Annotated in this window: 34 protein-coding genes and 3 tRNA genes; 27 read left to right on the forward strand and 10 right to left on the reverse strand. The window is 63.4% G+C overall.

The window, feature by feature from the left end; translation table 11 throughout:
* The coding region (locus tag EWM57_RS15455) for a HAMP domain-containing protein (RefSeq protein WP_394345425.1) at positions 1-623 on the reverse strand (623 nt) is incomplete at its 3' end.
* A gap of 448 nt (positions 624-1071) precedes the next feature.
* Here EWM57_RS15455 and topA point away from each other — a divergent pair.
* From topA to EWM57_RS15495, 8 genes are all read left to right on the forward strand, one after another.
* On the forward strand, positions 1072-3558 hold the full coding sequence (gene topA, locus EWM57_RS15460) for a type I DNA topoisomerase (protein WP_129922064.1): 2487 nt from the start codon (positions 1072-1074) through the stop codon (positions 3556-3558).
* Between the two features lie 123 nt (positions 3559-3681).
* Positions 3682-4551 carry a DUF4846 domain-containing protein gene (locus EWM57_RS15465; protein WP_129922065.1) on the forward strand — a complete coding sequence of 290 codons (870 nt, stop codon included), beginning with the start codon at positions 3682-3684 and terminating at the stop codon, positions 4549-4551.
* A 114-nt stretch (positions 4552-4665) separates the two neighbouring features.
* A complete protein-coding gene (locus EWM57_RS15470) occupies positions 4666-5358 on the forward strand; it encodes an SIR2 family NAD-dependent protein deacylase (RefSeq protein ID WP_129922066.1) in 693 nt (230 codons plus the stop codon).
* Positions 5359-5474: 116 nt separating this feature from the next.
* Positions 5475-6020: a metal-dependent hydrolase gene (locus EWM57_RS15475; RefSeq protein ID WP_129922067.1), complete on the forward strand. Its 546-nt coding sequence runs from the start codon at positions 5475-5477 to the stop codon at positions 6018-6020.
* An 89-nt stretch (positions 6021-6109) separates the two neighbouring features.
* Positions 6110-9823, forward strand: a complete 3714-nt coding sequence (locus EWM57_RS15480; protein ID WP_165370539.1) for a BamA/TamA family outer membrane protein — start codon at positions 6110-6112, stop codon at positions 9821-9823.
* 276 nt (positions 9824-10099) lie between these two features.
* Positions 10100-10756 (forward strand): hypothetical protein, encoded by a 657-nt coding sequence (locus EWM57_RS15485; protein ID WP_129922069.1) that lies wholly within the window; start codon positions 10100-10102, stop codon positions 10754-10756.
* On the forward strand, positions 10729-11550 hold the full coding sequence (locus EWM57_RS15490; RefSeq protein ID WP_129922070.1) for a sensor histidine kinase: 822 nt from the start codon (positions 10729-10731) through the stop codon (positions 11548-11550). The genes EWM57_RS15485 and EWM57_RS15490 overlap by 28 nt, the downstream gene beginning before the upstream one ends.
* A gap of 62 nt (positions 11551-11612) precedes the next feature.
* Positions 11613-12602 carry a Ppx/GppA phosphatase family protein gene (locus tag EWM57_RS15495; protein ID WP_207218333.1) on the forward strand — a complete coding sequence of 330 codons (990 nt, stop codon included), beginning with the start codon at positions 11613-11615 and terminating at the stop codon, positions 12600-12602.
* A 145-nt stretch (positions 12603-12747) separates the two neighbouring features.
* Here EWM57_RS15495 and ppk1 read toward each other — a convergent pair whose 3' ends face one another.
* The 7 genes from ppk1 to EWM57_RS15530 all read right to left on the reverse strand — a co-directional run bounded on the left by ppk1 (position 12748) and on the right by EWM57_RS15530 (position 19867).
* Complete coding sequence (gene ppk1 / locus EWM57_RS15500; protein ID WP_242510094.1) at positions 12748-15090, reverse strand: polyphosphate kinase 1; 2343 nt, start codon at positions 15088-15090, stop codon at positions 12748-12750.
* A gap of 44 nt (positions 15091-15134) precedes the next feature.
* Complete coding sequence (locus EWM57_RS15505; RefSeq protein ID WP_129922071.1) at positions 15135-15509, reverse strand: RidA family protein; 375 nt, start codon at positions 15507-15509, stop codon at positions 15135-15137.
* Between the two features lie 100 nt (positions 15510-15609).
* Entirely contained in the window at positions 15610-17586 is a 1977-nt protein-coding gene (gene gyrB, locus EWM57_RS15510) for a DNA topoisomerase (ATP-hydrolyzing) subunit B (protein WP_129922072.1), read from the reverse strand.
* A 250-nt stretch (positions 17587-17836) separates the two neighbouring features.
* Positions 17837-19234, reverse strand: coding sequence for a T9SS type A sorting domain-containing protein (locus tag EWM57_RS15515; protein WP_129922073.1), 1398 nt, complete (start codon positions 19232-19234; stop codon positions 17837-17839).
* A 258-nt stretch (positions 19235-19492) separates the two neighbouring features.
* Positions 19493-19566: transfer RNA gene (locus EWM57_RS15520), tRNA-Arg, on the reverse strand.
* A 51-nt stretch (positions 19567-19617) separates the two neighbouring features.
* Positions 19618-19691: transfer RNA gene (locus EWM57_RS15525), tRNA-Pro, on the reverse strand.
* 88 nt (positions 19692-19779) lie between these two features.
* Positions 19780-19867 (reverse strand) — tRNA-Ser (locus EWM57_RS15530).
* A 193-nt stretch (positions 19868-20060) separates the two neighbouring features.
* Between EWM57_RS15530 and EWM57_RS15535 the strand changes: the two genes are divergently transcribed.
* The 5 genes from EWM57_RS15535 to EWM57_RS15555 all read left to right on the forward strand — a co-directional run bounded on the left by EWM57_RS15535 (position 20061) and on the right by EWM57_RS15555 (position 27634).
* The gene (locus tag EWM57_RS15535; protein ID WP_129922074.1) at positions 20061-21035 is read left to right on the forward strand and encodes a VWA domain-containing protein; all 975 of its coding nucleotides are present in this window, start codon (positions 20061-20063) and stop codon (positions 21033-21035) included.
* A complete protein-coding gene (locus tag EWM57_RS15540; RefSeq protein ID WP_129922075.1) occupies positions 21032-22006 on the forward strand; it encodes a tetratricopeptide repeat protein in 975 nt (324 codons plus the stop codon). The genes EWM57_RS15535 and EWM57_RS15540 overlap by 4 nt, the downstream gene beginning before the upstream one ends.
* 122 nt (positions 22007-22128) lie before the next feature.
* Positions 22129-23313 (forward strand): acetyl-CoA C-acyltransferase, encoded by a 1185-nt coding sequence (locus EWM57_RS15545; RefSeq protein ID WP_129922076.1) that lies wholly within the window; start codon positions 22129-22131, stop codon positions 23311-23313.
* A gap of 158 nt (positions 23314-23471) precedes the next feature.
* Positions 23472-24875: a toxin-antitoxin system YwqK family antitoxin gene (locus tag EWM57_RS15550; protein WP_129922077.1), complete on the forward strand. Its 1404-nt coding sequence runs from the start codon at positions 23472-23474 to the stop codon at positions 24873-24875.
* 269 nt (positions 24876-25144) lie between these two features.
* Complete coding sequence (locus tag EWM57_RS15555; RefSeq protein ID WP_129922078.1) at positions 25145-27634, forward strand: outer membrane beta-barrel protein; 2490 nt, start codon at positions 25145-25147, stop codon at positions 27632-27634.
* Between the two features lie 206 nt (positions 27635-27840).
* Here EWM57_RS15555 and EWM57_RS21200 read toward each other — a convergent pair whose 3' ends face one another.
* Complete coding sequence (locus EWM57_RS21200) at positions 27841-28041, reverse strand: hypothetical protein (protein ID WP_165370540.1); 201 nt, start codon at positions 28039-28041, stop codon at positions 27841-27843.
* 267 nt (positions 28042-28308) lie between these two features.
* Between EWM57_RS21200 and EWM57_RS15560 the strand changes: the two genes are divergently transcribed.
* The 14 genes from EWM57_RS15560 (at position 28309) to EWM57_RS15625 (ending at position 45226) form a co-directional block, all read left to right on the forward strand.
* Positions 28309-28722 carry a carboxypeptidase regulatory-like domain-containing protein gene (locus EWM57_RS15560; protein WP_129922079.1) on the forward strand — a complete coding sequence of 138 codons (414 nt, stop codon included), beginning with the start codon at positions 28309-28311 and terminating at the stop codon, positions 28720-28722.
* Between the two features lie 123 nt (positions 28723-28845).
* A complete protein-coding gene (locus EWM57_RS15565; protein ID WP_129922080.1) occupies positions 28846-29223 on the forward strand; it encodes a hypothetical protein in 378 nt (125 codons plus the stop codon).
* 128 nt (positions 29224-29351) lie between these two features.
* The gene (locus EWM57_RS15570; RefSeq protein WP_129922081.1) at positions 29352-31802 is read left to right on the forward strand and encodes a TonB-dependent receptor domain-containing protein; all 2451 of its coding nucleotides are present in this window, start codon (positions 29352-29354) and stop codon (positions 31800-31802) included.
* Between the two features lie 231 nt (positions 31803-32033).
* Positions 32034-32645, forward strand: coding sequence for a DUF2459 domain-containing protein (locus EWM57_RS15575; RefSeq protein WP_165370541.1), 612 nt, complete (start codon positions 32034-32036; stop codon positions 32643-32645).
* Between the two features lie 178 nt (positions 32646-32823).
* Positions 32824-33174: a hypothetical protein gene (locus tag EWM57_RS15580; protein WP_129922083.1), complete on the forward strand. Its 351-nt coding sequence runs from the start codon at positions 32824-32826 to the stop codon at positions 33172-33174.
* A gap of 72 nt (positions 33175-33246) precedes the next feature.
* Entirely contained in the window at positions 33247-34647 is a 1401-nt protein-coding gene (gene hisS / locus EWM57_RS15585) for a histidine--tRNA ligase (protein ID WP_129922084.1), read from the forward strand.
* A 139-nt stretch (positions 34648-34786) separates the two neighbouring features.
* On the forward strand, positions 34787-36286 hold the full coding sequence (gene hutH / locus EWM57_RS15590) for a histidine ammonia-lyase (protein WP_129922085.1): 1500 nt from the start codon (positions 34787-34789) through the stop codon (positions 36284-36286).
* Positions 36287-36346: 60 nt separating this feature from the next.
* On the forward strand, positions 36347-38251 hold the full coding sequence (locus EWM57_RS15595; RefSeq protein ID WP_129922086.1) for a T9SS type B sorting domain-containing protein: 1905 nt from the start codon (positions 36347-36349) through the stop codon (positions 38249-38251).
* 74 nt (positions 38252-38325) lie between these two features.
* A complete protein-coding gene (locus tag EWM57_RS15600) occupies positions 38326-38934 on the forward strand; it encodes a 2,3-bisphosphoglycerate-dependent phosphoglycerate mutase (RefSeq protein WP_129922087.1) in 609 nt (202 codons plus the stop codon).
* Positions 38935-39028: 94 nt separating this feature from the next.
* Positions 39029-39667 carry a bifunctional 4-hydroxy-2-oxoglutarate aldolase/2-dehydro-3-deoxy-phosphogluconate aldolase gene (locus EWM57_RS15605; protein ID WP_129922088.1) on the forward strand — a complete coding sequence of 213 codons (639 nt, stop codon included), beginning with the start codon at positions 39029-39031 and terminating at the stop codon, positions 39665-39667.
* Between the two features lie 11 nt (positions 39668-39678).
* The gene (gene dgoD, locus EWM57_RS15610; protein ID WP_129922089.1) at positions 39679-40827 is read left to right on the forward strand and encodes a galactonate dehydratase; all 1149 of its coding nucleotides are present in this window, start codon (positions 39679-39681) and stop codon (positions 40825-40827) included.
* A 95-nt stretch (positions 40828-40922) separates the two neighbouring features.
* Entirely contained in the window at positions 40923-41915 is a 993-nt protein-coding gene (locus EWM57_RS15615) for a 2-dehydro-3-deoxygalactonokinase (RefSeq protein ID WP_129922090.1), read from the forward strand.
* 16 nt (positions 41916-41931) lie between these two features.
* Positions 41932-42855, forward strand: coding sequence for an SMP-30/gluconolactonase/LRE family protein (locus EWM57_RS15620; protein ID WP_129922091.1), 924 nt, complete (start codon positions 41932-41934; stop codon positions 42853-42855).
* A gap of 196 nt (positions 42856-43051) precedes the next feature.
* Positions 43052-45226: a bifunctional alpha,alpha-trehalose-phosphate synthase (UDP-forming)/trehalose-phosphatase gene (locus EWM57_RS15625; protein ID WP_129922092.1), complete on the forward strand. Its 2175-nt coding sequence runs from the start codon at positions 43052-43054 to the stop codon at positions 45224-45226.
* An 82-nt stretch (positions 45227-45308) separates the two neighbouring features.
* On the opposite strand, the gene EWM57_RS15630 is transcribed toward EWM57_RS15625, so the two are convergent.
* Positions 45309-47096 (reverse strand): glycoside hydrolase family 15 protein, encoded by a 1788-nt coding sequence (locus EWM57_RS15630; RefSeq protein ID WP_129922093.1) that lies wholly within the window; start codon positions 47094-47096, stop codon positions 45309-45311.
* Between the last annotated feature and the right edge of the window lie 308 nt (positions 47097-47404).

Genomic DNA, 47404 nt, shown 5'->3' on the forward strand with positions numbered 1-47404 from the left:
ACACTGGCCTGGCCGCCGAGTTTGCCCTCGGTTCCTACTTCCTGGGCCACGCGGGTTACTTCGCCCGCAAACAGGTTCAGGTTGTCGATGGTCTTGTTAATGGTTTCGGCCATCACCTTGAAGTCGCCGGACACCGGAATCTGGAAGGTTTCGTCCAGGTTGCCCTTGCTGATGTTCTTCAGTACTTTGCCTACTTCCAATACCGGCACGGCGATGCTGTCCACCAGGCCGTTGATATTGTTGATCATGTCGCGCCAGAAGCCCGAAGCGTTTTCGGCCGAAGCCCGCGCCTTGAGGTTGCCTTCCACCCCGGCCACTTTCGAAATGCGCGACACCTCTCCCCCTACGCCGCCGATCATCTCTACCATCGAGTTGTAGGCCTCGGCGATTTCGGCGAAGATGTCGTCGTTCTGCTTGGTCAGGCGCACCGACACGTCACCTTTCTTAAAGGCGTCGAGGGCGTAGAGCACCCGGTTGAGCTGGTCGTTGATGTAGTCCGCCTCCTGGCTGTCTTCGGAGCCGCGGCCGCTACCCCGTTTTCGGGTAATATCGGAGCTGGTGCGAGCCCCGGCGGGGCGCAGCAACGCACTGCTGCCGCTGGCCTTGTCATAAGGCGCAGACAAAGCGGGGGCAGTATTGGTAGTAGCGGCAGTAACTTTCTCGGGAGAGGCGGTTTCCGGAGCAGCGTTATTCTTGGTAATCTTACCTGAAGCCATACAAGGGGGTGGGTTGCGAAGCCTGGGAGAGGAAGGCAATGCTGTCAACCAGGAACTGCCATCAAGCGGTTCCTAGACTTACAAAGGTAGCAAATGCCGCCTTTTCCCACGCATACGTTTGCAAATATGAAAACACTTTGCAAAGTGCCATTGCGTGAACCTGTTGCGTAGCTTGCGGCGTTAGAAATTGCGTTTGCGCCGATCAGGACGCCCGCGGCGGGACGGCACAATTCCAGCGGGCCGCGTGGTTACGCCGGATTATTCCAGCATCTTTGCGGCAAAATTCAACTTTTGCTTTCCTTCGGGCGTTTCACTAGCTCTACCCACCCTCCTCTCTCGCCCTCCAGCACCTTATATGGTCAAAAATCTAGTCATCGTCGAGTCGCCGGCCAAAGCCAAAACCATTGAAGGGTATTTAGGCAAAGACTTCATCGTGAAGTCCAGCTTCGGCCACGTCCGCGACCTGCCGAAGGATAACAACGCCATTGACATTGCCAATGGCTTCAAGCCCACCTACGTGGTGTCGCCCGACAAGCGCGACATTATTTCCCAGCTGAAGAAGCTGGCCAAAGAAGCCGAAACCGTGTGGCTGGCGAGTGACGATGACCGGGAGGGCGAGGCCATCAGCTGGCACCTAGCCGAAACGCTGAACCTGAACCAGGCCAAGACCCGGCGCATCGTGTTCCGCGAAATCACCAAGAATGCCATTCTTAATGCCATCGACAATCCGCGGGAAATTGACCTGAACCTAGTCAATGCCCAGCAGGCGCGTCGGGTCCTCGACCGGCTCGTGGGCTTTGAGCTGAGCCCGGTGCTGTGGAAGAAAGTGAAAACCGGGCTTTCCGCCGGCCGCGTGCAAAGCGTAGCCGTGCGCTTCGTGGTGGAGCGGGAGCGGGAAATCAACCAGTTCAAGGCGTCGTCGGCCTACCGCGTGGTGGCCCGCTTCGACGCCGGCCGCGGGGCCGTGCTGGAGGCCGAGCTGCCTACCCGCTTCAAGACCCAGGCCGAGGCCCAGGAGTTCTTGGCGCGCTGCATCGGGGCCACCTACCGGATTGAGAACCTGGAGAAAAAGCCCGGCAAGCGCAGCCCCGCCCCGCCATTTACGACCTCCACGCTCCAGCAGGAAGCTTCCCGCAAGCTCGGCTTCTCGGTGGCCCAGACCATGAGCGTGGCCCAGAAACTCTACGAAGCCGGTAAGATCAGCTACATGCGGACCGACTCGGTGAACCTGAGCCAGGACGCGCTGGCGGCCGCCCAGGCCGAAATCAGCTCCGCTTATGGCCCCGAGTACGCCCACACCCGCCACTTCAAGACCAAGTCGGCCTCGGCCCAGGAGGCGCACGAAGCCATCCGCCCCACCGACTTTGCTTTGCTTAAGGCTGGCGCCGACTCCCAGGAGCAGCGCCTCTACGATTTGATCCGCAAGCGGGCCTTGGCCTCGCAGATGGCCGACGCCGTGATTGAGCGCACCGTGGCCACCATCGGTATCAGCACCCAGCCCGGCACGCCGCTCACGGCCTCGGGGGAAGTCATTACGTTTGAGGGCTTTCTGAAAGTCTACAGCGAGTCGAAGGACGAGGAAACCCTGGATGAGGATGCCAGCACGGAGTCGTCGTTTTCGCGCGGCCTGCCCCCGCTGAGCGTCGAGCAGGTGCTGCCCCTGCAGAGCCTGAAAGCCACCGAGCGGTTTGCCTCCCCGGCGGCCCGCTACACGGAAGCCTCGCTGGTAAAAAAGCTCGAAGAAATGGGCATCGGCCGGCCCTCGACCTACGCCCCGACCATCAGCACGATTCAGAAGCGCGGCTACGTGGAAAAAGACACCCGGGAAGGCAAGGAGCGTAAGTTTCACGTGCTGACCCTGGAAGGCAACGAGGTCAAAACCGAGGTCAAAACCGAAACCTACGGGGCTGACAAAGCCAAGCTGTTTCCGACCGATACGGCCATGGTCGTCAACGACTTTTTGGTGGAGCACTTCCCTATTATCATCGACTACCAGTTCACGGCCAAGGTCGAGGGCGAGTTTGACCTGATTGCCAACGGGCAGGAGCAGTGGGGCGACATGCTGGCCGGCTTCTACGGCACCTTCCACGAAACCATCGAGCGGGGCCAGGACATTGAGCGCAGCACCCTGGGCAGCACCCGCGAAATCGGCGTGCACCCCGAAACCGGGCAGAAGCTTACCGCCCGCCTCGGCCGCTACGGCCCCTACGTGCAGATTGAGCCCAAGGAAGGCGCGCCGGAAGACGAAAAAGCGGTGTACGCCAGCCTGCGCAAAGGTCAGTTTATCGAGAGCATCACCCTGGAAGAAGCCCTGGACTTGTTTAAGCTGCCGCGGGTAGTGGGCGAGTTCGAGGATAAGTCGATGACGGCGGCCCTGGGCCGGTTTGGTCCCTACATCCGCCACGACAGCAAGTTCTATTCCCTCACCAAGGAGCAGGACCCGCACACCATCACCGCCGATGAGGCCGTGGCCCTGATTGAAAACAAGCGCAAAACCGACGCCGAGCGCCTCATCAAGAGCTTCCCCAGCCGGGAGGACATTCAGGTGCTGAATGGTCGGTTCGGGCCCTACATTGTGGTGGGCAAGAAAAACGTGAAGATTCCGAAAGGCGAGGAGCCCGCCGACCTGACCTTGGAGCGCTGCATCGAGCTGGCCGACGCCACCCCGGACAAGCCCGCCAAGGGTGGCCGCTTCGCCAAGAAAGCGGCCCCCGCCGCCGAAGACAGCGCCGACAAGCCCGCCAAGAAAAAGCCGACGGCCAAGAAACCGGCCGCCAAAAAGCCCGCTGCGAAAAAAGCCGTCGGCACCACCGCCAAAAAACCCGCCGCCAAGGCCAAGTAAGCCGGCGCCGACGAGGCAATAAAAAGGCCCTGATTCGCGGATCAGGGCCTTTTTTACGTTTAGGAACCTCGGGGGAAATTTTGGCTCCGGCTGCACGTTAGCTAAGCAGCTTCCCCTCATCCGATGCACTGTCTCTACGCCGCCGCAGTCGCCCTGCTTACGTTTGCTGTCCCTTTCCGCGCCTCGCCGCAGCTTCCGCGGGCCACGCCCGCACCGGGCTCAATATATTCCTGGCTGCCGGCGGGCACCTACGACGCCCGGCAGAGTGTGGCTGCCCGGTTTGCGCCCCCGCGCGGCTGCCAGCGGGTGGCCGTAGTTCCGGGCTCGTTTGGGCACTGGCTGCGGCAGCTGCCCCTGCTGCCGGCCGGCGCGGCGGTGCACCTGTACTCGGGCGCGTTGAAGGATAATCAGGCCGTGCATGCCGCCGTGCTGCGCCTCGACGTTGGCAGCCGGGATTTGCAGCAGTGCGCCGACGCGGTTATCCGGCTGCGGGGCGAGTACCTGTTTGCCCGCAATCCTGACCAGGTGCACTTCCACCTGACCAGCGGCCACGACATCTGGTTTAGCGACTGGTACAGCGGGCGGGGCTTTCGGGTGCAGGACGAGGAAGTGGTGCCCGCCGCCCGCCCGGTGGAGCGCCCCACGCACGCCGTCTTTCGCCGCTACCTCGACCAGATCTTCACCTACGCCGGCACCCAGTCGCTGGCCCGGGAGCTGACGCCGGCCGCCCTGACCGACGTGCAGCCCGGCGACGTGCTGATTCGCGGCGGCACCCCCGGTCACGCCGTCATCGTGCTTGACGTGGCCGAGCAGCCCGCCACGGGCCGCCGGTACGTGCTGCTGGCCCAGAGCTACATGCCCGCTCAGCAGATGCACGTGCTGCGCAACGTGGACCATCCCGTGCTCGGGGCCTGGTTTGCCGTGCAGCCCCAGGAGCCCGAATTTGACACGCCGGAGTGGACGTTTCGCCGGGAAGAGCTCCGGCGCTTTTGAGCCTTCAGCCGGCAGCAGCCGGAACCCCAGCGCGCTGCTTTTTCGCGCTTCTCCCGTAAACTGCACTCCGGCACCGCGCACAACCGGGCTGCTTTCAGACTCAATCTGGCTTGTATGAAAAAGAAAATTGTGGCGCTGACCGGCGCCGGTATCAGCGCGGAAAGCGGCTTGGCCACCTTCCGCGGTTCCGACGGCCTCTGGGAAGGGCACCGGGTGGAAGACGTGGCCTCGCCGGAAGGCTGGGCCCGTAACCCGGCCTTGGTACTCGACTTCTACAACCAGCGCCGCGCCGCGGCCCGGGCAGCCCAGCCCAACGCCGGCCACTTGGCCCTGGCGGCCCTGGAGCGCGACTTCGAGGTGGTCGTCATCACCCAGAACGTGGACGATTTGCACGAACGGGCGGGTTCCAGCCACGTTATTCACCTGCATGGCCAGCTGTTTGAGGCGCGCAGCACCCGCCACGAGGAGCTTATCTACCCCCTGTCCGGCGACACCATCCACCTGGGCGACGTGTGCGAAAGAGGCCACCAGCTCCGGCCCAACATCGTCTGGTTTGGCGAGGCCGTGCCGCTGATGGAGCAGGCTATGGAGGAAACGGCCTCGGCCGACGTGCTGCTGGTCATCGGTACTTCCCTGCAGGTATACCCGGCCGCCAACCTGGTGCACTTCACCCGGCCCGGCTGCCCCACGTACGTTATTGACCCCAGTCAGCCGCCGCTGGCCGGGCGCGCCAACCTGCACTTTGTCGCCGAGCCCGCCACGACCGGCGTGCCGAAAGTTGCCGCGCTGCTCCTGCAGCAGGCCTAACGCGCCCCCCGCAGTTACCCGTACCCGTGTCGGAGGCGCGAGAATGCGCTTAGCGAGGCGCACTCTGAATGTCGTATCTTAGGGGGCGGCCGGTTTTTATCCTCCGCCACTCCCGCATGGCTTCCATTTTCGGACATATGACGCTGGGTGCCACGCTGGGCAAGCTGCTGCTGCCCGAGCGGCGCTACGTGCGCTACTGGGTGCTGGCTGCCGCCTGCGCCTTTCTGCCCGACATCGACGTGCTGGGCTTTAAATTCCACGTGGCCTACGCCAGCCTGTGGGGGCACCGGGGCCTGACCCACTCCCTGTTGGCGGCGGTGATGGTGGCCTCGGCAGTGGTGGGCTGGCACCGGCTGGGCCACCGCGCGGGTCCGCCGCTGGGGCGGCTCTGGGTGCTGCTCTTTTTGGCCACGGCCTCCCACGGCGTACTCGACGCTATGACTACCGGCGGCCTGGGCGTGGCAATTTTCAGCCCCTTTGTGCTGGAGCGCTACTTCTTTGGCTTCTGCCCGATTGAGGTGTCGCCCATCGGTGTGCGGCAGTTTGTGGGTACTACCGTGTGGCGGGTGCTGCAAAGTGAGGCTATCTGGGTGGCCCTGCCCTGCGCGGTGCTCCTGACGCTGCAACGGCTTTTTTCCGCCCAAACGGCCGCGGTCCGCTAAACCGATGTACCCCGGCCGGGTTTCTTGCGTAAGAAGGGGTTCTATCCCACGCCTCGCTTGATTTTATGCGAAAACCCTACCGCCTACTTTTGGCGGCGCTGCTTGCCACGGCTGCGTCGCCGCTCCACGCCCAACTTGCTGCTCCCCCGGCCCACTCCGTGTATTTGCTCGGCAACACGGCCGGGAAAGACCTGCCCGAAACCCACCTGCGGGCCCTGCGCCAGCAGCTGGAGCAGCAGGCGGGCACTTTCACCGTGGTGCACCTCGGCGACATTGCCGCCAACTCGGGCCTGAAAAAGGAGCCCGACGCGGCTACCACGGCCCGCATCGACCAGCTCATTGGTCTGGTGCAGGGCTTGCCCAATGGCCACATCTACTTCTTGCCCGGCGACAAAGACTGGGATAACTCCGGCCCCGACGGCTTTAAGCGCGTGAAGCGGCTCGAGGAATACATTGAGCAGAAGCTGCCCAAGCAAAACGCCTTTATCCCGACCGGCGGCTGCCCCGGCCCCGAAATCGTGGATGTGGCGCCCAACGTGCGGCTGGTGGCCATCAACTCGCCCTGGTGGACCCACCCCTACGACCGGCCCGAAGCGCCCGACACGGAGTGCAAGACCATGACCAAGGAGGAGTTTCGGGAGCAGCTCTCCGACGTGCTGGACGAGACCAAGGGCAAAAATGTGCTGCTCGTGGGTCACCAGCCCGTGCTGACCAACGGCGTCTACGGGGGCCGGATGCCGCTGAGCCGCCAGCTGTTTCCGTTCGAGAACGGGGTGCCGCTGCCGGTTTTCGGCACCCTCTATTCGGCTTACCGCCAAAACGTGGGCCTGCCCCGGGACCTAGCCAACCCGGCCTACCAGGACCTGCGCAAAGAGCTGCTTGGCACGCTCAAGGAAAACCCCGGCGTGGTGTATGCCGCCGCCCACGACTACAGCCTGCAGCTCACCCGCTTCGAGGACAACTTCCACTTGGTGGCCGGTAGCTTTGCCGAGAAAGAGCACGTGGGCGCCAATGGGCAGTCGATGTTCAACAAGGCCGAAGAAGGCTACTCCCGCCTCGATTACTACGCCGACGGCACGGTCAAAGCCTTTTTCTTTGCCTTCGATAAAGCCGGCACCGCGGTGCAGGAAGCGTATTCTTCCACCCTGTTCCAGTCGGCCTGCACCGAGCCGCGGCTGCCGAACGTGCCGGTCAACTACTTTATTCCAGAGTGCCCTACGGCCCCCAAAGGCGTCGCGGCGGCCAAGCCGGACGTGCCGTTTCAGCCCACCGTGACGCTGGCCGCCGGGCCGCAGTACAAGGCCGGGCCCGGTAAGCGGTTTTTCCTCGGCCCCCTGTACCGCACTTCCTGGACCCAGCCCGTGGAAGCGCCGACGCTGAACCTGGCCACTGAAAAAGGCGGGCTGCGCATTTTTGGCAAGGGTGGCGGCCGGCAGACGACCTCCGTCAAAATCATTGCTGCCGACTCCTCGGAGTACGTGTTCCGCTCCGTCGATAAGGACGTGACCAAGATTCTGCCCCCGGAGCTGCGCAACTCGGTGGCCGCCGACGTGCTGCGCGACATCACGCCCACGGCTCACCCCTACTCGGCGCTGGTGACGGGCTCGTTGCTTGACCAGACCGACATTCTCCACGCCCGGCCCCGGCTGTTTGTGTTGCCCGACAACAACACGCTCGGCCCCTACCGCGAGAAGTACGCCGGCCTGTTTGGCACGCTCGAAGACCGGCCCGGGGACCCCAAGCCCAACCTGCCCGGCTTCGGCGGGGCCGACGAGGTGCGCCGTTCGTTCAGCTTTTTCCGCCAGCTCTACAAAGACCACGACAACCAGATCGACGCCGTGGCCCTGGGCAAGGCCCGGGCTTTCGACATGCTGGTGGCCGACTTCGGCAAGCACGAGGACAACTGGAAATGGGCCGGCTACAAGCAGGGCAAAAAGACGATTTACCGCCCTATTCCCCGTGACCGGGACCAGAGCTTCACCCTCTGGAACGGTTTGTTGACCTACATTGCCAACCGGGAATGGGCCGTGCCCAGCATCGAAGACTTCCAGAGCGAGTTTCACGACCTGGAAAGCCTGAACTGGCCCGCCCGCCACCTCGACCGGTTTTTGCTGCAGTCCCTGACCCGGGAGCAGTGGCAGCAGATCGGGGCCTACATGCAGCAGAAGATGACGCCCGCGGCCATTGACCAGGCCACGGCCACGTTGCCGAAGGAAATCCAGCCCATTTCCGGCAACGACCTCAACCGCAAGCTCCAGGCCCGGATTCAGGAATTGCCCAAGGCCCTCGACGACTACTACCTGATGCTGGCCAAGCGCGTCGACGTGGTAGGTTCGAACAAGGCCGAAGTGTTTCAGGTGGACCGCCAGCCCGACGGCAACGTGCGGGTGCGCATGTTCGACAAGGCCAAGGACGGCAACGAGCCCAACGGGGAACCGCTGTTTGACCGCACCTTCCAGTACAAGGAAACCGACGAAGTGGCCCTCTACGGCCTCGACGGCAAAGACGTGTTTACCGTCACGGGCTCGGCGCCCCGCAGCGTGCTGGTGCGCATCATCGGCGGCGACGGCAAGGACAAAATCACCGACGAATCGAGCGTGCGGGGCCTGCGCACCAAGACCAAGGTGTATGACCTGACCGACGGCGTGGAGCTGCAACCCAGCCAGGAAACCGACAATCACACCTCCGACAAGCTGGCAGTAAACCGCTACGACCGGGAAGCCTTCGAGTACGACGGCTACAACCCGCGGGCCACGCTCATCTACAACCAGAGCGACGGATTCGGCGTTGGCGCGGGCTTCGACATCGTGCGCCAGGGCTTCCGCAAGCCCGACTATAAAAACCTCTACGGTTTCGACGTGCGGGGCTCCTCCAACGGCAACTTCCAGGTGTCGCTCAACATGCGCCACCGCCACGCCATCGGGCAGTGGGACATTGGGGCCCGCACTGAGTACGGCAACTTCTTTCCGTTTTACAACTTCTTCGGCCTGGGCAACAACACGACCAAGGACGAGAACCTCTACGACAACCTCTACTACAAGGCCCGCTACAAGGGCTACACGCTCAACGCCTTCACCGAGCGGACGTTTTTCCAGCGCAGCCTGTTCCGCTTCGGCCCTACCTACGAGCAGTACACCAGCAACTTCAGCAGCCAGAGCCTGCTGGGCCAGCTTCAAACCAACCCCAATCCGGACGTGGTGCGACCCAACACCAACTTCCAGCGCCTGATTGGGTTGAATGCGTTATTTGACCTCGACCTGCGCGACCGGAAAAGCTTTGCCCGCCGCGGGGTGCGCCTGCTGGCCCAGCACGACTCCTACCACCAGCTCAACCGCTCAAAGGGCAACTTTGGCCTCACCCAGGGCTTTGCCGAGTACTACGGCACGGCCCGCCTCGGCATTCCCGTAACGCTGGTGGTTAAAGGTGGCGGGGCCAAAAACTACGGCAACGACGACGAAATTCCGTTCTACAAGTTTGCCACCCTGGGCTTGCGCGAAAACCTGCGCGGCTACTACCGCAACCGCTTCAGCGGCGACGCCAGCCTCTACCTGAACACGGAAGTGCGGCTGGCCCTGGGCCGGGTGCAGACGTCATTCCTGCCCTTCTCCTACGGCGTGTTCGGCTTCTACGACCGGGGCCGGGTCTACTTCAAAGACTCCTCCCCCGGCGGCTGGCACGACAGCTACGGCGCGGGCTTCTTTATTGCCCCCGTCTCCGACCAGCTGGCCTTATCGGTGTCCTACCAGAAGTCGCCGGAAAACGGGCTGATTCAGTTCGGCCTAGGCTTCCGCATCGACCAGTAGCGTTCCTTCTTTGCTGCTCCTAAAAGCCCTGGCCTCATCCGTCAGGGCTTTTTCGTAGCCCTGGGCACCTTGCCAGCCCTGGGGCGGGGCCTTTTAGCCTTCTTGCTCCGGCCAATTATGTAAACCAAAACTTGCTTGGTTATCTTGAGCAATTATTGCTGTAATGGGGAGGCTATTTGTTCCCTCTTTCCCTCAGCCCGACAGCCCCATTCTTCGGCTCCCAGATTTTTTGGTGGCGGCCGTGCCGCTGGATTATTCCTTTCCCTCTCCGGCCTGATGCCCAGTACCCTCGTGCAATGGATTATGCTATGTGCCCCCGTGCCGCTGGCCACCGCCGGCTTGGTGGGGGCAGTGCGGTGGCGCCATTTGGGGCCGTCCATGCGCTGGCTGACCGGGCTGGTTTGGTTTGGGCTGCTGATGGAGTTGGTTTCGCGCTGGATGATGCTGCAGAAAATGCCAAACCTGATTTTGTCCCCACTCGACACGCTGGCTGAATTCGTGGGGCTCACCTGGATTTATGGACGAGAGTTGCGGCCCTGGCCCATCACGCGCTATGTGCCCGCGGCCATTGGCCTGTTCGCAGTGCTTACCGGCATCAGCATCTTCACCCAACTGCATTCGGTACAGTTTAGCCCGGTCCAGCACTCCATCGAAAGCATCACGCTGCTGGTCCTGGCCCTGCTCTACCTCTACAAGCTCAGCCACGGCACGGCGGTCCGGCAGCTGGAGCGGGAGCCCATGTTCTGGGTTTCCGCGGGCGTGCTGCTCTACTTCGCCGGCGACGTGCTGATTTTCATTTTCAGCAACTACTTATTGCAACAGTATTCGCGGGCAGTGAACATACAGGTCTGGGCCGTCCACGCGGTGCTGTTTATGATTTTGTGTTCCTGCTATACCATCGCCCTGTGGCTCAGTCCCCGCCCTTCGAACTAGTTGGACTGCTGTTCGGCGGCATCCTGATCATGCTGGCCCTGGCCTTGGCCCTGGTGTTTTTCTTCGTGTTCTACCAGAAGAAAGTCATTCGCCAGCAGGATGAGCTCCGGCACGTGCAGGCCGCCTACCAGAAGGCCTTGCTTACGGCCACCATTCAGGCCGAGGAAAAAGAGCGCCGCCGCATCGGCTCCGACCTGCACGACGACATGGGCTCCGCCCTCTCGGCGGCCCGGCTGCTGATATCGCAGCTAGCCACCTCTCCCACGGCTTCCGCTGCCGACCAGGAGCTGGTAACCGCCGCCAAAAGCATTCTGGACGACTCTATCCAGGATATCCGCCACGTTTCCAAAAACCTCTACCCGGTGGTGCTGGCCCGGTTCGGCCTGGCCGAGGCCCTGCGCAATCTGCCCACCATGTGGGAGCGCAGCCTGCCCGATGGACTCCTGGTACAAGTTGCCCTGACTGCCTCCCTAACCTACGACCAGCAGCTGGCCCTCTACCGAATCGTGCAGGAGCTTATTACCAATGCTCTGCGGCACGGCAAGGCCTCCCGGGTGAGCGTCGAGTTGCTTGAGCAGCCCGGCCGGCTCCAGCTGGTCGTGGCCGACAACGGGGTCGGCTTTGATTATGACCGCACCCGGGAGGGCAACGTATCGGGCCTGGGACTCAAAAGCCTGGAAGCCCGCGTCACGCTGCTCGATGCCACGCTGCTCGTCGACTCGGCCCCCGGGCAGGGCACCCGCATCCAGGTTATTACACCCTTGCCCGAAGGTGTCGGCTCCCGGCCGGCCTAGTTTTGCGTGGCTTCAATCCCGTATATTTGGCTTTCCGCTCCCCATCACCTGACCATCTCCTTATGGATTATCCTCTGCTGAAACTGGCCGCCATCGACATTGGATCCAACGCGGTGCGCTGCCAGATTTCGGCGGTGCTCCACTACGGCGACCGGTACCGGCTCAAGCGCGTCGAGTACGTGCGCTACCCGCTGCGCCTGGGCGAAGACGTGTTTGCCACCGGCAACATCTCGGCCAAGAAGGAGCAGAAATTCATCAAGTTTCTGCACGCGCTGAAGCTGCTCATGGAAGTTCACGACGTGGCGCACTACCTGATCTGCGCTACCTCGGCCATGCGCACGGCCGCCAACGGGGCCGCCGTAGCCGCCCGCATTCAGCAGGAGCTCGGCATGACGGTGCAGGTCATTGACGGGCAGGCCGAGGCCGCCTACATCAACCGCGTCATTGAACACCTGCTCGAAGACAAAAAGCACTACCTGCACATCGACGTGGGCGGGGGCAGCACCGAGTTCAACATCTACCACGACCGGCGCAAAGTGGCCTCGCAGTCGTTTGAAATCGGCTCGATCCGGCGCATGCAGCAGGAAGAAAGTGGCCAGCAGAGCACCGGTGCCCAAAACGACCTGTGGCAGCGGATGGAGGACTGGGTCACTCAGAACGGCCGCAAGTACCACGTCACCCGCGCCATCGGCACGGGCGGCAACATCAACAAGCTCTACCGGCTGGCCCAATCCTCGCTCGACAAGCCCGTCACGCGCCGCCGCATTGCCACGGTGCTCGGCAACCTGACCAGCATGAGCATGGACGAGCGGGTGAACGTGGCCATGCTTAACCCCGACCGCGCCGACGTCATTATTCCCGCCGGCCATATCTACCTCTCGGCCATGGAGTGGGCCAACATCAGCCAGATGATTGTGCCCGATATCGGCCTGAAGGATGGCATGCTCCAAACCCTGTTTGAAGACCACTTCGAGGAAATCCGCCCCAGCTCCGACCACTCCCGCACCGTTCCCTACGCCGACGTTACCAGCCGCGCCGCAGAAATGGAATAGGGTCGTTTAGGCCAGTTATTCCGAGTTTGGAAGAACTTGTTTTCCAATGCAAAAGCCCTCACCGTTAGTTCGGTGAGGGCTTTTGTATGTACCCATGATAGTACGAGGCCCGATGCAGGTTCAGGCGGACAAGTCTAGAGCTACCCTACGCGTTGGCAAAGCCTTCTCCGGGGTTCGGCTCACCTTCTACCAGGGCCTGCACCAGGGCAACGTCCTTGGCCACCTCTTCACTGACGGTATCCTCGGTTTCCTCTTCGTAGGCGGGCTCGGGGCAAGCTTCCAGAGAAGCTTCCTCGGCCGTTTTGGCGGCTTCGGCAGCCTGCTGGTGCCGGGCCTGCTGGAACAACAGATGCAGCAGACCGGCGGGCGTGGCGGCGGCCATCCGCTCCTCGTCGCGGCGGTAAAAGTCGCGGTGCACGTTCACCACGGGCTCGTCGGGTCCGGGGTGGCAGCGTACGTAAGCTCCGTCCTCGCGCATCTGGTAGGAGTTCTGGTTGTCGAGCAGGTTGAGCATTAGAATGCTGATGGCCTCACGCTTGAGCTGGGGGTTCACAATCAGGAACAAAGCTTCAATGCGGCGGTCGAAGGAGCGCACCATCACGTCGGCCGAGCCGGCGTACACTTTCGGGTCGCCGGCCTGGTGGAAGTAAAACAGCCGGGCGTGCTCCAGAAAGTCGCCCACGATGCTGCGCACTTCGATGTTCTCGCTCAGACCGGGCCGCCCCGGGCGCAGGCAGCAGATGCCGCGCACGATGAAGCGCACCGGCACGCCGGCTTTGGAGGCCTTGTAGAACTCGTCAATCAGCTCCTTGTCTTCCAAGGAGTTCATCTTCATCACAATGCCGCTGGGCAGGCCCTTCTTGGCGTTGCGCACTTCCTCGCGGATGAGTTGAATCAGTTGCTGGCGCATGTCCTTGGGCGCCGTAATCAGGTACTCGTAGTCGTCGGGCTGGGAGTGGCCGGTGATGACGTTGAAGAATTCCGACACGTCGTGCCCGTACACGTCGTTGGTGGTGAGCAGGCTCACGTCGGTGTAGATCTTGCTGGTCTGCTCGTTGTAGTTGCCCGTGCCGATGTGCACGTAGCGCGTCACCTTTTCCCCCTCCTTGCGGATAATCATCAGCAGCTTGGTGTGGGTCTTGTACTTACTGACGCCGTAAATCACGAAGCAGCCGGCTTTTTCGAGCTTGGCCCCCTCCCGGATGTTGCGCTCCTCATCGAAGCGGGCCTTGATTTCGAACAGCACCGACACGTGCTTGCCGTTTTCGGCTGCCTTGAGCAGGGCCGCCGTTACGCGGGAGTCGTCGGCGAGCCGGTAGATGGTTTGCTTGATGCCCAGCACGTGCGGGTCCTCGGCGGCCTGCTCGAGTAGGCGCACCACGGGTTCAATGCTGTTGTAGGGATGGTGCAGCAGCACGTCGTGGTGCTTCAAAAACTCGAACATGTTCTCCTCCGCCCCGTCGGGGAGGCTCAGCGGGGTCACGGTGGCCGGAGCCTTGGTCGACTTGCCGCGGAAGTTCGGGTGCTTCAGAATCTGGAGCATGCCCTTCATGTCCATCAGGGAGGTGATGACGAACACGTTGCCGTTGTCGATCTGCCAGCGCTCCTTGAGCACAGCCATCATCACCGGCGAGGCGTCCTTCTCGACCTCCAGACGTACCACGCGGCCCTTCTTGCGGGTTTTGAGGCCCACCTGAATTTCCTTGATAAAGTCCACGTCGATGTCGTCGGACTCTTCCAGGGTGAAGTCGCCATTGCGGGTGATGCGGAACAGGTTGGCCGACACGATTTCCACGTTGCGGAACAGCTTGGGCAGGTTGGCCCGCACGATTTCCTCGATGGGCACGAAAATCACTTTGTCCTTGCGCGTGAGCTCAAAGAAGCGCGACAGGTTCTGCGGAATCTGCACGAAAGTGAGCCGCTCCTGCCCCTTGCCTTCCTCCAGCGGCCCCGTGCCCGACTCGTTGCCGATATTCGTGGCCACGCCGAAGATGAGCATCTGGTTCATCATCAGTGGAAAGCCGTGGTAGGAGTCATAGACCATCGGCGTGAGCAGCGGAAAAACCGTGTTCTTGAAGTAGCCCTCGGCCTTTTTCAGCTCCAACTCGGTCAGCTCGTCCATCCGCAGGATGTTGAAGCCGTTTTTCTCGAACTGGGGCTTGAGCTCGTTGAGATAGGTCAGCGACTGGTCGTTGACGAAGCGGTGGGCGAAGTCGAGCAGCTTGCGCCGGAACGGCAGCTCCCGCAGCCCGGAGTAGTCGACGCGCTCCTTGCCGTAGTCGAGGTAGTTATACAGCGAGCCGACGCGAATCATGAAGAACTCGTCGAGGTTCGAGGAAGTAATGGCCAGAAACCGCATCCGGTCAAACAAGGTCCGGCCGGCGTCCTTGGCTTGGTCGAGCACGCGGTAGTTGAACCGCAGCCAGCTCAGGTCGCGGCTGATATACTTGCTCTTGCGGATAAGGTCGGCTGATTTGAAGAGTTTCATAGCAAAGTAAAAGGCCGGGTACGATACGCGGCCGGAGCCCTCAATTACGCGTTTTCAGGCGGGGAAACAATGGCCGTCACCTCGATTTCAACCAGCAGGCTGGCCTCAATCAGGGCCGCCACCTGCACCATGGTGGCGGCGGGCCGCACCGCGCCGAACACTTCGGCGTGGGCCCGGCCCACGGCCGGCCATTGGCTGATGTCAGTGACGTACATACGCGTACGTACCACATCGGGGAAAGTAGCACCGGCCGCGCGCAGGGCGACTTCAATTTTTTCCAGGGCCCGGCGTGTCTGCTCGTAGGCGTCGGCGCCGGGAGCCGTGGTGCCGGCCACTTCCACCACGTTGCCCACGCGCACGGCCCGGGAATAGCCAACCTGAGTTTCCCACTCGGAATCGGAGGAAATGTTCTGACGCATGGGTGGCGTAGCATGGCGGCCCGGGGGCTGGGGTGAGGAAAGTAGTCGGCAGGCCGCATAAAAAAGCCCGCACGAGGCGGGCTTTTTTATGCGTGGTTGGCTATACGTCCAGTTTGGCGTACTTGGCGTTTTTCTCGATAAAGTCCCGGCGCGGGGCCACTTCGTCGCCCATGAGCATGGAGAACAGGTGGTCGGCTTCCACCCCCGACTCCACGTCCACGCGCTTCAGCGAGCGGGTATCGGGCTGCATGGTGGTGGTCCAGAGCTGCTCGGCGTTCATCTCGCCCAGACCTTTATAGCGCTGCACGTTCACCGTTTCGGGTTTGCCGCGGCCTAGCTCCTCCTGAGCGGCGGAGCGTTCTTCCTCGGTCCAGCAGTAGCGCTCCTCCTTGCCGCGCTTCACCAAGTACAGCGGCGGCAGGGCAATGTAGATGTAGCCCTTGTCGATGAGCTCGGGCATGTAGCGGAAGAAGAAAGTCAGGATCAGCGTCCGGATGTGCGACCCGTCGATGTCGGCGTCGGTCATGATGATGATCTTGTGGTAGCGCAGCTTGTCCAGGTTCAGGGAGCGGCTGCTGCTGCCATCGTCCTCGTCGGTCTTCTTCTCGAAGCTCACGCCGAGGGCGGTAATCATGTTGCGGATTTCCTCGTTTTCGTAGATGCGGTGCTCCTGGGCCTTCTCCACGTTGAGGATCTTACCCCGCAGCGGCAGAATGGCCTGGAAAGCCCGGTTGCGGCCCTGCTTGGCGGTACCGCCGGCCGAGTCCCCTTCGACCAGGTATAGCTCGCAGACGGCGGGGTCCGATTCGGAGCAGTCGGCCAGCTTGCCGGGCAGGGAGTTGGAGCCCAGCACCGACTTGCGCTGCACCATCTCGCGGGCCTTCTTGGCGGCCACGCGGGCCTTGGCGGCCAGAATCACCTTCTCCACGATGATGCGGGCCTCCTTGGGATTTTCCTCCAGGTACTGGTTGAGAATCTCGCCCACCACGGTGTTGACGGCCCCACTCACCTCGGAGTTGCCGAGCTTGGTCTTGGTCTGGCCTTCGAACTTGGGCTCGGCTACCTTCACCGAAATAACGGCCGTGAGGCCCTCGCGGAAGTCGTCGCCCTGGATTTCGATTTTCGCCTTGGCTACCTCCCCCGACTTCTCGGCGTAGGCTTTCAGCACCCGGGTAATGGCCGAGCGGAAGCCTGCCACGTGGGTACCGCCCTCGTGGGTGTTGATGTTGTTGACGTAGGAGAAGATGTGCTCCTGGTACGAGTCGTTGTACTGGAAGGCCACTTCCACCGGAATGCCGCGCTCAGTGGCCACGTACACGGGCCGGGTCATGAGCACGGAACGGCTGCTGTCGAGGTACTGCACGTACTCGGCCACGCCGCCCTGGGAGTAAAACTCGTCGCGCTGTTCCTCGCCCCCGTCGGCCGGGGTGCGCAGGTCGGTCAGCACGATGCGGATGCCGCGGTTCAGGTAAGCCAGTTCGCGCAGGCGGTTGGCAATCCGCTCGTAGGAATAGGTGATGGTTTCGTCGAAGATGGACGGGTCGGGCTGGAACTCCACGCGGGTGCCGCGGCCCTCGGTGTCGCCGACCTCGCGCACGTCGTACAGCGGCACGCCGATGTTGTACTCCTGCTCGTAGATGTGGCCGTCGCGCTGGACCGTTACGTGGGTGTGGGTGCTCAGGGCATTCACGCACGAGACGCCCACGCCGTGCAGGCCGCCGGAGGTCTTGTAGCTGTTCTTGTCGAACTTACCGCCGGCGTGGAGCACGGTCAGGGCAATTTCGAGGGCGGACTTGCCGAATTTCTGGTTGATGCCCACGGGAATGCCGCGGCCGTTGTCTTGTACTGAAATGGCGTTGCCGGGCAGAATAGACACCTCGATATGGTCGCACTGACCGGCCAGGGCCTCATCGATGGAGTTGTCTACCACTTCCCACACCAGGTGGTGCAGTCCTTTCACGCCCGTGTCGCCGATGTACATCGAAGGCCGTTTACGCACGGCCTCGAGACCTTCCAGAACCTGGATGCTGTCGGCGGAATACTGATTATCGGCTTGTTGTTCTTTCGTTTCGCTCATGTGAGGCGGTCTTGTTTCAGCTGTTTTGCTAAGCTACAAAGATACCGATTTTATCCGGTTTTTGCCAGCTTTCCCGCCGATGAAATCCGGCTTGACCACCCCGAAAATGCAGTTTCTTGCCTCCTTGGAGTGCTCGTCCGGTCTGCTTCCACCAAGGCCGCCGCGGGGGCGCCCGGCGCACAAAAAAAGCTCCTTCCGGAAGGAAGGAGCTTTTCGGTCCGACTAACGAAAGTCGGGCGGCAGTTGCCGCTTATTGAATCACGAGCTTCTGCTGGGCTACGCCAGCGTCGGTGCGCAGTTCGAGCGTGTAGAGGCCGGCTTTTTCCTTGCTCAGGTCCACCGTGGTCAGCTGGGAAGCCACGCTGGTGGCATTGAGCACCTGGTTGAACACCTGACGGCCCACGGCGTCGAATACGCGCACCGAAGTACCGGCTTTGATGCCCGAGCTCAGCTGCAGGTTGAATACGCCCGAAGCGCTGGGGTTAGGATACACCGACAGCGACTTCTGCAGCTCGGCGCTGCGGTTGGCCAGGATGGTTGGGCTGGCTTTGTAGACCCCACCGGCCCCGGCGGCGTCGGTTTGAGCGCCCGAGTAGCCTACCGTACGGCTGATGAAGTCAACCGTGGACGAGTAGCGGCCCCGGTCGATGTCAATCCAAGTCCGGCCGTTGTTGGTCGAGTACGAGGAGCCATAGTCGGCCGTGGTCGATACGGTTTCCACCGACGAGCCCACGCTGACGATGATGTTGGTGCCGGGTACGGCGTCAATATCGAAGTGGTTGAAGTTGCCCGTGTACGTCTGCGTGGTCCAGGTAGCGCCGCCGTCGGTGGTGCTGATCATGTCCGAACCGCGGAAGGCAATGCCGTTGTTGGCATCGGTGAAGGCAATCTTGCTGATGTAGCCCAGCAGCGGGGTCGGCGCCGAAGCCGTCCAGGTCAGGCCGCGGTCGGTCGACTTGAGCACGCGCGTTGGCACGCCCGAGTTGGCATCAGCGGGGTTGAGCAGGTGAGTCGTACCGGCCCAGATGGTGTTGCCCACGGCGCAATACGAGCCAACCAAGCCGTATTCGTTGGCGTCGAGGGGAGCGGGGATGCTCGCCGACGGCACGCGCGTCCAGGTGGTACCGCCGTTGCTGGTGGTGTAGATTTCGAAATACGCCGCACCGGGGCCGTTGGGGTCACCCAGCGACACGCCGTTGTTGGCGTCAAAAAAGTACACCCAGTTGTTGAAGCCGGCAGGGGCGGCAAACTGCGAAATCGTCGTCGACTTGCTCCAGGTGGCGCCGCCGTTGGTCGTCTTCACAATTTCTCCACCGCCGTTGGCACCGAACTGGGCCACGAAAGCCGTGTTGCCATCAAGGGCGTGGATGCCGGCCGCCTGGTAGTTGTTGGCGCCCGCAACGGTGTTGAACGTCCAAGTAGCGCCGCCGTTGGTGGTGCGGGTAAACAGGTTGGTGGTGGCGCCCGTTACGCTTTCTTGGATCAGTTGCCAGGCAACTTGGTCGCTCACGGTGTGCATCTGCCGGGAGAAATAGCTCGGCGGGGTCGTAATCGTGCCGGTATTATTCTGCAGGATCCACTTCGTCTGGGCTTGCGCCGACAGACCTAATCCGCACAGGAAAGCGAGGGGGAGTAAGGTTTTTTTCATGGAAGGAAAAAAGAGTGGTAAGGGTGTAAGTGAAGCTAGTTGAACCAGTAACAGGAAAGGAATTGGCTATACGGAAAGACTCCTGCTTGGATGGACAAGGTATGGCTTTCCCCAAAAAAATGCCATTGCTCAAGGATAATAAACAGAAAAAAGCCCCGCGCCTCCGACAACGGGCCGGCTACCGGTGAACCAGCCGCCGGAGAAACCCAAAACAAAAAAAGCCACTCAGCAGGAAAGCTAAGTGGCTGATTTACAACGTGGCCCCGATGTGATTCGAACACATGACCGGCTGCTTAGAAGGCAGCTGCTCTATCCAGCTGAGCTACGGGGTCAAAAACAAATAGCCGCCTGCCCCAGAGGCGGGCTGACGGCTATACTCAAAGTCGGGGTGGCAGGATTCGAACCTGCGGCCTCCTGCTCCCAAAGCAGGCGCGATACCGGGCTACGCTACACCCCGAAAACTAATTATGAATGTTGAATTATACATTCCGAATTGATTTATGGCCAATTCTGAATCCGTAACTCAACATTCATAACTATCAAAGTGGAGAGAGGGGGATTCGAACCCCCGGTAACCTTTAGAGCTACGGCAGTTTAGCAAACTACTGGTTTCAGCCACTCACCCATCTCTCCAGAAGGGCTGCTGTTCCGTCCGAACAGTGCGCAAATATACGACTAGTCCCGAAAAACAAACCCTCCGAAAAAAAATAACTTCTTTTGCTAAACGGCCTGCCAGCGCTGCGGTGGCCTATCTTTGCGGGAAATCCGCCCCGGCTTTTGCACGTTTTCGAATGAATCATAACCAGTTGGCTTACCACTTGCGGTCATGAACTGGGCCTTTCCGCTTTCGTGGATGGAGCTCGGGGCCGGCCTTATTTTTTTTGGTCTTTACCTCGGCTATGCCCTGCGCACCCGCCGGCTGGCGGCTCCGCTGCGCCAAAAGGCTTGGCGCCTGGGCTGGAAGCTGACGCTGCGCCTGCTGTACTTCGCTCTATTTTTGGTCGCGCTGCTGGGCCCGGCTTACGGCGTCACGCAGCAGCCGGTGCGCACGGCGGGTAAAGACGTGTGGCTGCTCGTGGACTTATCGCGCTCCATGGACGGGCCCGACGTGGTGCCAACCCGCCTGCAGAAAGCCAAGGCTGAGCTGACTACCCTCATCAGCCGCTTCCAGGCCGACCGGATCGGGCTGATTGTCTTTGCCGCCGATGCTTTCGTGCAGTGCCCGCTCACCTACGACCAGGGCGCGCTGCAACTCTTTATTAATACGCTGCAAACTGATCTAGTGCCCGTGGGTCCTACCGACCTGGCCGCCCCGCTCAACTTGGCCCTGACCCGCATCAGCAGCACGCCGGCGCTGGCGGGCAGTCCGCCGCGGGCCACGGCCCTGGTGCTGATTAGCGACGGGGAAGATTTCGGGGAAAACCTGGAGCCCACCCTGCGGGAGCTGACCCGCTCGGGTGCGCGGTTGTTTACCATGGGCGTCGGGACGCTGGAGGGCACCCGGCTGCCGCGGGCTGCGGGCCGCTACGTGCGCGACGCCCAGGGCCGCGACGCCGTGAGCCGGCTGGCCCCGCTCCCGCTGCGCCGCCTGGCCGAGCAAACCAACGGACAGTATTTCGAGTTGACGGATCGGCGCAACGAGTTTCCGCTGCTGGTAAATGCGCTGAACCGCGTGGAAGGCCAGGCCGAGCAAGTACGGACGGTTTCGGTGGCCGACAACCGCTACCGCTACCCCCTAGTGCTGGCCCTGGCCCTGCTGCTGATTGATATTCTGCTGACCGTAAAAGTGATTCGCCCGTGAAAACTCTCGTCTTGACCAGCCTGGTGGTGTTGGGCAGCTGGGGCGGCCTCACGCTCATCCGGGACCGGAACGCCGCCATTCAGCGCGCAGAAACCGCGTACGCCCACGGCAACTTCCGGGACGCGGCGGCGGCGTACCGGCAGGCGGTGGAAACCCTGGGGGCTACCGACGAAGCGGTGGTGTTGAACCTAGCCCACGCCTACGCCCGCGCCGGACAGCCGGCCGAGGCCCGCGGCTTCTACGGCCGCCTGCTCACGAGCCGGCAGCCCCGGGTGCGCAGCGTGGCCCGGCAGCAGCTGGCGGTGCTGGCGGCCCAGAAAGGCGAGTACGCCCAGGCCGTAAGCCTGCTGCGCCAGTCCTTGCTGGCCGACCCGGCCAACGCTAGTGCCCGCTACGACTACGAAGCTCTGAAGGCCTACCTCGACCAGCGCCAGCAAGAACCCCAAGTGCCCGAGCCCGACAACTCTCCCACCCCCAACCCAGGCCAGCCCGATCCGCAAAGCGCCGAAAACCAGCGCGGGGCCCGGCAAGGAAACGACCGCAGCGGTCAGCTCGACGACCCCACTCAGCCCGAAGACCCGCGCAATGCCCCCCAGGCCCGCCCCGACCAGCAGGGCCAGCGCGACCCGAACCGGCCCGCAGGCCCCGGCCAGGGTGCGGCCGGCAGCTTCGAGCCCGGCGCCGGCAACGAGCAGGCCGTAGCCCGTGGCACCGAGCCCGGCCACGTTCGGGGACTCAGCGACGCGGCCCCGGACAAAGCTGGAAACCCCAGTGGTCAGGCGGGCTCCGAGCAGGCCACACTCAGCGAAACCCAGCTCCAGACCCAGCGGGAGCGGCTCCAGCAGATGAACCTGAGCTCGGGTCAGGCCCGGCAGCTGCTCGAAGCCCTAAACGCCGCCGAACAGCAGTATCTGCAGCAGCTGCCCCATAAGTCGGGGCGCAAGCCTGACTCCAGTAGGCCCAGCTGGTAAATCTGCCCGGCCGGGCACCTAAGCAGGTGGCCGGCGCGTTGTGGAGGCCCCGGCCCCGCCACTACCCGGCAATGTTTACCTTTGTCGCCGAATCCAACCAAATCCCCACCCTACCTAGTCTTATGCAAACCAAAGAAGTTGTAATCGTTGCCGCCGTACGCACTCCCATCGGCTCATTTGGCGGTAGCCTGGCCTCGCTCTCGGCCACGGAGCTCGGCGCCATTGCCCTGAAAGGCGCCCTGGAGAAAGCCGGCGTTGACCCCAAGGAGGTGCAGCAGGTGATTATGGGCAACGTTATTTCGGCCAATCTGGGCCAGGCTCCGGCCCGGCAGGCGGCCAAGAAAGCCGGTCTGCCCGACACGGTGGAATGCACGACCGTCAACAAAGTGTGCGCCTCGGGCACCAAGGCCATCATGTACGCCGCCCAGGCCATCATGCTCGGCCAGGCCGACGTGATTCTGGCCGGCGGCATGGAAAGCATGTCGAACGTGCCCTACTACCTCGACAAAGCCCGCTTCGGCGCCAAATACGGCCACGGCCAGATGATTGACGGCCTAGTGCGCGACGGCCTCTGGGACCCCTACCACAACTACGCCATGGGCAACGCGGCCGAGAATACGGCCAAGGAAATGGGCATCACCCGTGAGCAGCAGGATGAGTTTGCCATTGAAAGCTACACCCGCAGTGCCAACGCGGCTAAAGCCGGCAAAAAGAAAGACGAAATCGTGCCCGTGACCATCGAAAGCCGCGGCAAAACCACGGTGATTGAGGACGACGAGGAGTACCTGAAAGTGGACTTCACCAAAGTAGCGGGCCTGAAGCCGGCCTTTGTGAAGGACGGCGGCACCGTGACGGCGGCCAACGCCTCCACGCTCAACGACGGCGCGGCCGCCGTGCTGCTGATGAGCCGCGAGAAAGCCACCGAGCTGGGCGTGACCCCGCTGGCCATTGTCCGCGGTTTCGCCGATGCCGAGCAGGCCCCCGAGTGGTTTACCACTACTCCTTCCCTGGCTATTCCCAAGGCGCTGAAAAATGCGGGCATTGACGCTTCGGACGTGGACTTCTACGAAATCAACGAGGCTTTCTCGGTGGTGTCGTTGGCCAACAACAAGCTCCTGAACCTGGAAGGCTCGAAAGTCAACGTATACGGCGGGGCCGTGAGCCTGGGCCACCCGCTCGGCGCCTCCGGTGCCCGCATCGTGACCACGCTGCTGAACGTGCTGCGCAACGAAGGCGGCAAAATCGGGGTGACTGGCATCTGCAACGGCGGCGGCGGCGCCAGCAGCCTCGTAATCGAGAAAATCTAAGTCCCTGGGGCAACTGGGTTTTCAACCCGCCCAGTCCTGGTATACTTACTGACAAGGCCCTGCTGCACGTTTGCGGCAGGGCTTTTGTTTTTGAGCCCGCATCTGGCCCCCTCGACTGGCTCTGAAAATACTTTCTTATTTCCCCCGTTCTTGCGGTTATGAGACGAATTCTGTTTTTGCTTTTTCTGCTGGTTCTCGCCACCGGCGCCCAGGCCCAAAAGCTGCGGCGCTTCACGACCTACTACGACTCGACCAACACCCGGCGCCGGGAAGTGTACTCGGCCATTGTGGCCGGCGACACGATAATGGAAGGGCCCTACAAGCGCTTTTACCGCTCGGGCAAGCTCGAGGCCCAGACCCGCTACGCCGGCGGCAAGCGCGACTCGGCCTACGTCGAGTTTCACCCCAACGGGCAGCGCCGGCTCGAAGTCACCTATCAGCAGGGCGTGCGCCAGGGACCGTTCAAGACCTACTACGAAGGCGGCAAAGTGGCCCAGGAAGGCTCCTACGAAAACGACCAACCGACCGGTACGCTGCGCTACTACCACCCCAATGGCGAAGTGAAGCTCGAAACTACGCTCACCAACGGCCAGCCCGCGGGTACGGTGCGCGAGCTGTACCCCTCAGGCAAGCCCAAGGTGGAAATCACCTACGCCAACGGGCAGGCCAACGGGCCGGTGAAAACGTATTTTCCCAACGGGCAGCTGCAGAGCGAAGGCACCTACAGCCGCGGCCTGCTGGCCGGGCCTTACAAAACGTACTACGACAACGGGCAGGTGGAAGTGGAAGTGCTGGCCGACAAAACCGGCAAGGGCAGCTACCACAGCTACTACCGCTCGGGCAAGCTCCGCACCGAGGGCACCTACCTACCGGCCACCTTTACGGGGCGGGCCGTGAAAAATCCGCTGGCGGATGATTTGACCAAGCAGGCCAAAAGCCTGGCCGGCGGCACCTCAAACCTCGACGGCCCGGCCAAGGCCTACTACGAAAGCGGGGCCGTGAAAAGCCGCATGACCTACCGCAACGGCACGCTCACCGGCACCCAGGAAGACTACTACGAGTCGGGCAAGCCCCAGCAGAAAATCGAGTACAGCAACCAGGCCCGGGACCGGAAAGTGACCTCCTACTTCGAGGACGGCAACGTGCAGGCCGACCAGCAATTTAAGAACGGCCAGCCCAGCGGCCTGTGGCGCACCTTCTATCCCGGGGGCAAACAGCTTCAGCAGCAGGAAACGTACGTCAACGGCCGCCTGAGCGGGGAAAAGCTGCTCTACTACCCCACCGGCACGCTGCAAAGCAAGCTGATCTATGAAAACGGCAAGCCCACCGGCCTGGGCCAGGAGTTCTATCCTTCGGGCAAGCTCAAAAGCGAAACGACCTACGTGAAAGGTCTGAAAATGGGCCCTTTCCGCCAGTTGCGCGAAGACGGCACGACCGAAATTGCTGGCGCCTTCCGCAACAACCGCGAAACCGGCATCTGGAGCTACTACGGCCCCGATGGCAAGGCCGTGACCCAGAAGAAAACCTTCCGCAACGGCCAGGAAGTGAAAGCCGGCAAATAAGGCCGGTACCAACGCCCGGTGTGGATTCAAACCGCCCTCAGCCTGCTGGGGGCGGTTTTTGCTTTCTGGCGCCGGCCAGCTCGTGCAACCGTTGCGGGTCCCGGCAGTCTATGGGGTGTAACAATGCTGCGGCAGCCCGGGCCCGCAGCCGGCCGGCGAAAAAAATATATAGCGCCGCACGCATACTACGAATTAGTTCGTAGTCTATTTCTTTGGTAGGCCCGCTCTGGGTTTTCTGCCGCCGTCCTGCGCCTTTTCTTCCCTATTCCATGCAACACACTTTACGCCTCCTCCGGGCCGCTTTCGGCCTGGCCCTCCTGGTTGTGCTCCTGCCCTTCGCCTCCCGGGCCCAAACCAGCGGCGGTGTGACGGGCACGTTGCTTGACCAAACCAGTGGCCAGCCTTTGCCCTTTGCCAACGTGGTGCTGCTGCAACGGCAGGATTCGAGCTTCGTAGCCGGCGCCCAAACGGCCGAAAATGGCGCTTTCCGGCTGGAGAAAGTACCCGCCGGCGGGTATCTACTGCGGGCCTCGGTGCTGGGCTATAAACCCCTGCGCCAGCGCGTGGTGGTGCAGGGCAGCGTGGTGGCGTTGGGGGCGTTGCGGCTGGCTTCCACGGCTACCGCCCTGCGGGGCGTGACGGTGCAGGGCGAAAAGGCGGCCGTCGTCGACAACCTCGACAAGAAAGTCATCAACGTGAGCAAGGACCTGACCAGCGTGGGCGGCACGGCCGTGAACGTGCTCCAGAACGTGCCCTCGGTGAACGTGGACCAGAACGGCGGCGTGACCCTGCGCGGCACCTCCAACGTGACCATCTACATCGACGGCAAGCCCAGCGGGGCGGCCGGCGGGGGCCGCAACGTGAACCTGGACCAGATTCCGGCCAGCAGCATCGAAAGCGTGGAGGTGATTACCAACCCCTCGGCCCGCTACGACGCCGAGGGCTCGGGCGGTATCATCAACATCGTGCTCAAAAAGCAGAAACAGGACGGCTTCAACGGGCAGGCCGGGGCCAACGCGGGCACCGGCGACAAGTACAACACCTCCCTCAGCCTGAACCGGCGTCAGGGCAAATTCAACTACTTCGGCTCCTACGACTTCCGCCAGGACCGGTTCTGGAGCCGCAATACCACCCTGCAAACCTCGGTGGCGGGCGGCGTGCGCAACGTGACGGACCAGATTTCGCGCCAGCGCCAGCAGCCTTCATCCCACGCCGTGCGCGTAGGCTTCGACTACAGCCTGACGCCCGAGCAGACGATTTCGGTGACCGTGCAGCCCCGGCTCAACCACCGCCTGGCCCCGGAAGATCTGGTTACGAACCTGACCAGCTACGCCCGGAGTGCCAAAACCGGCCGCGACACCACGCTCTACGCCACCCTGCTGGGCCGCAACGTGGTGGAATCTAACGTGCGCTCCGCCGACTTCACCCTCGACTACCGCCGCACCTGGGCCGGGCAGAAACGCCGGGAGCTGACGGCCTCTGCCGTGTATTCGCCCGTGGGCGGCGACCAGACCCTGCTGCAGCGCCAGAACGAGGACGCGCCCAACCGGCTCGTGCAGCAGCAGCTGATCACGTTTCAGCTGCCCCAGGCCTCGGCCCAGCTCGACTACGTGCATCCGGTGGGCGAAAAAGGCCGCGTCGACACGGGCCTTAAAACCACCTACCGCGGCACCGACGGCACCTACGACTTTCTGGTGCAGCCCGCCGACCGCGCCGAGTACCAGCGCGACGAGGCCCGCTCCAACCACTACCGCTACCGGGATTACGTACAGGCCGGCTACGCCACCTACCAGAACGAGAAGGGCAAATTCAGCTACCAGGCGGGCCTGCGGATAGAGCAAACCAGCACCCGCGGCATCTTGCTCAACACGAGCCAGGAATTCAGCCGGGACTACTTCAATTTCTTCCCCAGCGTCACGCTGGCCCAGAATCTGCCCGCCGACCAACGCCTGCAGCTGAGCTACTCCCGCCGCATCAACCGGCCCGACATCAGCGTGCTGCTGCCCTTCGCCAACTACTCCGACCCGCGCAACTACCGGGTGGGCAACGTGCGGCTGCGGCCCGAAAACATCAATGTGCTGGAGCTGGGCCACCAGAAGTCGTGGGGACCGGCCACGCTGAGCACCACGGCCTTTTTCCGCCAGACGCTCAATCAAGTGCAGCGCATCCGGGAGGTTGATGCCGAGGCCAGTGACCTGAACAGCAACCTGGTCGTGACCCGCACTACGTTCGTCAACGCCCGCCACAACACCACCTACGGGCTGGAACTGTCGCTGAACCAGCCCTTGACCAAGTGGTGGCGCCTGACGGCCACCGGCTCGGGCTACCGCAACATCGTGTCGGCCGTGACGGGTACCGAGGCCGACAACCGCAACGTGGCCTACACGGCCCGCCTGAACACGACCATCACGCCCGTGAAGAAGCTCGACGTGCAGCTGACCGGCAACTACCGCTCGGCCAACGTGACGGTGCAGGGCCGCATTGCGCCGGTGTATTTTGTGGATGCGGCCCTGAAAAAGGACGTGCTCCAGGACCGGGGCTCGATTACGCTGCGGGTATCGGACGTGTTCAACACCCAGCAGTTCGTGGTCGACGCCTACAACCAGGGCCTAGAATCGACTTTCCGCTTCAAGCGTGAGTCCCGCATTGCCTTTCTGGGCTTCACCTACCGTTTTGGCAACGACCAGCCGGCCCCGCCCCGCCCCCGCCGCCGCGACCAACCCAGCGGCACCACCACCGGCGGCGACCTGGGCGGCTGAGCCGGCCCCGTAGCTTTTGTTGAAAAATATATTCGGGATTGAATACACTGCGCGCAACCTACGAATCGTTTCGTAGTCAATAGGGGCAGCAGGTAGGGCCGCGCGGAGAAAGCCGGTCCTACCTGCTGCCCCCCGGCCCGGCCGCTGACGAGTGGCCGGCGTCCTGTTGCTGGTACTTAGTGCCTTTAGCAGGCCTGGCAAAGGCACTAAGCACCAGCAACAGGAATATTTCCGCTTTTTTCTGGCTTGCAGGCAACGCTTAATCCGCCCCTGGCATCTACCCTTCCAACAGCGCAAACGGGCGACTGAGTTATCAGACAACCGTCATTTCCGTCCTGTTTTATCCCCGCTCTTTGCAAGTTTTTGGTCTCAACAGAAATAAATTTTAAAAGTACCTTGCGTTGCATAGTACTGTAACTTATCTTTGTTGCGTTCCTTTGCTCTGCCTGGCGGCGGTCCTGCCTTCTCCCAGGACCCGGCCACCCGCCACCCGGGGCAGTTTCAGCCAGCTGGGCTGAGATATTGCCGCGCCAGCGCCTCTGTTTGGCGTTTTCCGCGGACTTGGCTTACCCTGCTTTTTTGTTGCTCAGCCCCGTGCTACGGGACAGAACCGCGGCTTTCCGGACGCGCATCGGCTGACCCTTTCCCTCACTTTCCCTTTACTTCTCCCTGCCATGAAAATGTCATCCATCTTCCGTGCGCTTGCTGTTTTTTCCCTGCTGCTGATTTCGGCGCTTTCCTCCCAGGCCCAGAGCACCCGCTGCGGCACCCTGACCGGCCGCCTGCTCGATGCCAGCACCCACGAAGCCATTCCCAACACCACCATCGTGCTGCTGCGCGCTTCCGATAATGCCCTGGTCAGCACCGCCACTACCCGCGCCGACGGCTCTTTCCGCGTTGCCAACGTGCCTTTCGGCCAGTATTGCTTCCGCACCACGGTGCTCGGCTACCGCGCCCAGCAGCCCCGCGTGGCCTTTCACGCCAAGCAAACCAGCGTAGCCTTGGGCACCCTGGCGCTGCAACCCCTGGGCACCCAGCTGGCCGCCGTGCTGGCCTCGCCCCAGGGCCTGCTGGCCGTGGCCCGCTAAGCCGGGCGGCCCTGCCGCCACCCTTCGCTTTCCCGCTTTTTTCGCTTCGGAAGCCGCTTTTTGGGCCCCGCTAGCCACTGCTTTGCCTTCTCATTTCCCTTCACCCCCTTGCCTTTCTTAGCCATGAAAACTTCCCTGATTTCCCGCCTGAGCCTGCTGGCCGTCCTGTTTGGTCTGAGCGTATCAGTTGCCGCCGCCCAGAACGTTATCTACTCGGAAGACGCGCAGAAGCCCGGGGCCGGCTACTGGACCGTGGAAACCGACCAGAGCCGCCGCGACTTCAGCATTGTGCGCTTTTATACGCCCCAGCACGAGCAGATCTACGAAGAGCGCCTCAACGAAGTGTGCCTCGACCCGAGCAAAGGCACGGCCCGCTGCCGGCGCACGGCCCGGATGCTCAGCAACGCCCTGGTACAGGTGCAGCGCACCCGCAACAACTCAATGGTAGCCAACGGTCTGGGTTTGTACCGTCGCTTTGAAGGCACCTACGCCGCCAACTAGTGCTCCGGGCCACCTCGGCCCGCCCGCAATGCAGTTTCCCGGGCAGCGGCGCCCTTTCCGCTGCCCGGGACCGGGGCCGCCCCACCGCTGAGCCGGCCCGCTTCCTTTCCCATTCCGCCCCTATTCTTATGAACTCCACGCTACTTCGCCGGGCCGCCGCAGGCCTGGGTTTGCTGCTCACGTTCTTTTTCTTCACTGCCCAGGCCCAAAATTCCGGGGCCGTATCGGGCGCCCTGCTCGACCGCGCCAACGGCCAGCCCCTGCCCTTCGCCAACGTGGTGCTGCTCCGGGCCCAGGATTCGAGCTTTGTAACTGGTGCCCAAACGGCCGAAAATGGCGCTTTCCGCGTCGAGCACGTGGCCCTGGGCCGCTACCTGCTGCGGGCCTCGGTGCTGGGCTACCAGCCCCTGCGGCAGACGGTTTCGCTCACGGCCGCGGTGTCAGAAGCTGCGTTGGGTCCGCTCCGGCTGGCCGCCACCGCCACCCAGCTGGCGGGCGTGACGGTGCAGGGCGAGCGGGCCGCGGTGGTGGAAAGCCTCGATAAGAAGGTCATCAACGTGGAAAAAGATTTGAGCAGCGTGGGCGGCACGGCCGTGAACGTGCTCCAGAACGTGCCTTCGGTGTCCGTGGACCAGAACGGGACGGTGAGCATGCGCGGCAGCAGCAACATCACGGTGCTCATCGACGGCAAGCCCAGCGGGGCGGCCAACGGCGGCACCGGCACCCGCCTGGAGCAGATTCCGGCCAGTGCTATTGAGAAGGTGGAAGTCGTGACCAACCCCTCGGCCCGCTACGATGCGGCCGGCTCGGGCGGCGTAATCAACATCATTCTCAAAAAGCAGCGCAAGGACGGCTGGAACGGGCAGGCCACCCTCAACCTGGGTACCCGCGACAAGTACAACCCCTCGCTGAGTTTGAACCGCCGCCAGGGTAAGTTCAATTACTTTGGTTCCTATGATCTGCGCAACGACCGGTACCGCAACCAGAACGACTCCTACCAAACCACCCGCCTCGGAGAAACCACGCTCAGCATTGACCAGCAGGGCCGGGGGCAGCGCCACAACGTGAGCCACAGCGCCCGCCTGGGCTTCGACTACGCCATTTCGCCCGAGCAGAGCCTGACCGTGACGGCCGAGCCCAACATGAACCGGGGCACCAACCTCGGCACCCAGCTGGCCCTCCTGCAAGTGGGAGCCGACTCGACTTCGCGCCAGGACAACCGCCTGCACGTGGACGAGGACGTGAAATCGGTGGACGTGTCGGCGGACTACCGGCGGACCTGGGCCGCCCACAAGGGCCGGGAGCTGACGACCAGCGTGGGCTACACCAACCTGCTCGTGAACGTGAACGTGGGCCAGCAGCTGAGCACCGAGAAACTGGTGCAGCCCGAGTGGCAGCAGGACTTCAACGTGGGCCTCGACGCCCTCTACGGCCAGCTCGACTATACCCACCCGCTTGATTCCCTGCGCCGCTTCGACCTGGGCCTGAAAAGCCAGTGGCAGCAAAACCACGGCACCGACGACTACCTGATGCTGCAAAACCCCGAGCAGCCCACCCGCATCACCGACCGGTCCTTTGCCTACGATTTCACCGAATACCTGCAGGCTGGCTACGCCACCTACCAGCAGCAGCGCGGCCAGTGGAGCTACCAGGGCGGCGTGCGCGCCGAGTACACCCACACCTACGGCCAGGTAGTGGGGGGCCAGGGCCGCTTCGACCTGAGCTACCTGAACCTGTTTCCCTCGGCCACCGTGGCCCGCACCCTGGCCCACGACCAGAAGCTCCAGCTCAGCTACGCCCGCCGGCTGAACCGCCCCGGCTTTATGCAGCTGCTGGCCTTCCCGATTTACCAGGATCCGCGCACCTACCGCCTCGGCGACCCTTCCCTGCGGCCCGAATACATCAACGCCTTTGAGCTGAGCCACCAAGCCAGCTGGGGCAGCACCAGCCTGACCAGCACGCTGTTTTACCGCCAGACCAACAATTCCATCCAGCGCATCCGGGAAGTGGACGAGGAAGCCACGCTGAAGAATGAGGCCAGCGGGGTCGTGACGGCGGAAAAGAGCCGCAACGTGGGCCAGAGCACCAGCCTGGGCGCCGAAATGTCGCTGACCCAGCCCCTGGCCAAGTGGTGGCGCCTGACGGCCAGCGGGTCCTTGTTCCGTAACCAGATTACGGCCGCCACGGGCACCGAGCTCAGCCGCCGCAACCTGACCGGCACGGCCCGCCTGCAAAACACGTTCAACCCCACGCCCAAGCTCGACGTGCAGCTCACGGGCACCTACCGCGCCGCCGTTATCACGCCCCAGGGCCGGTTGGCTCCCCAGGGCGGTGTCGACGTGGCCCTGCGCCAGCGCCTGTTCCAGGACCGCGCCGCCCTGACCCTGCGCGTGAGTGACATCTTCAACACCCAGCGCCAGCGCATCACGGCCTACGGCCCCAACTTCGACGCTTCCTACTACAACAAGTACGAAACGCGGGTCGGCTACCTGGGCTTCAGCTGGTATTTGGGCGCCAACAAGCCGCCGAAGAAGATTGACAGCCAGCCCCAGGGCGGCGGGGGCGGCTTTGGCGGCTAGCCCCTACGCCGGGCGCCCCCGAAAGTGGCCCTCATCCTCACCCCTCAGCTTTAACGTTGTTTTGCCAACGCCCTTTCCCGTCGCGGGGAAGGGCGTTGGCTTTGGGCGCCCGCCTCGGGCAGCGCTACTGCGGCCAGGTATTAACTCGGCGCCGCCTAAGTCGGGGATTTTCCGACTGAAACGGCTGTTCTTTACGCCATGCAGGCGGCCATAGCTTTCTTGTTTCTCTTTTTGACCGGCGCCCTGGTGCCCGTGCACCGCCGGTTTCGCAGCGTGCCCGAGGGCATTCCGGTGTTCGTGGTGTCCAACGGGTTTCACACCGACATCGTGGTGCCGCTGCGGGAGCCGGTTACGGGCGTGGCGTGGCTCCCACGGCTGCGGCCGGCCGCCGACTCCGGGCGCTTTGCAGCCTACCAGTACGTGGCTTTCGGCTGGGGCAGTGAGCAGTTTTTTCTGGCGTCGGGAGGCGGGCGGCAGCCGGGACCGGGCACCGTGGCGCGGGCTCTGCTGCCCGGTCCGACGCTGCTGCACGTCGATTTTTACCGCGCGGCGCCCCGCCCCGGCCCCCGGGTGGTGGCCCTGCGCCTGGCCCCAGCCCAGTATCGTACGCTAACGAACGAGCTGGTCCGCTCCTTCCAGTCCGACAGCACCCAAGCCGGGGCGCCTCGCAGCACAACCGGCTACAGCGGCGAGGATTTTTTCTTCCGGGCCACCGGCCGCTACCACGCCCTGCGCACCTGCAACGACTGGACCTGCCGCACGCTGCGCCGGAGCGGGGTACGCACTCCGCTGAAGTCGCCACTGGCGGGACCGGTGCTACGGCAGCTGCGGCGGGCACGGTAGCTGGAATTGGGCCGGGCGCATAAAAACTATAAACGTAGGCAGAATCAGGCCGGGCGAGGCAACTCCGCTGGCCGTTAGCCGATAAACTAGATTATTCTGTGACAATGGCGTTTTGCCGGGTAGCTGCCGTCGTACTCCGCGCGGTTCGTTTTCCCAGCAGCGTCTTTAGGCTATCATTATGCTCGACGTCCACCGCGAACTGCTGCCCAACGGGTTTCTGCTGATTCTGTCGCCCGACATCGGCTGCCTGCCCGACGAAGTCAAGCTCACCCGGGCCCTGCACCGGGCCAGCCGCTCCGACAAGTACGCCGTGCTCGTCGATTGCAGCCTAGTGGAGCGCCTAACCGAAGAAGCCGTGGACCTGCTGCTGGCCTACGCCTTTATGCTTCACGCCCAACACCGCCGCCTCGTGCTCTGCCACGTGCCCGACGCCATGCGCCACCATTTCCTCCACCTCGACGAGGCCTCCCAGCCCCTGCTGGCCTTGTCGTTGCTCGACGCGGTGCAGGAAATAAATCACCCGGAGTAGCCCGCCCCCGCCAATGGTGCCGAAGTCAGGCGGGCCGTTGTACCTTCGCGGCATCATTCCGCACACTTCCCGATGAGCATTCAGAAGCCCAGCATCCCGAAAGGCACCCGCGACTTTGGCCCGGCCGTAGTGGCCCGCCGCAACTATATTTTTGGCATTATCCGCCGCACTTTCGAGAAGTTCGGCTACGCCCCGCTCGAAACCCCGACCCTGGAAAACCTGTCGGTGCTGACCGGCAAATACGGAGACGAGGGCGACCAGCTCCTGTTTAAGGTACTCAACTCCGGCGACTTTCTCAAGGACGTCACGGCCGAGGATCTGCGCAACGAAGACGGGCGCGCCACCCGCCGGGTGCTGCCCAAAGTAGCCGAAAAAGGCCTGCGCTACGATCTGACCGTACCCTTTGCCCGCTACGTGGTCATGAACCGCGGCACGCTGGTGTTTCCGTTTAAGCGCTACCAGATTCAGCCCGTGTGGCGGGCCGACCGGCCCCAGCGCGGCCGCTACCGCGAGTTCTACCAGTGCGACGCCGACGTGGTGGGCACCGACTCGCTGCTCTGCGAGGCCGAAATCGTGCTCATGATGAGCGAGGTACTCAACACGCTCGGCCTAACCGACTTCACCATCAAAATCAACCACCGTGGGGTGCTGCGCAACATCTACCAGGCCCTGGGCGGCGAAGGCCGGGAGTCGGATTTGTTCGTGGCCATCGACAAGCTCGACAAGATCGGGCGCGACGGCGTGAGCAAGGAGCTGCTGGAGCGGGGCTTCTCGGCACCGGTTATCGACACGCTGTTTGAGCTGCTCTCGGTCAGCGGCGACTTCCAGGAAAAGCTGGAGCGCCTGCTGGCCGGCTTCGCCACCGCCGGCGTGGCGCCCGAAACGGCCGAGGGTTACAAGGGCCTGCGCGAGCTGGGCCAGGTGCTGGAGCTGCTGCGCGGGTTCGAGTTTGGGCAGTTTCAGAACCTGGAGTTTGACCCCACCCTGGCCCGGGGCCTCTCCTATTATACCGGTTGCATCTTCGAAATCAAGATCAACAACGTGAACATGGGCAGCGTGAGCGGGGGCGGCCGCTACGACAACCTGACCGGCTCCTTCGGCCTGCCGGGCGTGTCGGGCGTGGGCTTCTCGTTCGGCGTGGACCGGCTCTACGACTGCCTCGAAGAGCTGAACCTGTTTCCGGAAGGCGCCGCGGCCACGACCCGCTGTCTGGTGGCCAACTTCGACTCCGATACCATGCTGCGGATGCTGCCCGTGCTGCGGGAATTGCGCGCGGCCGGCGTTGCCAGTGAGCTGTATCCCGAGCCCACCAAGCTAGCCAAGCAGTTCAAGTATGCCGACGGCAAGGGCATTGCCTACGTGCTGCTCCAGGGCCCGGAAGAAGCCGCCGCGGGCGTTTTCAAGCTCAAGGACCTGCGCACCGGCCAGGAACAGACCTTAAGTCTGGCCGAGGCAATTGCCGCGCTGGCGTAAAACCTACGCCAGCCGCGCAAGGCCGCCCCGCTGCGTGCAGCCGGGCGGCCTTTTTATTTCCGCCCGGCCGGGCCCGGGTAGTCAGTTCCAAAAGAATTGAGGAACTTTCGGACCACCCAACCCCGCTTGCCACCCGTTTATGCCCGCCGACGACTACCTCATCAGCCCCGACTCCCACCTCGACCTGCCCACCCTGCGCCGCCTGCTGGCCGATAAAACCACCGTCAAGCTCAGCGACGAAGCCCGGCAGCGCATCGAGGCCTGCCATCAGTACCTGCACGACCGGCTCGAGCAGTCGGATGCGCCGGTGTACGGCATCAACACCGGCTTCGGGGCTTTGTGCAACGAGAGTATCGCGCCCCAGGAGCGGCAGCAATTGCAGGTGAACCTAGTCATGTCGCACGCCTGCGGGACGGGCGAAGAAGTACCCGAGGAGCTGGTGCGCCTGATGCTGCTGCTCAAAGTCCAGAGCCTGAGCTACGGGCACAGCGGCGTGCAGCTGGCCACCGTGCAGCGCCTGCTCGACTTCTACAACCGCGACATTTTCCCCATCGTCTACCAACAGGGCTCCCTGGGCGCCAGCGGCGATTTGGCCCCGCTGGCCCACCTGTGTTTGCCGCTGCTGGGACTGGGCGAAGTCAACTACCAGGGCTACCGCCTGCAGGCCGCCGACGTGTTGAGTTTGTTTAGCTGGGAGCCGCTGGCGTTGGAAGCCAAGGAAGGGCTAGCCCTGCTCAACGGTACCCAGTTTATGCTGGCCTACGGCGTGCACTGCCAGCTGCGGGCCGAGCGGCTCGCCGATGCCGCCGACGTTATCGGCGCGTTGTCGCTGGAAGCCTTCGACGGCCGGCCCGAGCCCTTCGATGCCCGCCTGCACCGGATCCGGCCCCACGCCGGGCAGCTGAAAGTCGCCGAGCGAATCCGGGGCCTGCTGGCCGGCAGTGAGCTGCAAAGCCAGCCCAAAACCGCCGTGCAGGACCCGTACTCGTTCCGCTGCCAGCCCCAGGTGCACGGTGCCTCCCGCGACGCGCTGGGCTACGTGGCCCAGACCCTCGAAACCGAGTGCAACGCCGTCACCGACAACCCCAACATCTTCCCCGCCGATGATTTGATTCTGTCGGGCGGCAATTTCCACGGCCAGCCCCTGGCCCTGGCCCTCGACTTTCTGGCCATTGCCGTGGCCGAGTTGGGCAGCATCTCGGAGCGGCGCACCTACCAGCTCATCAGCGGGCAGCGCGGGCTGCCGCCGTTTCTGGTGGCTGAGCCGGGCCTGAACTCGGGCTTCATGATTCCGCAGTACACCGCCGCCGGCATCGTGAGCCAGAACAAGCAGCTTTGTACCCCCGCCTCCATCGACAGCATTGTGAGCAGCAACGGGCAGGAAGACCACGTGAGCATGGGCTCCAACGCCGCCACCAAGGCCCGCCGGGTCGTGGAAAACGTGGAGCAGGTGCTGGGCATTGAGCTCATGAACGCCGCCCAGGCCCTGGCCTTCCGCCGCCCGGCCCGCACCTCCCCGGCCCTGGAAAAAGTGGTGGACGCCTTCCGCGAAAAGGTGAAGTTCGTGAGCCGGGACCGGGTGCTCTACCCCGACCTGCACGCCGCCGCCGCCTTCGTACGCACCTACGCCTGGGAATAGGAATTGCTATTTTTAAGGCGGCCGAAAACGGAAACGCGCCGGGCTCTCGTTATGAAGACAGTGAATACGAAACTGCTTTTTCTGCTGGCGCTGCTGCTCTGCGCGGCCGGCGCCCCGGCGCTGGCCCAATGCGTGCCCAACCCCGACCCGACCACCAACTTTCTGGTGTACCGGCCCGGGGGCAGCACGCCCGTGACTGAGCTCTGCGTGGGCAACGTTTACCGGCTCAAGGACGCCAGCGGCCGCAATATTCCGCCCGCCCTGGTGCGCTACGCCAAGCTGCCCGCCCTGACCTGCAACCCCGCCGACACCGATACGAGCACGTTTTACACGCCCGCCGCGGCCGGCACCGTGGTTATCACCCAGAACACGCCCAGCGCCGACCCGCTCAAGCTGGGCGTGATCTTCGGCCGCTCGTTCGTGGTGCGCGCCCTGCCCGACCCGTCCTTTGTTCTGACCACCTGCTCGCCGGGCGTGGTCCAGGTTACCATCGACGACCAGATCTACGACCAGTACCTGGTGCAGATTGGCAATGCCCCGGCCGCACCCGCCTTCCGTAATACGCCCACGCCCTATCCCACGGGCAGCGCTACCACCGTGCGGGTCACCGGCATTTTCCTCAACGGCTGCACCCGCGAAGCCACCAAGTCCTTCACGCCCAAGCCGGCGGCCGTCCAGCCCCGGCTGCGCCGCCTCGATGCGCTCAACGGCAGCTTCACCTTTCAGTTTGGCCCGCTCCAAACCGACTATGACTACCTGCTTCAGCAAACCGGCGGCCCCGGCCAGCCCAGCTTTCCCGTGTCGGCGGGGCTGGCCAGCCTGACCATCCCGGCTACGCCCGACGGCCGCGGCTGTTACCGCCTTTTGCTCTCCGACGCCTGCTCGCCCAGCGTTACCAGCCTGGCTTCCAATGAGCTCTGCGCCGAAACCCTGACCGGCACTTCCGCCGATGGCCGCAACATCCTGACCTGGACTCCGGCCAATGCCGCTGCCACCTACGTGCTGCTCCGCAACGGCGTGGCGCTGCCCGCCGGCGCGTCGCCCTATAGCGACTCGGTGGGCATTACCTGCGGCGTCACCTACCGCTACCGCCTCGAAGCCACCGTCGGCACCGGCGCCACGGCGGCCGTTTCGACGGCAGAAACCAGCGTGCTGACTTCCGCGCGGCAGATGCTGCCCGTGCCGCGGGTGTTTGCCAGCTTCAACCCGCGCAACCAGGTGCAGCTCACGGCTACCGTGCCCAATCTGCCCGCTGGGGGCCAGCTGCTGTACCTGCGCAACGGCCAGCCCCTGGCTACTACCGCCCGCCGCACCCTGCTCGACTCTACGCTGGTATTAAGCCAGGGCGCCTGCTACTCGGTTCGGTTCACCGACGCCTGCGGCAACCAGTCGGCGGCCGGAGCCAGCTTCTGCCCGGTGCTGCTGACGGCTAAAGCCGCCGACGCCGACGGCACCCGGGCCCAGCTCACGTGGTCGGCGCTGGGCAGCCCGGTGGCCCCGGGCACGGTGCGCTACACCGTGGAAGCCCAGCTGGCCGACGGCTCCTGGCGGCCCGTCAGCGCCGCCCTCACCGACCTGGAATTTCTGGATTTGCAGCCGCCCACCGACCGGCAGCTGCTGCGCTACCGGGTGGCGGCCTCGGCTCCCGGCCAACCGGTGAGCTACTCCAACGTGGCCTCCGTCCCGCGTCAGCTTAAGGTATTTCTGCCCACGGCTTTTAGTCCCAACGGCGACGGCCTCAACGACGTGCTGGAAGTGAAGGGCCGCTTTCTGACCACGTTCCGCTTCGTGGTCGTGGACCGCAACGGCCAGGAAGTGTTTCGCGCCACCGACCGGACCCAGACCTGGAATGGCCGCATCGGCAACGAGCCGCCGGTGCTGGGCGCCTACGTGTGGCGCTTCGAGGCCACCGACGAAACCGGGCAGCGGGTGCTGCAGCACGGCACCATCACCATCGTAAAGTAGCGGAGTAGGCAAAGCTCATCCGTTACTCACCCGGGCCGCGCCTTCTTGCCCGCTGCTCACCAACTTTGCGGCCCATGGCGCTTTTAGTTCTTGTCCGCCACGGCCAGTCCGTGGCCAACCTAGCCAACGTCTTTACCGGCTGGCTTGACGTGGCTCTCACGCCCCAGGGCGAAGCCGAGGCCCGCCAAGCCGGCCAGCGCCTGCACGCCCTGCACTTCGACCTAGCCTACTGCTCGACGCTGATTCGTTCCCGGCGCACGCTGGAGCTAATTCTGGCCCAGCTTCACCAGGACTCGGTACCCGTCGTGGCGGCCGACGCCCTACGGGAGCGGATGTACGGGGCTTTGCAGGGCCTCAATAAGGCCGAAACCATCCGCAAGTACGGGGAGGACCAGGTCAACCGCTGGCGACGCAGCTACGAGGATGCCCCGCCCGAGGGCGAAACCCTGCACCACACCCAGCAGCGCGTGTTTGCGTATTTTGAAACCGAAATCGGGCCGCAGCTCCGCCGGGGCAAAAACGTGCTGGTCGTGTCCCACGGCAATACGCTGCGGGCCCTGCGCATGCAGCTCGAAGGCCTGAGCGTGGCCCAGGTCGAAGCCCTGGAAATCCCGACCGGCGGCATCCGGGCCTATGATCTGGACCCCGATCTGCGCATCCGCCGGGCCTGGGACCTGCCGTAAGACTCGGGCAAAGGCGGGGCGCGGGTCGGCAAAAAGCCGCCGGCCTACGTATTGCCCCTAGATTGTCGTTCGTCTCACTCTTACCCGCCGCGCTATGTCGTCCGAGGTGTTAGCTCATTTGCTGGAGCACAAAGTCGTTTCCATTATCCGGGGGGCCGACCCCGACCGGCTCGTCGATATCGTGCGGGCCCTGCATGCGGGCGGCGTCCGGTCGGTGGAAATTACCATCAACTCGCCCAAAGCCATGGCCGGCATCGAACGGCTCAGCGCGGAGCTGGGCGAGCAGATGATGATTGGGGCCGGCACCGTGCTCGACCCCGAAACGGCCCGCGCGGCCCTGCTGGCCGGGGCCCGGTTTATCATTTCGCCCACCCTGAACGTGAAAACCATCCGGATGACCAAGCGCTACGGCGCCATCAGCATTCCCGGGGCCTTCACGCCCACCGAAATCCTGACCGCCTACGAGCACGGCGGCGACATCATCAAGGTGTTTCCGGCCACGCTGGGCGCCGGCTACCTCAAGGACATTGCCGGCCCCCTGCCCCACATTCCGCTCATGCCCACCGGCGGCGTCACGCTGGCCAACATCCGCGACCTGCACGCGGCCGGCGCCGTGGCCTTCGGGCTGGGCAGCTCCCTGGTCGATACCAAAACCCCGGCTACGCCCGAGTACCTGACCGCGCTGACCGACAAGGCCCGGCAATTTGTGCAGGCCGTTTCCGCCGGTAACTAACCTTTCGCAATATGAAAATCACGGGCTTCCAGCTGTATCAGGTGCCGCCGCGCTGGCTTTTTCTTAAGATCGAAACCGACCAGGGCATCGTGGGCTGGGGCGAGCCGGTGGTGGAAGGCCGCGCGGCCACGGTGCACGCGGCCGTACAGGAGCTGATGCAGAACCTGATTGGGAAAGACCCCGCCAACATCGAGGACCACTGGCAGGTGATGTACCGGGGCGGCTTCTACCGCGGCGGGCCCATCCTGATGAGCGCCCTGGCCGGCATCGACCAGGCCCTGTGGGACATCAAGGGCAAATTCCTCGGCGTGCCGATTCACCAGCTGCTCGGCGGCAAGGCCCGCGACACGATGCGCGTGTACTCCTGGATTGGCGGCGACCGGCCGGAGCACGTGAGCCAGGCCGCCCAGGATGTCATCGACAAGGGCTTCACGGCCGTCAAGATGAACGCCACCGAGGAAATGGGCTACGTCGACTCCTACGCCAAAATCGACGCCGCCGTGGCCCGCATTGCGGCCGTGCGCACCGTGGGTGGCCCTCACCTGGGCATCGGCATCGACTTTCACGGCCGGGTGCACAAGCCCATGGCCAAGCTGCTGGCCAAAGAGTTGGAGCAGTTTCGACCCATGTTTATTGAAGAGCCCGTGCTGGCCGAAAACAGTGAAGGCCTGCGCGAAATTGCCCGACACACCTCCATTCCCATTGCTACCGGGGAACGGATGTTTTCGCGCTGGGACTTCAAAAAGCTGCTCACCGAAGGCTACGTCGACATCATTCAGCCCGACCTGAGTCACGCCGGCGGCATCACGGAGTGCAAGAAAATCATTTCCATGGCCGAGTGCTTCGACGTGGCCGCGGCGCCGCACTGCCCCCTCGGGCCCATTGCCCTGGCCGCCTGCCTGCAGGTGGACGCCACCTGCCACAACGTCTTTATTCAGGAGCAGAGCCTGGGTATTCACTACAACAAGGCCAACGACCTGCTCGACTACCTAGCCGATCCGACCGTATTTAAGTACGAAAACGGCTTTGCTAACATTCCCGACGGCCCCGGCCTGGGCATCGAAATCAACGAGGAGTACGTGAAGCAGCGGGCCGCCGTGGGCCACGACTGGCACAACCCCATCTGGCGCAACACCGACGGCAGCGTGGCCGAATGGTAAGCCCAAAGGGTTGCAGACCCGGCCTGTTCACTCCGTCATTTCCCGCATACCTAGCCTTTTTCCGCCGTTTAAACTATTAACCCAAGCCCGAAGCTATGCCCGCGCCAACCCGATTTCTGAGCTGTGACTGGGGAACCTCTTCGTTCCGGCTCAAGCTGGTGGAGCTGCCCGGCCTGCGGGTGCTGGCCCAGGCGGAGTCGGATGAGGGCAACGCGGCCACGTTTGCGGCCTGGCAGCAGTCCGGGCAGCCCGCCGGGCAGCGGGTGGCGTTTTACCAGGGTATCCTGACCAAGCACCTGCGTACGCTCGAACAGCAGCAGGGTACCTCGCTCCACGACGTGCCGCTGGTGGTTTCGGGCATGGCCTCCTCGACCATCGGAATGCGGGAGCTGCCCTACAAGCCCCTGCCCTTCGCCACCGACGGCTCGGACCTGACCACCCAGCTTTTTGCGCCCAGCGCTGCCTTCCCTTATTCTCTGCTGCTGATTTCGGGGGTAAAAACCGCCGACGACGTGATGCGGGGCGAGGAAGTACAGTTAGTGGGCTGCCACTTCGCCACCTCCGACCAGGAGCAGCTGTTTCTGCACCCCGGGACCCACTGCAAGCACGTGCGCGTCCGCGGCGGGCAGGCCGTGGCTTTGGAAACCTACATGACCGGCGAATTTTTCGCGTTGCTGTCCTCGAAAAGTATTCTGGCCGCGTCCGTGAAGGCCGGTGGGGAGCTGAGCACTGGAGCCCATCGGCAGGCATTTGAGCGAGGAGTGCGCGACAGTACTCAGGCCAATTTGCTCCACAACGCCTTCCGGGTGCGGACCAACGACCTGTTCGACAAGCTGTCCAAGCCCGCCAACTCGTACTATCTGAGCGGCATCCTCATCGGCGCCGAGCTCAGCACCTTCCCCGCCGACTACGCCGGCCACATCGTGGTGGCCGGAGAGCCCCACCTGCTGGAACACTACGCGGCGGCCCTGGAGCTGCTCGGCATCAGCGCCCGGGCGGCCTCCGTCACGCTCAAAGGAGCCGAGGAAGTGACGCTGCGCGGGCAGGCCGCGGTGCTGGCCCACGCCTGGCCCACTCACCAACCCTAACTTTTTCCCCGCGCCCATGGCTCCTGCTGCCGCCCCCGCCGCCCCTGACCTGACTGCCGAGCTGCTGCTGCCGGCCCAGGCCGCGCTGGGCGAGGGTGCCCTGTGGAACGGGCAGGACCAGCGGCTCTACTGGGTGGATATCGAAGGCCGGGTGCTGCACATTTTCGACCCCGCCACCGGCCACGACCGGCAGCTGCCTACCGGCTCTCGGGTCAGCACGGTGGTGCCCGCCGGCCCGGATTCGGTGCTCGTGGCCCTGCAAACCGGCATTCACCGCCTCCACACTACCACGGGCGCCCTGACCCCGCTGACTCCGCCCCTGCCCGATCCTAACCTGCGCTACAACGACGGCAAGTGCGACCCGGCCGGCCGTTTCTGGGTCGGGACGATGGTGCTCAACGATAAGCCCCGCGGCGCCGGCCTCTACCGCCTCGACGCCGACCACCGCCTCTACCAGCTGCTGGAGCACGTCACGATTTCCAACGGCTTGGTCTGGACCGCCGACCAGCGCACGATGTACTACATCGACACGCCCACGCTCAGCGTCCAGGCTTTCGACTACGACCACGCCACGGGCGCCATTGGCAACGGCCGCATTGCCCTCCGTTTTGCCGCCGGTGCAGGCTCCCCCGATGGCATGACCATCGACGCGGCGGGCAACCTGTGGATTGCGCTCTGGGGCGGCAGCCGAGTGGTTTGCCATAACCCGGTGAGCGGGCAGCTGCTGCAAACTGTGCACGTGCCGGCCCCGTACACCGCCTCCTGCGCCTTCGGGGGCCCCGACCTGCAAACCCTGTTCATCACTACGGCCCGCGCGGGGCTGAGCGAAGAAATTTTGCGGCAGTATCCGCACAGCGGCGACCTGTTTCAGGTTCGGCCCGGCGCAACGGGCGTACCGGCCAACAGTTACCGCGACCACACCAAAGACATTATAAACTGATATTCAGCCAGTAAACACGCATTTGATGAAAATTTTCAGCGAGGCCGGCGCAACGCATCTGCGCTACCGGCCGCCCTGAATTGGCCCCGTCGAAAGGGCAGTGCAGACTGCACCGTTCGGGCCCAGGCCGAAGTCGGAATGTAGCTGCAACTGGTTTTCCTGCGTACGACTAAGGGTTCACCATCCCGTCACGCGCATGCCCCAGACGATTATTGTATCCAACCGCCTACCCACCAAAGTCCAGCGAACCGACGACAGCCTGTCCTTCCAGCCCAGTGAAGGCGGCCTGGCCACCGGCCTGGGCTCCATCTACCGCCAGGAAGGCAACATGTGGGTCGGCTGGCCCGGCCTGTTTGTGCAGGACGAGGCGGAGGAGCAGTACGTCACCGAGCAGCTGAGCGCCGACAGCATGGCACCGGTCTTCCTGACCGAAGCCGAAATCCGGGACTTCTACGAGGGCTTCAGCAACTCCACCCTCTGGCCCACTTTCCACTATTTCACCCAGTTTGCCACCTACGAGCAGACTCACTGGGACGCCTACGTGGCCGTGAACGAGAAATTCTGCGCCGCCGTGCTGGCCCACGCCGGCCCCGAAGACACCATCTGGGTGCACGACTACCAGCTGCTGCTGCTGCCCGAGATGCTGCGCCGGGCCCGGCCCGAGGCCACCATCGGCTTTTTCCTGCACATTCCGTTTCCCTCCTACGAGCTGATCCGGGTGCTGCCCTGGCGCTCCGAACTGCTGCGCGGGATGCTGGGCGCCGACCTGATTGGCTTCCACACCTTCGGCTACATGCGCCACTTCTTGAGCGCCGTGTCGCAGGTGCTGGGGCTGCCGGCCCAGAACGGGCAGATTGAGGTGGAGCAGCGCGCCGTGCGCGTCGACGCGTTTCCGATGGGCATCGACTACGACCGGTACGCCGCCGCCGCCGACTCCGACGCGGCCCGCCAGCACGAGGCCGCCTACCGGGAAGTGCTGCGCGACACCCGTGTGATTTTGTCCATTGACCGGCTCGACTACACCAAAGGCATTGCCCAGCGCCTGCGGGCCTTCGAGCTGCTGCTGGCCCGCTACCCCGAGTGGCGCGAGCAGGTCAGCCTGATCATGCTCGTGGTGCCTTCCCGCGACCAGGTGGCGCAGTACGCCTCGCTCAAGGAGGAAATCGACGAGCTCGTGGGGCGCATCAACGCCCAGTTCCGCACCATCACCTGGACGCCCATCCACTACTTCTACCGCTCGCTGCCGCTCGAGGAGCTGGCCTCGCTGTACCGCTTGGCCGAGGTGGCGCTGGTAACGCCCATGCGCGACGGTATGAACCTGGTAGCCAAGGAGTTTATTGCCAGTAAGGCTGACCAACGGGGCGTGCTGATTCTGAGCGAGCGGGCCGGCGCGGCCCGGGAGCTGTCGGATGCGCTGATTATCAATCCTACCGATACGAACCAGCTAACCGAAGCCATGCACGACGCGCTGGTGATGCCCGAGGAGGAGCAGCGCCAGCGTATGACGGCCATGCAGGCTCTGGTAAGGCGTTACAACGTCTTTTCCTGGACCCGCCTGTTTCTCAATCAGCTGACCTACACCAAAATGAAGCAACAGACGCTGGCCACTGAATCGTTGGCCCCCGCCCCCACTACAATCTTGCTCGACGACTACAAAGCGGCTGACCAGCGCCTGCTCCTGCTCGACTACGACGGCACGCTGGTACCCTTCCACGCCAACCCCCAGCACGCCCGCCCCGACGAGGAGCTGCTGCTGCTGCGGGCCCTGACCGACATCAAGCAGAACCGGGTGGTTATCATCAGTGGGCGCGACCGAAATACGCTTGAAAGCTGGCTGGGCCACCTGCCCATCGACTTCATTGCCGAACACGGCGTGTGGCTGCGGGCCGCGGGCGAGGACTGGAACCTGTTTCAGCCCCTGCGCAACGACTGGAAACGGGAATTGCGTCCGGTGCTGGAGCTCTACGTGGCCCGCACGGCCGGTGCCTTTGTGGAAGAAAAGGACTACTCCCTGGTCTGGCACTACCGCCGCGCCGACGAAGAACTCGGAGCCGTGCGCGCCCGGGAGCTGCTCAACCACCTTTCCTTCATGACGGCCAACACCGATTTGCAGGTCATGGAAGGCCATAAGGTTCTGGAAATCAAGAACGCCGGCATCAGTAAGGGCGCGGCGGCCACCCGCTGGCTCAGCCAAAACACCGCCGACTTCGTCCTCGCCGTCGGCGACGACCGGACCGATGAAGATACGTTCCGGGCCATGCCGCCCACGGCCTACACCATCCGGGTGGGCTCGGCCCCGCACTCCTCGGCCCGCTTCCACGTAGCCTCCCCCACCGAAGTGCGCCAGCTCTTGCGCAAGCTGCTGACGTAGCAGCTTGCCGCTAGCACAATGCCACAGAAAAGGCCCCGTTTCGCGCGAAGCGGGGCCTTTTTTACATTGCCACTAGCTTGTTCTAGTGAGCCACGAACTGGGGCTGGTCCAGGCGCTGGGCAATGCGGTAGGCGGCATTGACCAAGCCCACATGGCTGTAGGCCTGGGGGAAGTTGCCCCACTGGGAGCCGGTTTTGGCGTCCACATCCTCACTGAGCAGGCCCAGGTGGTTGGTGTAAGTCAGCAGCTTCTCAAACTCCCGGGCCGCGTCGTCGAGGCGGCCCACGCAGGCCAGGGCCTCCACGTACCAGAAGGAGCAGATCAGGAACGTAGTTTCGGGCGTACCGAAGTCGTCGGGGTGGCGGTAGCGGTAAAACAGGCCCTCGGGCGTCTTGAGCTCTTTTTCCAGCTCCACCAGGTGGCGGCGCGCCTTGTCGGAAGCCGGGTCGAGGTAGCCCATCAGAATGAGCTGCATGGTGCTGGCGTCGAGGTCGGACGAGCCGATGGCATTGGTATACACGCCCCGTTCGGCGTCGTAGCACTCCTCAATGCGGGCGCTGGCCTCGTCGATAAGCCGGGTGGAGCGGGCTTCCATAGCCGCATTGCCGAGGGTGCGGGCCACCTGCCGGGCGGCGTGGGCCCCGGCCCAGTGAAACAGGAACGTGTAGCAGTGGCGCTGGGCAATGTGGCGGAATTCCCACAGGCCGGCGTCGGGCTGGTCGAGGGTGGCTTCCATCAGGCGCAGCACCTCGGTGGCCAGCTTTTCGGGCGGGAGCTGGTCGGGGTGGGCAAAGCGGCAGTCGACGTACAGCGGCAGCAAAGCCACCAGCACCTGCCCATACACGTCGTTCTGCACGTGGGTGTAGGCATCGTTGCCGATGCGCACGGGCTGGTTGCCGAGGTAACCGGCCAGGGGCAGCTCAATTTCCACCAAGTCGGCCTTGCCGCTGATGCCGTAGAGCGGCTGGTACTTGTCGCGCACCTTGGTGGAGATGTTGGCAATGAAGTGGAAATAGCGCTCCATCTCCTCGAAGTGGCCGATGTTGTTAAAGGCCGTCAGGATGTAGTAGGTGTCGCGCATCCAGCAGTAGCGGTAGTCCCAGTTGCGGGTGCTGCCGGGCGCTTCGGGCAGGCTGGTGGTGCTGGCGGCAATGATGGCGCCGGTGTCTTCGTACTGGTGAATTTTCAGGGCCAGGGCCGAGCGAATCACGGCCGCCTGGTGGAAGGTGCCAATGCTGGTGCTTTTCACCCACTTGTGCCAATAGTCCACCGTTTTACGCAAAAACTGCTCGGCCGTGGATTCCAGCGGCGCCTCCAGCGGGGCTCCGTAGGTGAGCACCAGGTACTTGGTCTCGTTGAGCACGAAGTCTTCCTCGTCGAGCACGTAGGTGAGCGGGATGTTGGTGGTGAGCCGGATTTCTTCCTCCAGGCCCAGAAACGCAATGTGGTTGGAGCTGCGGCGGCGGCTCAGCTCCAGTTCCCCGTACTGGCCCATCGGCCGGCAGGCCACCCGCACCCGGGGCGTGCCGGCCAGCGGCTCTACCTTCCGGATAAACATCAGGGGCTTGTAGTACCGGTCGTATTGGGCAAAGCGCGGGGCAAAGTCCGTGACCCGGTAGCGGCCGTCGGGGGCGTCGATTTCGGTGCAGAGCACGTTGGTGTTGGCCTGGTAGTACTGGCTGGTGCGGAACTCGGGCGCGGCGGGCCGGATGCTGAACTCGCCGCCCTTCTGGTCGTCGAGCAGGCTGCCAAACACGAAGCTGCTGTCGAAGCGGGGCCAGCAGAGCCAGCGCACGGCCGTATCGGTGCCGATAAGCCCGAGAAAGGCGCAGTTGCCGATCAGGCCCATGTCATAGGTGTGTTTCGTCATCAAGAGTCAGAGTTAATGCCAGCAACAGCCGGCGCAAAAACGGCCCGGCGGTCCACGGGCTTTGCTTATAGTACCCCGTTGCCGGGGCCCGGGTTGTCCTGCCCCGGGCCGGCGGAGCGCGGACGGCGCCCAGAAAAACACCCTCGCGGGGGATTCTACTCCCCGGCACCCGGGGGCAGGACATGACAAAAATCATCCTCTAAGCCAATGTTCGTCAGGGCATTAATATTTATATGTATGGATATTTGAAACACCGACTATTCCTTCTTCCACCCGGGCCGTTGCGGCCCATTACCCCACTCCGCCAT

This window comes from Hymenobacter persicinus, assembly GCF_004167665.1.
Lineage (GTDB): Bacteria > Bacteroidota > Bacteroidia > Cytophagales > Hymenobacteraceae > Hymenobacter > Hymenobacter persicinus.

Bases quoted from the DNA above. Each gene is read 5' to 3' on its own strand.
- EWM57_RS15550 (WP_129922077.1), top strand. From the start codon at position 23,472: ATGAGACGAATTCTGTTTTTGCTTTTTCTGCTGGTTCTCGCCACCGGC.
- EWM57_RS15630 (WP_129922093.1), bottom strand. From the start codon at position 47,096: ATGACGAAACACACCTATGACATGGGCCTGATCGGCAACTGCGCCTTT.
- ppk1 (WP_242510094.1), bottom strand. From the start codon at position 15,090: ATGAAACTCTTCAAATCAGCCGACCTTATCCGCAAGAGCAAGTATATC.
- EWM57_RS15620 (WP_129922091.1), top strand. From the start codon at position 41,932: ATGGCTCCTGCTGCCGCCCCCGCCGCCCCTGACCTGACTGCCGAGCTG.
- hisS (WP_129922084.1), top strand. From the start codon at position 33,247: ATGAGCATTCAGAAGCCCAGCATCCCGAAAGGCACCCGCGACTTTGGC.
- EWM57_RS15465 (WP_129922065.1), top strand. From the start codon at position 3,682: ATGCACTGTCTCTACGCCGCCGCAGTCGCCCTGCTTACGTTTGCTGTC.
- EWM57_RS15505 (WP_129922071.1), bottom strand. From the start codon at position 15,509: ATGCGTCAGAACATTTCCTCCGATTCCGAGTGGGAAACTCAGGTTGGC.
- EWM57_RS15615 (WP_129922090.1), top strand. From the start codon at position 40,923: ATGCCCGCGCCAACCCGATTTCTGAGCTGTGACTGGGGAACCTCTTCG.
- EWM57_RS15580 (WP_129922083.1), top strand. From the start codon at position 32,824: ATGCTCGACGTCCACCGCGAACTGCTGCCCAACGGGTTTCTGCTGATT.
- EWM57_RS15600 (WP_129922087.1), top strand. From the start codon at position 38,326: ATGGCGCTTTTAGTTCTTGTCCGCCACGGCCAGTCCGTGGCCAACCTA.
- EWM57_RS15515 (WP_129922073.1), bottom strand. From the start codon at position 19,234: ATGAAAAAAACCTTACTCCCCCTCGCTTTCCTGTGCGGATTAGGTCTG.
- gyrB (WP_129922072.1), bottom strand. From the start codon at position 17,586: ATGAGCGAAACGAAAGAACAACAAGCCGATAATCAGTATTCCGCCGAC.
- EWM57_RS15470 (WP_129922066.1), top strand. From the start codon at position 4,666: ATGAAAAAGAAAATTGTGGCGCTGACCGGCGCCGGTATCAGCGCGGAA.
- EWM57_RS15570 (WP_129922081.1), top strand. From the start codon at position 29,352: ATGAACTCCACGCTACTTCGCCGGGCCGCCGCAGGCCTGGGTTTGCTG.
- dgoD (WP_129922089.1), top strand. From the start codon at position 39,679: ATGAAAATCACGGGCTTCCAGCTGTATCAGGTGCCGCCGCGCTGGCTT.
- topA (WP_129922064.1), top strand. From the start codon at position 1,072: ATGGTCAAAAATCTAGTCATCGTCGAGTCGCCGGCCAAAGCCAAAACC.
- EWM57_RS15560 (WP_129922079.1), top strand. From the start codon at position 28,309: ATGAAAATGTCATCCATCTTCCGTGCGCTTGCTGTTTTTTCCCTGCTG.
- EWM57_RS15475 (WP_129922067.1), top strand. From the start codon at position 5,475: ATGGCTTCCATTTTCGGACATATGACGCTGGGTGCCACGCTGGGCAAG.
- EWM57_RS15555 (WP_129922078.1), top strand. From the start codon at position 25,145: ATGCAACACACTTTACGCCTCCTCCGGGCCGCTTTCGGCCTGGCCCTC.
- EWM57_RS15495 (WP_207218333.1), top strand. From the start codon at position 11,613: ATGGATTATCCTCTGCTGAAACTGGCCGCCATCGACATTGGATCCAAC.
- EWM57_RS15605 (WP_129922088.1), top strand. From the start codon at position 39,029: ATGTCGTCCGAGGTGTTAGCTCATTTGCTGGAGCACAAAGTCGTTTCC.
- EWM57_RS21200 (WP_165370540.1), bottom strand. From the start codon at position 28,041: ATGCAACGCAAGGTACTTTTAAAATTTATTTCTGTTGAGACCAAAAAC.
- hutH (WP_129922085.1), top strand. From the start codon at position 34,787: ATGCCCGCCGACGACTACCTCATCAGCCCCGACTCCCACCTCGACCTG.
- EWM57_RS15625 (WP_129922092.1), top strand. From the start codon at position 43,052: ATGCCCCAGACGATTATTGTATCCAACCGCCTACCCACCAAAGTCCAG.
- EWM57_RS15535 (WP_129922074.1), top strand. From the start codon at position 20,061: ATGAACTGGGCCTTTCCGCTTTCGTGGATGGAGCTCGGGGCCGGCCTT.
- EWM57_RS15565 (WP_129922080.1), top strand. From the start codon at position 28,846: ATGAAAACTTCCCTGATTTCCCGCCTGAGCCTGCTGGCCGTCCTGTTT.
- EWM57_RS15485 (WP_129922069.1), top strand. From the start codon at position 10,100: ATGCCCAGTACCCTCGTGCAATGGATTATGCTATGTGCCCCCGTGCCG.
- EWM57_RS15545 (WP_129922076.1), top strand. From the start codon at position 22,129: ATGCAAACCAAAGAAGTTGTAATCGTTGCCGCCGTACGCACTCCCATC.